Genomic DNA, 55,417 nt, shown 5'->3' with positions numbered 1-55,417 from the left:
CAGTACCTAGAGGCTGAGGGTAACCTGGATGAGTATAGAAAATGGCAGGGGCGGCTGGATTCGAACCAACGCATGGCAGGATCAAAACCTGCTGCCTTACCGCTTGGCGACGCCCCTGTATCTGTTGCTTCAAGTGCCTGGCACTTGATTCCTTTTAGAGCAGACTTTGCAGCTTGCGATGCAACATCGAAACGTTGCTTCCTTTCGCTACAAACCCTGTAAGGGTCTCTGTCAGAAGGGCCGAGACTTTATCAGCTTCAGCTTTGCTTGGGAAGCCCCCAAACACACAACTTCCAGTTCCGGTGAGTTTCGCTTCGGTAAATTTACCTAACAAATCCAATGCGTTACGTACTTCTGGATAACGCCTTGCAACCACCGGCAAGCAGTCATTTCGACTGTTTCCCTCGGGAACGGGGCGCACTTTAATGGGCGGCGTGTTACGTGTCAACAAAGGATCGGAAAAAATTTCTGCCGTACTTACAGAGACTTGCGGCACAAGCACCAGATACCACGGTTCTTCGGGGTCGACCGGGGTCAGTTTCTCGCCCACGCCCTCGGCAAAAGCCGCGTGACCACGGACGAAAACCGGCACGTCGGCGCCGAGCGACAGGCCCAGCGCGGCGAGGCGATCTTCATCCCAGCCCAGTTGCCACAAGTGATTGAGGCCGAGCAGGGTGGTCGCCGCATTCGAGCTGCCGCCACCGATGCCGCCGCCCATGGGCAGCACCTTGTCGATCCAGATGTCGATGCCGAGTGTGCAGCCGGACTGTTGCTGCAGCATTTTCGCCGCGCGCACGATCAGGTTGCTGTCGTGGGGCACGCCAGCGAATTCGGTGTGCAGATGAATCACGCCGTCATCGCGCACGGCGAAGGTGATTTCGTCGCCGTAATCGACAAACTGAAACAGCGTCTGCAATTCGTGGTAGCCGTCCGCGCGGCGCCCGAGAATGTGCAGCATCAGGTTGAGCTTGGCCGGCGACGGCAGCGTCAGGCGTGGAGCGGTCATGCTTTATTGCCCCAATTTACGCGGTTGCCAGGTCTTGATCACCAGCGTCACGTCCAGATCGGTGCCATGCAGCTTGATCCGCTCGGGCAGCCAGTAACCGTTTTGCTCGGCGTAGCTGAGGTACTCGACCTTCCAGCCGTCCTGTTCCAGATTGGCCAGGCGACTGTCGTTATCGAGGGTCAGACGGCTTTTGCTGCTGGGGGCCGGCAGGCCACGGACCCACCAGGCCAGATTGGAGACCGGCAGCTTCCAGCCGAGTTGCTCTTCGAGCAGCGCTTCCGGCGACTCGGAGTCATAGCGGCCCTGATTGGCGACTTCCAGCGAAACCTTGCCCGGGCGCCCGGTCAGACGTGCCGCGCCACGACCCAGCGGGCCGGACAGGCGAATGTCGTAGTAGTCCTGGCGTTGCAGCCAGAACAGCGTGCCGCTGCCGGAATCTTTCGGTGCGCGAATGCCGATCTTGCCGTCGATCTGCCAGCCGTCGAGGCCGGTCAGCTGTTGTTTGTTCGCGGCCCACTGAGCCGGACTGCCGTGGCCCTCGACCGATTCGCGAGCGCCGAAGCCCGCGCAACCGGCGAGCAGGGCGATGAAGCTGAAAACAATAACGTGGCGCAAAAACATGAGTTAAAGAGTCTCGGATCCGGTCAGGCGCTTGATGGTGCTGCGCAGGATGGTGCTGTCGGGCTGATCTTTGAGGTACTTGCCCCAGACTTGCTTGGCCTCGCGCTGATTGCCCTTGACCCACAGAACTTCGCCCAGGTGCGCGGCGACTTCGTGGTCCGGGAAACGCTCGAGCGCCTGACGCAGATATTTCTCGGCGTCGTCCAGATTGCCCATGCGGAAATTCACCCAGCCGAGGCTGTCGAGTACCGCCGGGTCTTCCGGATTGATCTGGTGCGCCTGTTCGATCAGGGCCTTGGCTTCAGCGTAGCGGGTGGTGCGATCGGACAGGGTGTAGCCCAGCGCATTGAGCGCCATGGCGTTGTCCGGGTCGCGCTTGATGATCAGGCGCAGGTCTTTTTCCATCTGTGCCAGATCATTGCGTTTTTCCGCGAGCATGGCCCGGGTGTAGAGCAGATTCAGATCGTCCGGGTATTGCTGCAAGGCTTTATCCAGCGTTTTCCAGGCCTTGTCGTCCTGTTTGTTGGCCGACAGGGTTTCGGATTCGATCAGATACAGCTGGATCGCGTAATCCGGCTGGGCATCACGCTCAGCGGCCAGTTTGCTCTGGGCTTCAGCGGTCTTGCCGTTGTTCATCAGAATATCGGCCTGACGCAGTTGCGCCGGCAGATAGTCGTTGCCCGGGCCGACCTGCGCGTATTCGATCAGCGCGCCTTGCGGGTCATTGCGTTCTTCAGCGATGCGACCGAGGTTCAGGTGCGCCGAATCGACATGGCTTTCACGAGCGATCAGGTCTTCCAGATAACCCTTGGCCTCGTCCCAGGCCTTGGCTTCCAGGCACACCAGCGCCAGCGAGTAACGCAGTTCATCGTCTTCGGGGTATTGCTGAACCAGGGTGGAGAACTCGACCTTGGCGTCATCCATCCGGTCCTGTTCAACCAGCGTGCGCGCATAAGTCAGGCGCAGGCGTTTGTCGTCCGGGTATTTCTTGATGCTTTTCCGCAACAGCGGCAGGGCTTCGTCGCCACGATTCATGGTTTGCAGCAGACGCGCGCGCAGCAGGATCGGCGCAATCTCGCCTTCTTCCGGCGGGTTGTCTTCGAGCAGTGTCAGGGCGGCTTTATTGTCGCCGTCCTGTTGCAGCAGCAGGGCCTTGCCGAAAATCAGCTGGCTGTTCTTCGGGTGGCGCTGTAGCAGACGGTCGAAACTTTTCATCAGGCCGTTGCGGGTTTCCTGATCGGTATCGGCGGCCGACAGCGCGAGGAAGTCGAAATGGGTGTCGCCCTTGCCCTGCAGGACTTTCTCCATATAAACCATGGAGTCGTCATAACGCCCGGCGCGGGCCAGTTGCACGGCGGCGGCGCGTTGCGCTTCGAGGTCGTCCGGAGCGTTTTTTGCCCAGATCAGTGCGGTATCCAGCGCAGGCTGGTCGGCACCGAGATATTCGGCGATGCGGAACGCGCGCTCGGAAACCCCCGGGTCCTGAGTATTGATCGCCTGGGTCACGTAGTTGTCCAGGGCAATGTCGAAGCGATTGCGCTGGCCGGCGAGTTCGGCGCTCAGCAGGCTGAAAACGGTCTCCTCGCTGAACGAGCTGTAAACCTTGGGTTTTTCAGGCGGGGACGCGGTGTCTTCGACCGGCGGGGTACCGTCCGGCGAAACGGGTGCCATGGCCTGGCAGCCGCTGAGGAAGACAAAAGCAAGGAGCAACGCGGAAGATCTATTCATATAGGAAGAGGACGACTAACCTGCGGTCGGATCATCATGACACAAGCCTTCGGCCAAACATAACCGAGTCTCGAATGTGGCCTTTATAGTGGCCGACAATTGGGACAATAGTCAGCGGTAGTTGTTCTGAATCTGACGAAGTAGGACAATTGCCGGCTTCACGTCACCATCAGCGACCTTGAATGGCCTTCCTTGCACTCGGTATTAACCACAAGACTGCTTCAGTAGACGTCCGCGAGCGCGTGGCCTTTACCCCTGAGCAGCTGGTGGAGGCCTTGCAGCAGCTCTGCCGACTCACCGACAGCCGCGAAGCTGCGATCCTCTCCACCTGCAATCGCAGTGAGCTGTATATAGAACAGGATCAGGTTTCGGCTGATCTGGTTCTGCGCTGGCTGGCCGATTATCACCATTTAAGCCTCGATGAGCTGCGCGCGAGTGCTTATGTGCATGAAGATGATGCGGCAGTTCGTCACATGATGCGCGTCGCCTCCGGGCTCGACTCGCTGGTGCTGGGCGAACCGCAGATTCTCGGCCAGATGAAATCGGCCTACGCCGTGGCGCGTGAGGCCGGGACCATCGGCCCGCTGCTGGGGCGGCTGTTTCAAGCGACGTTCAATGCCGCCAAGCAAGTGCGTACCGACACCGCCATCGGCGAAAACCCGGTGTCCGTGGCGTTTGCAGCGGTCAGCCTGGCCAAGCAGATTTTCAGCGACCTGCAACGCAGTCAGGCCCTGCTGATAGGCGCTGGCGAGACCATCACGCTGGTCGCCCGCCATTTGCATGAGCTGGGGGTCAAGCGCATCGTGGTCGCCAACCGTACGCTGGAGCGCGCCAGCCTTCTGGCCGAGCAGTTCGGTGCGCATGCGGTGCTGCTCTCGGACATTCCGGCGGAACTGGTGCGCAGCGATATCGTGATCAGTTCGACCGCCAGCCAGTTGCCGATCCTCGGCAAGGGCGCGGTGGAAAGCGCGCTGAAGCAGCGCAAGCACAAGCCGATCTTCATGGTCGACATCGCCGTACCCCGCGACATCGAGCCGGAAGTCGGCGAACTCGACGACGTTTACCTGTACAGCGTCGATGATCTGCACGAAGTGGTCGCCGAGAACCTCAAGAGTCGTCAGGGCGCAGCCCAGGCGGCGGAAGAGATGGTCTCGGTCGGCGCCGACGATTTCATGGTGCGCCTGCGTGAGCTGGCGGCGGTCGATGTGCTCAAGGCCTATCGGCAACAGAGCGAACGCCTGCGCGACGAGGAGCTGCAAAAAGCCCTGCGTCTGCTGGCCAACGGCGGCAACGCCGAAGATGTGCTCGGGCAACTGGCCCGCGGCCTGACCAATAAACTGCTGCATGCGCCCAGCGTGCAGCTGAAAAAGCTTTCTGCCGAAGGCCGCCTCGATGCGCTGGCCATGGCCCAGGAACTCTTTGCCCTCGAGGGCTCACCGGATAGTTTTTCGGATAAAAAACCGCAATGAAAGCGTCACTGCTCAACAAGCTGGATACCCTCCAAGACCGTTTCGAGGAACTGACCGCGCTGCTCGGCGACGGCGAAGTCATTGCCGATCAAGCCAAATTTCGCGCCTATTCCAAGGAATACGCCGAACTCGAGCCGGTGGTACAAGGCTATAAAAAGCTGCTCGGCGTACAAAGTGATCTTGAAGGCGCCCAGGCGCTGCTCAAGGACAGCGACCCGGACATGCGTGAAATGGCCGTGGAAGAAGTCCGCGAAGCCAAGGAATTGCTGATCAGGCTGGAAGATGATCTGCAGCGCATGTTGCTGCCCAAGGATCCCAATGACGGTCGTAACGTCTTTCTCGAAATTCGCGCGGGTACCGGTGGCGACGAGGCGGCGATCTTCTCCGGCGATCTGTTCCGCATGTACTCGCGTTACGCCGAGCGACGTGGCTGGCGCGTGGAGATTCTTTCGGAAAACGAGGGCGAGCACGGTGGCTATAAAGAAGTCATCGCTCGCATTGAAGGCGACAACGTTTACGGCAAGTTGAAATTCGAGTCCGGCGCGCACCGCGTACAGCGTGTACCTGCCACCGAATCCCAGGGCCGTATCCACACCTCGGCCTGCACCGTGGCGGTATTGCCCGAACCGGACGAGCGCGAAGCCATCGAGATCAACCCGGCGGATCTGCGTGTCGACACTTATCGCTCCTCAGGGGCCGGTGGTCAGCACGTCAACACCACCGACTCGGCAATCCGCATCACGCACATACCGACCGGCACCGTCGTCGAGTGTCAGGAAGAACGTTCCCAGCACAAGAACCGTGCCCGGGCGATGGCCTGGCTGTCAGCCAAGCTCAACGATCAGCAAACCGCAGCGGCGGCGAATGCGATTGCCAGCGAGCGTAAGTTGCTGGTCGGTTCCGGTGACCGTTCCGAGCGCATTCGCACGTACAACTTTGCCCAGGGCCGGGTTACTGACCATCGTGTCAACCTGACCCTGTACTCCCTCGATGAAATTCTCGCCGGTGGCGTTGAAGCGGTGATCGAGCCTTTGTTGGCCGAGTACCAGGCCGACCAACTTGCAGCGATAGGTGAATAAATGACCATCATTGCCAGTCTGTTGCGCGCCGCCGAACTGCCGGACTCGCCCACCGCGCGCCTGGATGCCGAATTGCTCCTGGCAGCGGCACTGGGCAAATCGCGAAGCTTCCTGCACACCTGGCCCGAGCGCATCGTACCCAGCGAAGCGGTGCTGATTTTTACCGAGTACCTGCAACGGCGTCGAAGTGGCGAGCCGGTGGCCTACATCCTTGGTCAGCAGGGGTTCTGGAAGCTCGATCTGGAAGTGGCGCCGCACACTCTGATCCCGCGCCCGGACACCGAGTTGCTGGTCGAGGCCGCACTGGAACTGCTGGCGGCAACGCCGGCGAAAGTCCTCGATCTGGGCACCGGCAGCGGCGCGATTGCCCTGGCCCTGGCCAGCGAACGCCCGGCGTGGAACGTCATGGCGGTGGATCGTGTGCTGGAAGCCGTGGCCCTCGCCGAACGCAACCGTCAGCGTTTGAACCTGAGCAACGCCACGGTGCTGAGCAGTCACTGGTTCAGCGCCCTCGCAGGCCAGCGTTTCCATCTGATCATCAGCAATCCGCCGTACATTGCGGCTGCCGATCCGCATCTGGTCGAGGGCGACGTGCGCTTCGAACCGGCCAGTGCGCTGGTGGCCGGTGTCGACGGGCTCGACGATCTGCGCCTGATCATCGCCCAGGCCCCGGATCATCTGGAAGCCGGCGGCTGGCTGATGCTCGAACACGGCTATGATCAAGCCGAAGCCGTGCGTGATCTGTTGCTCACCCGTGGTTTTGAACAAGTCCACAGCCGCACCGATCTGGGCGGCCATCAACGGATCAGCCTGGGGCGCCTGCCGTGCTGAATGATCAGGAATTGCTGCGCTACAGCCGGCAGATTCTGCTGCAACACATCGATATCGATGGGCAACTGAAGCTGAAAGACAGCCGCGTGCTGATCGTCGGCCTCGGCGGTCTCGGTGCGCCGGTGGCGCTGTATCTGGCGGCGGCGGGCGTCGGTGAGTTGCATCTGGCGGATTTCGACACGGTCGACCTGACCAACCTGCAGCGCCAGATCATTCATGACACCGACAGCGTCGGCATGAGCAAGGTCGACTCGGCGCTCAAGCGCCTGAGCGCGATCAATCCCGAGATTAAGCTGGTGCCTCATCGTCAGGCACTGGACGAGGATTCCCTGGCCGCCGCCGTGTCGGCGGTGGATCTGGTGCTCGACTGCTCCGATAACTTCTCCACCCGCGAGGCGGTCAACGCCGCGTGTGTGGCAGCGCGCAAACCGCTGGTCAGCGGCGCGGCGATTCGTCTGGAAGGGCAGTTGTCGGTGTTCGACCCGCGCCGCCCGGAAAGTCCGTGCTACCACTGCCTGTACGGACATGGCAGCGAAGCCGAACTGACCTGCAGCGAGGCCGGTGTGGTCGGGCCGCTGGTGGGGCTGGTCGGCAGCCTGCAGGCGCTTGAAGCGTTGAAAGTGCTGGTCGGTTTTGGCGAACCGTTGGTGGGTCGTTTGCTGTTGATCGATGCCTTGGGTTCGCGCTTTCGTGAATTGCGGGTCAAGCGTGATCCGGGTTGCAGCGTCTGTGGTTCGCAGCATGCGTGAGGCGCCGATCGCGGTGTTCGATTCCGGTGTCGGCGGCTTGTCGGTACTGGCTGAAATCCAGCGTTTGCTGCCCCATGAATCACTGCTGTATTTCGCCGATTGCGGGCATATTCCCTACGGCGAGAAAACCCCGGAGTTCATCCGCCAGCGCTGCAATGTGATGGCCGGTTTTTTCCGTGAGCAGGGCGCCAAGGCCCTGGTGATCGCCTGCAACACGGCGACGGTGGCCGCGGTTGCCGATCTGCGCCGGGATTTCCCCGAGTGGCCGATCGTTGGCATGGAGCCAGCGGTCAAACCCGCAGCTGCCGCTACCCGCAGCGGTGTGGTTGGCGTACTCGCCACCACCGGCACGTTGCAGAGTGCCAAGTTCGCCGCGTTGCTCGACCGCTTCGCCGCTGACGTTCGCGTCATCACCCAGCCGTGCCCCGGTCTGGTGGAACTGATTGAAAGCGGTGATCTGCACAGCGCCGAGTTGCGCACGTTGCTGCAGCACTACGTCGATCCGCTGCTGGCCAACGGTTGCGACACGATCATTCTCGGTTGCACTCACTATCCGTTTCTCAAGCCGATGCTCAAGACGATGATTCCCGACAGCATCAGCCTGATTGACACTGGCGCAGCCGTAGCGCGGCAACTGCAACGGTTGCTGGCCGAACGTGATCTGCTCGCCGAGGGGCCGAACCGCCCGGTCAGATTCTGGACCAGTGCCGCCCCCGCGTTCTTCCGCAAGACCCTGCCCCTGTTGGGTCAGGTTGCCGGCGACGTCGAAAAATTCAGCTTGTAAAAAAAATGTGAAATAACTAAAAAAACAGCTGAACTTCTAATCAAGCGCTAGCTTCTATAGCGATGAGTTATCTAGAAAACCAAACGATCGTTCCGGAAAAGGAAGTTTCAAAGTGAAGCGACTATTCTGCTTGGCCGCGATTGCGGCCGCACTGATGGGGCAAAGTATTACCGCGCAAGCTGCAGGTGTTGAATTTGCAGTGGGTGCGACCAGCGATTCGACCATGACTTATCGCCTGGGCATGAATTTCGATTGGGACAAGAGCTGGCTGCAAAGTGATGTCGGTCGCCTGACCGGTTACTGGAGCGGCGCTTACACTTACTGGGAAGGTGACAAGACTTCCAGCAACAACAGCCTGTCGTTCTCGCCGGTGTTCGTTTACGAGTTTGCCGGTCAGTCGGTCAAGCCGTATGTTGAAGCGGGCATTGGTGTCGCAGCGTTCTCCAACACCAAATATGAAAGCAACAACATCGGCGGCTCTTTCCAGTTCGAAGACCGTATCGGTTTTGGTCTGCGCTTCAATGGCGGGCATGAAGTGGGGATTCGTGCGACGCACTATTCCAACGCCGGCCTGGCCAGCAGCAACGACGGTGTAGAAAGCTACGCGCTGCATTACACGATGCCGCTGTAAGCGCTACACATAACCTCTGTAGGAGTGAGCCTGCTCGCGATTGCGGAGTGTCAGCCAACATTTGTTTGACTGGTACTCCGCAATCGCGAGCAGGCTCACTCCTACATTTGTTTCAGTAGTGTTTTTCGGAATCAGCGGTAAGCAGTGGCAATGCCTTTGCGTTCTTCAATGCACTCCGGTGCACCCATCTCGAATTCGCGACAGATCAGCGGACGTTTCTCATAGATCGTGCACATCATGCTGTCGCGATCCAGCGCCGCACACCAGCCGTCGTCCAGCCGCAGCATCACTTCACCACCCCACTCATCGGTATCGATAAAGCGTTCAGGTACGCCGGTGTCGGTGATCAGCATCACTTCGAGCTGGCAACAGCACGCTGCGCAGGTCGAACAGGTGACCGCTGGCTCGGTGATTTGCTGGTGGGGAATGGTTTTCATGCTGCGCAGTGTAAGGCAGCCACCGGTTGCTGTGTGAAAGGCCTGACAGACGCTCAGTGGCTCAGGCGCCGTGCCATGACATGCAGCAGCGGAAACAGCAGCGCCCACAGCAGGCCGATGCCGATCAGGGTTGGCACTTCACCGTAAGGAAATTGCACGCCGGCCAGCTGTCCGCCGCCGTAATAGGACACGGCGCCGCCCACTGCACCGAGTCCGCTGGCCAGCCACCACGGGCGGGCGCTCCATTGCAGGCAGTGCCGCAACGTGGTGGCGAGCAAGGCCCAGAGCAGCATCAGCCACAGCGGAATCAGTGGCGACAGGTCCTGGAATTCGAACACGCCGGCAGCGCGCAACAGACTGTCTACGGCTGTACCGACAAGCACCACGCTGAGGATCAAACGACCTTCCTCCGCCCAACTGCTGATCCAGCCCAGATGAATCACCAGCACCGCCAGCGCCAGCAGCAGCCAGAGACTGTCGCCGCCGATCACGCAGGCCAGCCAGCCGACCTGAAACAGCACGGCATTGGTCAGCCGCTCAAGCATCGAAGCGTCCGAGCAACGGCGCCGGCATCGCGGCCGGTTTGGCCAGCAGCAGTTGCGCGGTGCCGATGGTGCGCTCCAGAAACCCGCCCTCGCAGTAGCACAGGTAAAACTCCCACAGTCGCAGGAAGTAATCGTCGTAACCCAACTCGCTCAAACGGCCATGGGCGCGGCGAAAGTTTTCGTGCCACAGGCGCAGGGTGCGGGCGTAGTGCAGGCCGAAATCTTCCATGTGCAGCAGGTTCATATCGGTCTCGCGGCTGACCACTTCGAGCATCTTCTGCACGCAGGGCAGGGCGCCGCCGGGGAAGATGTAGCGCTGGATGAAGTCGACGCCGCGCTTGGCCTGCTCGTAGCGCTGCTCGCGGATGGTGATCGCCTGCAACAGCATCAGGCCGTTGCTCTTGAGCAGGTGCGCGCATTGCTTGAAATAGGTGGGCAGGAAGCGGTGACCGACCGCTTCGATCATCTCGATCGACACCAGTTTGTCGTATTCGCCGGTGAGGTCGCGGTAGTCGGTGAGCAGCAGCGTTACCCGATCCTGCAACCCCAGTGCTTCAATGCGCCTGGCGGTAAACGCGTACTGCTCTTTCGACAGCGTCGTGGTGGTGACACGGCAACCGTAATGCTGCGCGGCGTAGAGCGCCATGCTGCCCCAACCGGTGCCGATCTCCAGCAGATGATCTTCGGGCTTGAGTGCGAGCTTCTGGCAGATCCGTTCCAGCTTGTTCAACTGAGCCTGTTCCAGGCTGTCGTCGGGACTGAGGAACTGCGCCGCCGAATACATCATGGTCGGGTCGAGAAACTGTTCGAACAGATCGTTGCCGAGGTCATAGTGCGCCGCGATGTTTTTCTGCGACCCCTTGCGCGTGTTGCGGTTGAGCCAGTGCAGGCCTTGCACCAGCGGCCGGCTGAGGCGGGCCAGACCGCGCTCCATGGCGTCGAGCACGTCGAGGTTGCTGACGAACACGCGCACGACCGCCGTCAGGTCCGGCGAACTCCAGTAACCGTGGATAAACGCTTCGCCCGCGCCAATCGATCCGTTGCCGGCGACCATGCCCCACACCGCTGCATCCTGCACATGGATTTCGCCGAGCAGGTGGCTGCCCGGCGTGCCGAACATCAGGCGTTCGCCATCCTCAACCACCAGCAATTGCCCGTGTTTGAGTTGGCTCAGTTGCCGCAAAACGCCGCGACGCAGCAGCGAACCGGTCAAACCGTTGGTGCTGAAGCGACTGACCGACAGGCTAGAGGATTTCATGGCGGTGCTCCTTGGGAGGCACAGTGGCGATCTGAAAGCTGCCGTCGGCAGCCTGATGAGCAAAAATCGGAGCACGCTTGAGCAACAGGCGCACGGCTTGCCAATAAATCGCCAGGCAGGTTTTCGCGGTCATCCACGGAAAACGTCGCAAGTAGCGGTGCAGGCTGTGGCGGTCGAGGGGTTCGCGCTGCAGATTGAGCGTGGCGTCGAACAGCTTGTGCTCACCCTGCCAGTCGGCCATGTGCACGCCGAGGTTTTGCGCAGCCGGGCTGAAGCTCATGCGGTACTCGAGATCGCGCGGCAAAAACGGCGAGACATGAAAGGCCTTGGCCACGGCGAAGTGCTGGTGAAAGTCTTGCAGGTCGGTCGGTGTGCGGGCCGGCAGCACGTAGTGATAACGCTCGCGCCACGGCGTGTTGGTGACTTCGCAGAGAATCGCCGCCAGTTGCCCGTCGGCCTCGTGGCAATAAAAGAAACTCACCGGATTGAACGCCAGACCCCAACTGCGCGGTTGGGTCAGCAGGCAGATCGAACCCTGCGGTTGATGGCCGATGGCGACGCCGACTTGCTGGCGCACCGCGTCGATCAGGCGCATGCCGCTGCCGGTGAAGGTTTTCAGGTAGTCGGTTTCGCGAAACGAAAACGGTGCAAAGCGGCTGCGACTGGCAAACGGTGACAGGCCGAACACGGCGTCCTGTTCCGCCAGATCGAGGTACAACAGACCGATCCGGTAACGGAATTCGTGGCGTCTGGGCGAAAAGCGCCGATGGCCGATCCAGCCGCTGTACAGGGCGCTGTTCATAAGCTTTCCCCGAACGCGGCGGCCACGCGCAACGCGCTGACCACGCCGTCCTCATGAAAGCCGTTGGCCCAGTAGGCGCCGCAATAATGGGTGTGCTGCTGACCGTCGAGTTCGGCCCAGCGGTTTTGCGCCGCCACAGCCGCGAGGCTGAATTGCGGGTGGGCGTAGGTGTATTTGGCGAGCACCTTGAACGGGCTGATCCCGGCGCTCTGATTGAGGCTGACGCAGAACGTGGTGTCACTCTGAATACCCTGCAGGATGTTCATGTCGTAAGTGACGGCCGCGTGGGTATGGCCGGCGCCGCTCAAGCGATAGTTCCAACTGGCCCACGCCAGTTTGCGGGTCGGCAGCAGACGGGTATCGGTATGCAGCACAACTTCGTTATCGGCATAGGGCAGGGCGCCGAGGATCGAGCGTTCCGCCTGGCTTGGCGTGCCAAGCAATTGCAGGGCCTGGTCGCTGTGGCAGGCAAGCACGACTTTGTCGAAACGCTCGATGCCGGCCGGGCTGTGGATAACAACGCCGTGTTCATCGCGATCGATGCGCGTCACCGGGCAGCTGAGGCGGATCTTGTCGTGGAACGCCGCAGTCAACGGCGCAATGTAGGCACTGGAGCCGCCCTCGATCACCTGCCATTGCGGGCGATCACTGACTGACAGCAGGCCATGATTCTTGAAGAAGCGCACAAAGAATTGCAGCGGGAAATTGAGCATCTCGGCCATCGGCATCGACCAGATCGCCGAGCCCATCGGCACGATGTAATGCAGGATGAAACGTTCGCCATAACCGCCAGCCTTGAGGTAATCGTCGAGCGTGGTATCGGCGGCAATGCGTTGTTCGGCGAGGTCGCGCTGGGCTTCTTTATTGAAGCGCAGGATGTCGCGCAACATGCCCCAGAACCCCGGGGACAGCAGGTTGCTGCGCTGGGCGAAGAGGCTGTTGAGGTTGTTGCCGTTGTATTCCAGACCGGTGTCCGGGTCGGTGACCGAGAAGCTCATTTCCGTCGGTTTGAACGACACGCCGAGCTGGCCGAGCAATCGAATGAAGTTCGGATAGATCCAGTCGTTGAACACGATGAACCCAGTGTCGACCGCGTATTCGCGGCCATCGACGGTTACCTGCACGGTGTGCGTGTGACCGCCGACCCAGTCGCTGGCCTCGAACACCGTGATGTCGTGTCGGCGATTGAGCAGGTGAGCGCAGGTCAGGCCGGCGATTCCGCTGCCGACAATGGCGATCTTCATATCGGGTCCCGCAGCGGTGGGTTGCTGCGCACCATGCGCTTGCCGATCGCCAGTTGCAGGCGCGCCGGCAGCTTCGACAGTGGCCACAGCGCCGCCATGAACAGTGCCGGAAAGGCGATCTCCAGCGGACGATCCTTGAGCTTGGCGAAGATGTGCCGCGCCGCTTTATCCACAGGCCAGCTCAACGGCATCGGGAAGTCATTCTTGGCGGTCAGCGGGGTTTCGACAAAACCCGGGCTGATGATGGTGACCTCGATGCCCTCGACGGCCAGGTCGATTCGCAGCGATTCGAACAGATAGCGCAGCCCGGCCTTCGACGCGCCGTAGGCTTCGGCCCGAGGCAGCGGCAGGTAGGTCACGGAACTGGCCATGCCGATCAGATGCGGCGCGGTGCCTTTGCGCAGCAACGGCAGGGCCGCTTCGATGCAGTAACTGCTGGCGAGCAGGTTGGTGCGCACCACATGTTCGATGATCGAGGCATCGAACTGTCGCGCATCGACGTACTCGCAGGTGCCGGCATTGAGAATTACGCTGTCGAGCGAGCCCCAGGCCTGTTCGATCTGCTGGCCGATTTCGCGCACGGTCTGACTGTTGGTCAGATCGCCGGCCACCACCAGCACTTGCCCCGGATAACGTTGCGACAGCACTTTGAGCGGTGCCACCTGACGCGAACTGACAGCCAGATGCGCGCCGCTTTTCAGAATCTCTTCAGCCAGTGCTGCGCCGATGCCACTGCTGGCACCGGTCAGCCAATAACGCCGTGGAGGTGTACGACTCATCCCATTCTCCTTTTCAACCAGGCGATCACCCGGCCCAATACGGGTAAATGTTCATACAGCATGGCCCCGGCATCGAAATAATCCCGGTGGCGATAAACCTTGTCGCGCCACAGCAGGTGCGAACACCCGGCGACGCGAATCAATTGACCACCGGCCAGACGCGGGTGGCGGTAACTCATGACCCAGCGCAGGTAACCTTCACCGTCAGCGATCTGGTCGAAGCCGTGGAAATCGAAGCGCAGTTCGCTGACGTTGGCGTACAGCTCGCTGAAGTAATGTCGCAGTTGCACCAGCCCCTGCACTTCATGCAGCGGGTCGGTGAAGTGAATGTCATCGCTGTACAGCTCGCCCAGACGTTGCAAGTTGTCTTTGTTCAACTCGGCGAACTGGCGGGCGAAGCGGCGCAGGAATTCACTCATGAACTTCTTCCATAGACGAGCGCGACGGCAGGTTCTTGAACGCCGCCAGCGCGCGTTCGCGCGAAGCGCCGAGATTGACGATCGGCGCCGGATAATCCGCCACGCCGAACAGTCCGCCGGCGCTGGCCGGGTTGTGTACTTCCTTCTTGTTCAGGCCGGCCAGCTCAGGCAGCCAGTGCTTGATGAACAGGCCTTCGCTGTCGAATTTTTCCGATTGGCTCAGCGGATTGAAGATGCGGAAGTACGGCGCCGAATCGGTGCCGGTCGAAGAACTCCATTGCCAGCCACCGTTGTTCGCCGCCAGATCGCCGTCGATCAGGTGGCGCATGAAAAAGCGCTCGCCTTCACGCCAGTCGATCAGTAGATTCTTGGTCAGGAACATCGCCACAATCATCCGCAGACGGTTGTGCATCCAGCCGGTTTCCAGCAGTTGGCGCATGGCCGCATCGATGATCGGCAAACCGGTGCGCGCCTCTTGCCAGGCCGCCAGATCGTCCGGCGCATCACGCCAGGCCAGGGCTTCGGTTTCCGGGCGAAATGCGCGGTGGCGCGAAACCCGTGGGTAGCCGACCAGAATGTGTTTGTAGAACTCGCGCCACAGCAGCTCGTTGATCCAGGTCACCGCGCCGACCTTGCCGCTGTCGAACTCGCCCTGATTGCTTTGCAAGGCCGCATGCAGGCATTGGCGCGGCGAAATCACCCCGGCGGCGAGGTACGCGGAAAGTTGACTGGTGCCGGGTTTGGCCGGGAAGTCGCGTTCGCTCTGGTAGTAGTCGATCTGCGCGTCGGCGAAGGTGTCGAGACGGCGCCGGGCTTCCTGTTCGCCGGCCGGCCACAGTGTGCGCAAAGACTCGCTCGGCGTTGCAAAACCGGCGACGGATGCCGGCACCGGATCGCTGTCAATGTTCAGCTTTGCCTGTTTGCCGGGCGTCTTGACCAGCGCCGGCATCGAGCGGTGCAGGCGTTCATAGCAGACCTTGCGGAACTGGCTGAACACCTGAAAGTAGGTTTCGGTTTTGGTCAGTACCGTGCCGGGCTTGAACAGCAGTTGGTCAAGGTAGCTGTGGAAAGCGATGCCTTTGGTCTTCAGGGCCACCGCCACCGCGGCGTCGCGCTGGCTTTCGTGGATGCCATATTCTTCGTTGACGTGCACAGCTTGAATATTCAATTGCACACAAAGTTCGAGCAGCACCGCCGGGGCCTGATCCCAATGATTGGCGGTGCGCAGCAGCAACGGGATGTTCAGCTCGCCGAGGCGACTGCTCAGCTCACGCAGGTTGCGCAGCCAGAAGTCGACCTTGCACGCGGCGTCGTCATGTTCCAGCCATTGCTGCGGGCTCAACAGATACACGGCAACCGTCGGGCCGCGCGCTGCGGCGGCCGCGAGGGCGGTGTTGTCATGTAGGCGCAGGTCGCTGCGCAGCCAGATCAATTGCATCGCGGTTTCCATCAAATCAGCCCACGCTGAACCAGTTCCTGATGTGCCGAGAGCGGGTCTTCGGCCAGGATCAGATCAGCGATCTCAGGGGTTCTTACGGACAACTCGGTCTGGTGGATGCATACCGTTGGTCCGACGAGCATTTTTGCAGTGCCGATGCCATTCAGCAGTTTTGGCAGCTGCGCCAGATTCATCGCCTTGCTGGAATACAGCAGCACTCCCCGCGCTTGCAGATGATCGACCGCCAGCGCCAGCTCTCCGGCCGGTAGCGGCCAGTCGAACACTTGCACCGGGCAGTCGGCGCTGCTGATCAGCCACGCGCATAGCCACAGGTGAGGTTCCAGTGCCAGGTCCGAGTGATTGATCAGCAGCAACGGCGCAGCGTGTAATTGCCGATTGTTATGGTAGATGCGCGCGCCGAATTTGCTGCGTAACCAGGAATAAAAGAACACCCGTTCCATCTGTGCGCCGAACTGGCCTTGCCAGCGCTGCTCGAGTTCGGCCAGCAGCGGCAGGAGTAATTGCTCGCACAGGGTGCGTGGCGGGTACAGGGCCATGGCCTGGTTGATGCTATCGTCGAGGTTGCGCTCATTGAGCTGGATGACGTCGCCGAGCAAGGACTGGCGCTGCCGTTGCCAGTCGTTTTCCACCGTCTCGGTAAAGGCTTGCGGAGCATCGAGCAACGGTTTGACCTGACTGACAGCCACGCCTCGATTAAGCCAGGTCAGGATGGTCAGGATTCGTTGCACATGTTCGCTGGAATACAGGCGATGGCCCTTGGGCGTGCGCTGCGGCACGATCAACCCGTAACGGCGCTCCCAGGCGCGCAGGGTGATGGCGTTGACCCCGGTCTGCCGCGCCACTTCGCGGATCGGCAGCCAGCCCTCGTCGAGGGCTTTCTTGAAGTCGGCGCCGAGGTCTTCCTGGGCGCTGGTGTCGAGTTTATCGTTCATCAAATGGCGTTTCGCAGGCTGAGGTTTTCCGGATGCGGCTGCAAGTAAACCTGCCGCGCAATGTACGGATCCGGGTGTTGGCGAAAGTGGTGTTTGAGCAGAGTCAACGGCACCACCAGCGGCACGATGCCGTGGCGGTACTGGCCGATGACATGCTGCATTTCCTGTTTGTCTTCCGGGCTGATCGCCTGTTTCAGGTAGCCGCTGATGTGTTGCAGCACGTTGCTGTGGGTGCGGCGGGTAGCGCATTTCTTCAACGCGCTCATCAACTCGCTGAAATAGCGCGGGCCGAGTTCAACCGGATCGGTCTTGGCCATGTTGCCCAGCAGTTTGCCCAAGGCTTTGTATTGCTCAGGGTTGTGTGCCATCAGCAGGTATTTGTAGCGTGAGTGGAATTCGGTCAGTGCGCGGCGGCTCAAGCCTTGTTCGAGCACCTGCTGCCAGGCGCTGTAGGCGAGCACGCGGGTGATGAAGTTTTCCCGCAACACCGGATCGTTCAGGCGTCCGGCTTCTTCCACCGGCAGGTCAGGGTGCTGCGCACAGAACGCCTGAGCGTAGATGCCACGGCCGCCGCCGTTCACCGGCGCGCCGTTGGCGTGATAGACCTTGACCCGCTCCAGACCGCACGAAGGCGACTGCTGCATGAAGATATAGCCGCAGATGTCATTGAGCTCGCCGGCCATTTTCTGCCCGTAGGCTGCCAGTGGTTCGGTGACATTGATTTGCGGATTGACCGTACCGATAGCTTCAGGAGCATCGGGATCGCCAACCAGGCGGATCGGTTCGCGCGGGATGCCCAGGCCAATCGCGACTTCCGGACATACCGGCACGAATTCGAAATACTCGGCAAGGGTGCGGCTGCACAACCGCGATTCCTTGTGCCCGCCGTTGTAGCGCACTTCGGCGCCCATCAGGCAGGCGCTGATGGCGATTTTTGGCCGGGAAGCAGAAAGATCGGACATGCACACCTCGAATCTATTCCTGTACAGATATTTATCTCTGTACAACTTTTCCTCAGCATAGATTCATGCGTGTACAAGTCAACTCATTTGTATAAGTTTTTCCAGGTTTACCACGATCGACTGTGGGAGGCAGCATTGATGTTGAATGATGCGACGCCATCGCGAGCAGGCTCACTCCTACAGGATCTTTATTGCCAGCCCAGTAACCAGTGATCATTGTTCTTCAACGTCTGCCAATCGAGGCGTTCGGCGCGCTTGGTCAGCACCGCCTGCAACTCAATCTCCAGCACCGTGCCTTCCTCATCCCGGAACAGTTCGGTGACCAGAAAATGTTTTTCGCGGTTTTGCGGGTGGGCTGCTGTCCACTTCGACAGCAGCAATTTTTGCGGATTGATGCGATTCATTGCAGGTGTTCGTGCAAACGGCGTGCAGCTTCCTGGCCACTGAGCCAGGCCCCTTCGACACGCCCCGACAGGCACCAGTCGCCGCAGGCGTACAAGCCCAGATCGGCGTCGGCCAGCGTGCCCCATTCGTGGCCGGTCGCAGGGCGTGCGTAGAGCCAGCGGTGGGCGAGGCTGAAAGTCGGAGCGGGCATCGCGCTGTGCAGCAGTTCGGCGAATGCGCCGTGCAGTTGCTCGATGACCGCTTCCTTGGACAGGTCGATGTGTTGCCGACTCCAGGCGCTGCTGGCATGCAGCACCCAGGTGTCGCAGGTGGTATCGCGCCCCGGTTTACTGCGGTTGCGTGCCAGCCAGTCGATGGGACTGTCCTGCACGAAGCAACCTTCGATCGGTGTATCCAGTGGCGTATCGAAGGCGAGGGCAACGGCCCAGGTCGGGTCCATTTTCACCCCGGCGGCGGCGCCAGCGAGTTTTGGTGCGGCAGCCAGCAACGCCGTGGCTTGCGGCGCTGGCGTTGCAATCACCACGTGACTGAAAGGACCGTGGGTGAAGCCTTCGGCGTCCTGCAGGTGCCAGTGTTCTTCACCGCGAAACACCTCGGTGATACGGCAGGCGAAGTGCACTTCCAGACCGTCGAGCAAACCCCGGGTGATCGCGCTCATGCGTGGCGTGCCGACCCAGCGCGTCTGTTCGTCCGGCGACAGATTCAGTTGCCCGCCCTGAAAGGTGTAGAGCTGCGGCGTCCACTCGGCGACCCAGCCCAAGCTCTGCCAGCGTTGCACTTCGGTGACGAAACGCCGGTCGCGGGCGGTGAAGTATTGCGCGCCCATGTCCAGCGAACCGGCGTCGCTGCGTTTGCTCGACATGCGTCCGCCACTGCCGCGGCTTTTGTCGAAGAGCTGGACGGTGTGTCCGGCCTCTGTCAGCGCCTGCGCGGCGGAGAGTCCGGCGATGCCGGTGCCGATGATTGCGATAGGTACAGTCATAGGGGCCTCGTTTACCTTTCTGTACAGACTACGCCGTCAATGAAACCTGTACAATTTTGTTTTTTGGTATAACTTCTAGCGTTCTCGTTCTGACAGCTTGGCCTATGGTTAAACAATAGAGCCTGCCCGATAGAAAAGATCCCTGCTTATAAAAATAGACTAGTGATCCGGGTAAAACGCCACGCGAGGAAGATGTCATGCACATATTGCTGACCGGCGGTACTGGTTTGATAGGCCGTCAGCTCTGCCGACACTGGTCGGGGCAGGGCCATCAATTGACGGTGTGGAGTCGACGCCCGGAAAGGGTCGCGAAAATCTGTGGCGCGCAGGTGCGCGCGATTGCGCGTCTGGAAGACTTCGGCAACGCGCCGCTGGACGCGGTGGTCAATCTGGCCGGTGCACCGATCGCGGATCGGCCATGGACCCACCGGCGCAAGGCGTTGCTGTGGAGCAGCCGCATCACCCTCACCGAAACCCTGCTGGCCTGGCTGGAAACACGGCAGCAGAAACCGGCGTTGTTGATCTCCGGTTCGGCTGTTGGCTGGTACGGCGACGGCGGCGAACGCGAGCTGACCGAAGATTCGCCGCCAGTGATCGACGATTTTGCCAGTCAGTTGTGCATTGCCTGGGAGGAAACCGCCCAGCGTGCCGAAGGTCAGGGCATCCGCGTGGTGCTGGTGCGAACCGGGCTGGTGCTGTCGGCCGAGGGCGGCTTTTTGTCGCGGCTGTTGCTGCCGTTCAAACTCGGGTTGGGTGGGCCGCTGGGCAATGGTCGGCAATGGATGCCGTGGATTCACATCGATGATCAAATCGCCCTGATTGATTTTCTTCTGCACCGCGATCAGGCGAGCGGTCCTTATAATGCCTGCGCACCGAAACCGGTGCGCAATCGCGAGTTTGCCAAGACGCTGGGCAGTGTGCTGCACCGCCCGGCGTTCATGCCGATGCCGGCCCTGGCGCTGAAGGTCGGGCTTGGCGAAATGTCATTGCTGTTGCTGGGTGGCCAACGGGCCGTGCCGGCACGCTTGCTGGAAGCGGGTTTCACTTTCCAGTTCACGGATTTGCGCGCGGCTTTGGATGATCTCTCCGGCCGCCTTTGAAATAGGACGATGCATGACCGATCACGCCTTGCTTCTGGTCAACCTGGGTTCCCCGGCCTCCACCTCGGTGGCCGATGTACGCAGCTACCTCAATCAATTTCTGATGGACCCGTATGTGATCGACCTGCCGTGGCCGGTGCGGCGGCTGCTGGTGTCGCTGATCCTGATCAAGCGCCCTGAGCAATCGGCCCATGCCTACGCTTCGATCTGGTGGGAGGAGGGTTCGCCGCTGGTGGTGCTCAGCCGTCGTCTGCAGCAGCAGATGACCAACCAGTGGACCCACGGCCCGGTGGAGCTGGCCATGCGTTATGGCGAGCCGTCGATTGAAACCAAGTTGCTGCAACTGGTGGCGGCGGGGCACAAGCGCATCACGCTGGCACCGCTTTATCCACAGTTCGCCGACAGCACCACGACTACGGTGATCGAAGAAGCCAAGCGGGTGATTCGCGAGAACAAACTCGATGTGCAGCTTTCAGTGTTGCAACCGTTTTACGATCAGCCGGAATACATCGACGCGCTGGTCGCCAGCGCCACCCCGCATTTGCAGCAGGACTACGATCATTTGCTGCTGAGCTTCCATGGTTTGCCGGAGCGGCATCTGACCAAGCTCGATCCGACTGGCAATCACTGCTTGAAAAACGCGGATTGCTGCAAGAACGCTTCGCCGGCAGTCCTGGCCACCTGTTACCGCGCCCAGTGCATGCGCACCGCCGCAGAGTTCGCCAAGCGCGCGGGCATTGCCGATGGCAAATGGTCGGTGTCGTTTCAGTCGCGTCTGGGGCGGGCGAAGTGGATCGAACCCTACACTGAAGCGCGGCTGGACGAGTTGGCGCAAAGCGGGGTGAAGAAGATTCTGGTGATGTGCCCGGCGTTTGTCGCCGATTGCATCGAGACGCTGGAAGAGATCGGTGATCGCGGCAAGGAACAGTTCCGCGAAGCGGGGGGCGAGGAGCTGGTGCTGGTGCCGTGCCTGAATGACGACCCGCAATGGGCGAAGGCGTTGGCAACCCTGTGCGAGAGAGCGCCGTTAGCCCTCTGAAAGCATCGCGAGCAGGCTCGCTCCCACAGGGGATCTTCAGCGCACCGAAGATCAATGTGGGAGCGAGCCTGCTCGCGAAAGCTATCTGTCAGACAATAAAGATCTAAAGCCTTAGATCAGCGGCTCATCCGCCTTCTTGTTCTTCCAGCCATCATTGCCCGGCAGAATCAGGTTCAGCGCAATCGCCACCACCGCGCACAGCGCGATGCCTTTGAGGCCGAAGTCGTCCGGGCCAGTGCCGGTGCCGACCAGCACACCGCCGATACCGAACACCAGGGTCACCGACACGATCACCAGATTGCGTGCCTCACCGAGGTCGATCTTGTGACGGATCAAAGTGTTCATCCCCACTGCCGCGATCGAGCCGAACAGCAGGCACAGAATCCCGCCCATCACCGGCACCGGAATGCTTTGCAGCAGCGCGCCGAACTTGCCGATGAACGCCAGGGTGATGGCGAAGATCGCCGCCCAGGTCATGATTTTCGGGTTGTAGTTCTTGGTCAGCATCACCGCGCCGGTCACTTCGGCGTAGGTGGTGTTCGGCGGGCCGCCAAACAGACCGGCCGCCGTGGTGGCGATGCCGTCACCGAGCAGGGTGCGATGCAGGCCAGGCTTTTTCAGGTAGTCACGACCGGTCACGCTGCCGACTGCGATCACGCCACCGATGTGCTCAATGGCCGGAGCCAGCGCCACGGGAACGATGAACAGGATCGCCTGCCAGTTGAACTCGGGTGCGGTGAAGTGCGGCAGGGCGAACCATGGCGCCGCCGCAATCTTCGCGGTATCGACCACGCCGAAATAGAACGACATGGCAAAACCGACCAGCACCCCGGAAATGATCGGCACCAGACGGAAGATGCCTTTACCGAACACCGCCACGATCAACGTGGTCAGCAGGGCCGGCATCGAGATCATCATCGCGGTCTGGTAGTGGATCAGCTCGGAACCGTCACCCGCCTTGCCCATCGCCATGTTCGCGGCAATCGGCGCCATGGCCAGACCGATCGAGATGATCACCGGACCAATCACCACTGGCGGCAGCAGCCGGTCAATGAAACCGGTGCCTTTGATTTTCACGGCGAGGCCGAGGAAGGTGTAGACGAAACCGGCCGCCATCACACCGCCCATGGTCGCGGCGAGGCCGAACTGGCCCTTGGCGAGAATGATCGGGGTGATGAAGGCAAAGCTCGACGCCAGAAACACCGGCACCTGACGCCCGGTGACGATCTGGAACAGGATCGTCCCCAGACCCGCGGTAAACAGTGCCACGTTCGGGTCAAGACCCGTGATCAGCGGCATCAGCACCAGGGCGCCGAAAGCCACGAACAGCATCTGGGCGCCGGACAGCACCGTGCGCCAGAGCGGATCGTTGAACTCTTGCTGCATGCTCACGCGTCCTTCTGCTTGGTACCGAAGATCTTGTCACCGGCATCGCCAAGCCCTGGGATGATGTAACCGTGTTCGTTCAGACGCTCATCGATGGAAGCGGTGTAGATGGTCACGTCCGGGTGAGCCTGTTCCACAGCAGCAATGCCTTCCGGTGCGGCCACCAGCACCATTGCGCGGATGTCCTTGCAACCGGCTTTCTTCAGCAGATCGATGGTCGCGACCATGGAGCTGCCGGTGGCGAGCATCGGGTCGATGATCATCGCCAGCCGTTCGTCGATTTCCGGAACCAGTTTTTCCAGATAAGTGTGTGCTTGCAGGGTTTCTTCATTGCGGGCAACGCCCACAGCGGAAACCTTGGCACCCGGGATCAGGCTCAGCACGCCTTCGAGCATGCCGATGCCGGCGCGCAGGATCGGCACGACGGTGATCTTCTTGCCGGCGATTTTTTCCACCGACACAGTGCCGCACCAACCGGCGATATCGTAGGATTCGAGCGGCAGATCTTTTGTAGCTTCATAGGTCAACAGGGCGCCGACTTCCTGAGCAAGCTCACGGAAATTCTTGGTGCTGATATCGGCGCGGCGCATCAGGCCGAGTTTATGGCGGATCAGCGGGTGGCGGATCTCGAGGATGGGCATGGAAAAACTCCGGCGGCGGGCAAAAAAACCGGCCTAGATTAATCTATCCGAGGGTGATGTCCTATAGGACATTGAGTACGTTAGTCCATTAAGGCTTGATTCGACCTCACGGGATGCGTACCTTTGCCCGCTTTTCCGAAAACATCCCCCTGGAGAGCGCCATGTCCGCTGATCTCGAGCATATCCGTCAAATCATGCGAGAGGCTGACTGCCTGTACACCGAATCTGAAGTCGAGGCCGCCATCGCCCGCGTCGGTGCACAAATCAACGAACAACTGGCCGATAGCAACCCGGTGGTGTTCTGCGTGATGAACGGCGGCCTGATCTTCTCCGGCAAACTGCTGACTCACCTGCAATTCCCGCTGGAAGCGTCCTACCTGCACGCGACCCGTTATCGCAACGAAACCAGCGGCGGCGACCTGTTCTGGAAAGCCAAGCCGGAAGTCTCGTTCATCGACCGCGACGTGCTGATCATCGACGACATCCTCGACGAAGGTCACACCCTGGGCGCGATCATCGACTTCTGCAAACACGCCGGCGCACGCAAAGTGCACACCGCCGTGCTGATCGACAAGGATCACGACCGCAAGGCGCGTCCTGATCTGAAGGCAGACTTCGTCGGCCTGCCGTGCATTGACCGCTACATCTTCGGTTACGGCATGGACTACAAAGGCTACTGGCGCAACGCCAACGGGATCTTTGCCGTTAAAGGCATGTAAGACCCCGCGCTATCCCTTGTGGGAGCGAGCCTGCTCGCGAAAGCGGTCTGTCAGCAATGTTGATGTTGACTGATACGACGCTATCGCGAGCAGGCTCGCTCCCACAGTTGTTTTGTGTGTGCTGATCCATCCGCGTTCCCCATGCTAGAGTGCTCGGCCCCGCCCCCGGAGCCTGTCATGAGCCTCTTGATCCGCAGCATTGCCGCCCTGTTGCTGACCCTCAGCCTGCCTCTGGCCGCCGCCCCGGCACCGATGCACAGTCAATTCCTGCCGCCGGACGACCTGACCCTGCGCGATGCCGAACCCGAGCAGCAACAACTGCTGCAGGTCACCGATTATTCGGTGGTGGTCGGCGCACAACGCCAGTCCAATCAGCAGCCGATTCCGGTCACGTCGCCGCTGATGATTCGCCTCAAGGGTAAGTCGCTGAACAAGGGCGCAACCATCGCCCAGGTGCTGGTCAATTTCGATGGCGAAAGCAAAAGCCTGAAAAAACCGGCTTATGACGACAAGAGCAAAACCCTGACCCTGTTTTACCCGCTGGCCCAGTACCGGGTGGTGATCGATTTGCTGCGCAACGACACCGTGTATGTACAGTTCCTCAGTTACGCCAACGGCCACATCTGGGCCGATCTGCACACCGGGGCCGTTCGTTCGCGTTGAGCCTGGTGGCTGGGCAGGGGTAAACTGCCCGCCCCGTGTAATGTCTGCGAGCTGGAGTCGGCAATGCGTAAAGATAAGAAACAGGTGATTGGTGACGAGATCGGCGATGAGCAGATCAAGCTGTTCCTCGATTTTGAACCGGTCGATGCCACTTCGCCGTCGCTGCACAAACTGATCAAGGCCTACCGTGGCCTGCGCATCGACGATTTCGAGCGCTTCCTGACGTTCTTCGTGGCTGCCGGTTACGACGTGGATGGCAAGGACGAGCACGGCAAGACCTTCGTTGACCTGATCGCCGATCAGCGCAATGCCCCGGACTATATCGAACTGATCGAAAAATCCCGCGCCTAACACCATCCCTGTGGCGAGGGAGCTTGCTCCCGCCGGGCTGCGCAGCGGCCCCAAACTCTTGTGAGCGCTGCGCACTCAAGCGGGAGCAAGCTCCCTCGCCACAGAGGTCAGTGTTTCAAATACTGGCCATAAAAAAAACGCCCCGCACTCACTGAGTACGGGGCGTTTTTTTATGCCGCAAGATCAAGCGAAGCTTGGGGTCTCGCTGCTTTCTTCAACCAGTTCCAGCGCGATGTTGTTCTGCGTGTTGATCTTGCGATACAGCGCAGCATCGGTTTCCAGAACCTTCTCGCGGGCCGGGAAGATCTCCGCCAGTTTGGCCGCCCACTCACCCTTGGCCTTGGCCGGGAAGCATTTCTCGATCAGCTCGAGCATGATCGAAACGGTTACCGAAGCACCTGGCGAAGCGCCGAGCAGGGCGGCGAGGGAGCCGTCTTTCGCCGCGACCAGTTCGGTACCAAACTGCAGGATGCCACCTTTTTTCGGGTCTTTCTTGATGATCTGTACCCGTTGGCCGGCCACTTCCAGACGCCAGTCCTCGGCTTTCGCCTCAGGGTAGAAGCGACGCAGCGATTCCAGGCGCTGCTCCATCGATTGCATCACTTCGCTGACCAGGTACTTGGTCAGGTCCATATTGTTTTTCGCCACCGCCAGCATCGGTCCGATGTTGCCGACGCGCACCGACAGCGGCAGGTCCATGAAGGAACCGTGCTTGAGGAACTTGGTGGTGAAACCGGCGTATGGCCCGAACAGCAGGGATTTCTTGCCGTCGACCACGCGGGTGTCCAGGTGCGGCACCGACATTGGTGGCGAACCGACGGCGGCCTGGCTGTAGACCTTGGCCTGGTGGTGCTTGACCACTTCCGGGTTGTCGCAACGCAGCCATTGCCCGCTGATCGGGAAGCCGCCGAAGCCTTTGCTTTCTTCGATGCCCGAAGCCTGCAGCAATGGCAGAGCCGCGCCGCCAGCGCCGAGGAAGACGAACTTGGCGTCGACTTCACGGCTGGCGCCGCTGTTGACGTCCTTGATGCTGACGGTCCAGCCGGCGCCGTTACGCTTGAGGCCGGTGACGCGCTTGCAGTATTTGACCTGGGTGTCCGGTGCGCTGGTCAGGTGCTTGAGCAACTGATTGGTCAGAGCGCCGAAGTTGACGTCGGTGCCATTCATCACGCGGGTGGCGGCCAGGACTTCATCCGGCGAGCGGCCCGGCATCATCAGCGGCATCCACTCGGCCATCTTGGCCTTGTCTTCGGTGTATTCCATGTCGGAGAAGGCGTGGTGCTTGTGCAGCACGTTGAAGCGTTCCTTGAGGAACGACACGCCTTTGTCACCCTGAACGAAGCTCAGGTGCGGCACCGGGCTGATGAAGGATTTGCACGAGCCGAAGGTGCCTTTCTTGGTCAAGTACGACCAGAACTGTTTGGACACTTCGAACTGGGTGTTGATGTGCACGGCTTTCTTGATATCGACGCTGCCGTCGGCTGCCTGCGGCGTGTAGTTCAGCTCGCACAGGCCGGCGTGGCCGGTACCGGCGTTGTTCCACGGGTTGGAACTCTCCGCAGCACCGGAATCCATCAACTCGACGACTTCCAGCTTGATCGCCGGGTCGAGCTCTTTGAGCAGTACTGCCAGGGTGGCACTCATGATGCCCGCCCCAACCAGAACTACGTCGACTGCTTCGTTATGCGCCATTTAACGCGTCTCCAAAATCTGCAGCACCAAATTGTCGGCATGGCTGCCAGGGAGTGACGGGGCAGGTCAGTTGCGCCCCGGATACCCATGGTCAGGTTCGTCATGTCCGAATCTTCGCAATTTTTCGCAACTTCGACGGATGCATGCGGCCTGGCTTCAAGAGCTCCATGAACTCATTTCAGCACGCGGCTGGCAATTCGACTTATGGTCGAGACATCCGTTTTTGTGCAACCAAATCCGTAGCGGACAGGCTTCAGGCTCCGATGTTCGAGGTATACCCGGTCCTGTGTCGTTGGGCTGTTTCAGACGCTAATGGTGCATGTTCAGACGCAAAACTTTTCATTTGCTCGCCACACTCTTGTGAAGTTGTGAAAACCCGTTTTTTTCACGCTCTTTTGAAGACGTGAACCTCAAAAAAGGGCTGTCCAGGCCTGGCACCCTGCCCGCAAGGGCAAAACAACGCGGTGGCCGAGCGTCATGACAGCTCTGCAGATTCGGGAAAAGCGGGGTTTTTGCCGGAAGAACAGGCAAGCGCGCCAACTTCACTCGATCTGTGTGGGCGGCTCTCTGTGGGCGATTTGGGTGTCGATGCATGCGCATTGACGGTGTTGCGGGGCCCGATCAGGAGACGTCCTTATAATCGGGGGGAGATTGTATCGAAGAAATGCGGGCAGTTGCTCGTGTTTAATGACTTTTATTAGGCATCCGGTCAGATGCTCAACATCGCTTGCACGCGTGCGCGGGGCTGCGACGGTATGACGCGGGCGCTGGCGGGCAGAGGCTGGTGCAACCAGTTGAGACGGATTTCTTCGATTTCCACCCAGCCATCGCCCATCGGCTGCAGGCTGCACTGCTTGAATGCCTGGCAATGACCGTTGCGATCGAGCAGGGCAAAGCTGCGGTGCAGTGGGCGTGGGGCGAACAACGAGATCAGATAGCGCATGGCCGAGTACCTTGTTGGAGGACTGGTTTGAAGCTTGCCGGGCGGCCGTGACGCCAACGTGTATGGGCGGTGAATAATCTGTGACAGGAACCGCATTCCCACGGCTGGGTCAGACATTTGAGTATTCACTGTCGGGTGCTGGTGACCCGCAGTGGCCCACCGCTATACTGCCGGCCTGTTTGTGCCTGATTCTGGAGAAAAGAGCATGTTGCAACGCCTGTTGTTCGGTTTGATCACTGTGACCAGTTTGACCCTGGTTGGCTGCGCCCACAGCCCGCAACAACTGAGCCCGGAACCGAAGCTGACCACGCAGTTGGCCCCGGTCGGCCATGGCCAGCAAGTGGTGGTGCGTGTGGTTGACGGTCGTCCGTCGCCAACTCTCGGCACCCGCGGCGGCCTGTACCCGGAAACCAGCGCCATCACCGTGCAGCGCGAGCAGATCCTGCCCAAGTTGCAGGCGCAGGCTGAAGCCGCCGTACGTCTGCTCGGCTTCACCCCGACCAGCAACGGGATGAACGCGCCGCAACTGACCGTGACCCTGACCGAGCTGAAGTACCAGTCGCCGAAAGAAGGCATGTACGTGACCGAAGCCACCATCGGCGCGACCTTCCGCTCCGACGTGCAGAGTGGCAACCGTCGCTACAGCGGCCGCTACGGCGCTTCGCTGGACCAGCGTTTCGGCATGGCGCCGAACCAGGAAACCAACACCAAGCTGGTCAGCGACGTGTTGAGCGATGCGTTGACTCGCCTGTTCAAGGACCCGACCGTGGGTCAGATCCTCGCCGAGTAAGCTGTGCGGTTGATGTGAAAAAGCCCGGCGCCAGTGATGGCTCCGGGCTTTTTTGTGGCCACACAATTTATCTGAATACTCATACAACTGTGGGAGGGGGCAGGCGTGTGTCAGGCGGCCTGGGAGTAGAAGTCGAGCACGCTGACACCCGTCAGCAAATCCGTCTCCGGCAAATCCGCATGCTGATGCCCGCCGAGGGCGCAATACACCAGCCAGTGGCGATCCTGAACATTGAAGGCGAGGCTGCCGACGAGGCTTTGTTGTTCGTCGGTCGGGGTGATGAGGTACAGGCGATCCTGGTTTTCGGCGTGCAGCATGTCGCGTTCCATGTGTGTTTCGAGGCGCGCATGGTGGCCGATGTAAATGACGATGCCGTGACACAGGACAGCCATCGGTCGATTGTCAGGTTATTTGTCGCAAAGGGTAGGGCGGTGGCGGAGTGTTTCGGTAGAATCCGCGCCGCAGTCGTCGATCGGGCGTCTGCCACACCGATTCAGTTCCGAGGTCTGTGATGTCGCTGCACTTGATGACGCTGTTTACCGCCCATCCCGCCAAATTGATCAACCTGCTGGCGCTGGCACTGGCCTTCCCGGGCAGTTGGCTGCTGCACGCGACCCGCCGTCGTGAACAACGCGCCATGGCCAGCATCGCCGCGCAACGCCAGGCTCAACCGAATGCCGAGCCGATTCTGGATTGGGCGACGTTGCGCATGAACCGCTTTTTCTACCGCTTCGGTTTTGCCTGCCTTGGCCTGGCCCTGATCGTCTCATGGATCAGCACGCGCTTCTGAAGCGAATGCAAAACCTTGTGGCGAGGGGATTTATCCCCGATGGCCTGCGCAGCAGGCCCATGATTATTCAGGCAGAATCCTGGGGCCGCTTCGCGACCCATCGGGGATAAATCCCCTCGCCACAGGGGCTCCGCTATGCCTGTTTACAACGGCAACCCAGCCTTCACCCGGTACTGATTGCGCACCGGCGTCGCATATTGCAGCACCAGATACGGACGGTGCTCTTCAGGGCAGGCGTCCAGGCGGCGCTGCCATTCTTCCTGCGCCTTGGCCAGCTCATCGGCCGGAAACACTTCGGCAGCCTTCGGCACGTTCAATTGCGGATCGGCATCGGCCCACTGCGCGTATGCCAGGTAATGCACCGGGAACAGGCGATAACCGCCGAGAATCTGCTTGTCCATCTCGACCGCCAATTGCTTGGTGTCTTCGAACAGCTCGGTGATCGGCGCAGCGAAGTTCACGTGCACCCGGCCCTTATAACCGGTGATGCCCTTGGCAATGCTCACGTCATCCTCGCCCGGCGCCTTGGCGTAGGTGCCGGTGGTGGCGCGGATGTACAACTCGCGGGCCTTGGCCTGGTCGCACGGGTCGTATTCGTAGCTGATCGACACCGGGGTCAGGTTCAGCGACTGAATCACTTCGCCGAACGGCTCGTCCTTGCGGCTCATGTGGAACATCTTGAGGATCGCCGACTCGGTACGGTCGTCGCCATCCTTCGCCCGGCCTTCAGCCTGCGCGATCCAGATCGAGGCGCAATCGTTGCGGATCGAGTGGTTGATGTACGCCGACAGCAATTGATACGCCGCCATCTTCTCGCGGCGCCCGGTGATCGAACGATGCACGATAAAACTCTTGTTCAGGCGCATCAGGTCGCTGACGAAAGGCTTTTGCAGCAGGTTGTCGCCGATCGCAATGCGCGGGGTCGGCAGGCCGGCGTGGTACACCGCATAGTTGACGAAGGCCGGGTCCATCACGATGTCGCGGTGGTTGGCGATGAACAGGTAGGCGCTGCCGGACTTGAATTGCTCGACACCGGTGTAGGTCACGCCATCAGTGGCGCGCTCGATGGTGTGGTCGACGTAGAACTCGACTTTGTCCTGCAAAGTGGCCACGGAGGTCACGTCGGCAAACTCACGACGCAGCCGATGGGCTATAAGTGGTTTGAGCATCCAGCCGAAGGCACCGGCAAAACGCGGGAAGCGGAAGTGGGTGAGGATATCTAGAAACGCCTTGTCGCCGAGCAGTCTTGCCAGTACCGCAGGTACTTCGCTGTCGTCGTAAGGTCGGATGGCATCGAATTCGCCCATCATGCTCTCTTGTTGGAAACGGCTAGGGTAAGTAAAGGTTTTGATCGAAAACCAACGGGGCACGGTCTGAAAAGGTAGCCAGACAAAAATAGCCCTGCAAATAGACCGGCGATTATACGCACAAGTCACCTGGGAGACCGCGATGCTGGAAAGCGCACTGTATGAATGTCCGTATTGTGGTGAAGAGGTCGATACGACGGTGGACCTGTCCGCAGGCGATCAGACCTACATCGAGGACTGTCAGGTGTGTTGTCGACCGATTACGTTTGTCTTGCAGGTGCATGGCGAGGATTGGTTTCTGGAAGTCTTCAGCGAAAACGAGTGAGGGGCGCCCATGCAGCGAATCTACGAGCCGGAAAACCTGATGGAAGGCGAGATGCTCAAGGGCATGCTCGCCAGTGAAGGCATCGAGGCGCATCTGGTGGGTCGCGATCTGCTCGGTGGCACCGGTGAATTGCCGATCTTCGGCCTGCTGGGACTGTCGGTCGAAAACGATCAGGCCGAATACGCCCGCGAACTGATCACCGCGTACAATGCCGCGCTGCCGCTGCCCGGCGATGAACCGGAGAGCTTCCCCGGGACGCTGGTCTGTTAGGCTGGTGTTCGTTTTATTTCTGAGTCGTGTTGCCCCATGTGTGGACGTTATGCCCTGTTTCGCTGGAATCGCGATTTCGCGGCCCTGCCCGGATTTCCCGCCGATCAGCAGGCGCAGTGGAACATTTCCCCCAATGATTCGGTGTTGATGCTGCGTGCCGAGGCTGACGGCCAACGCACGCTGGCCCGCGCCCGCTGGGGCCTGACGCCGCCGTGGCTGACCGATCTGTCGAAAACACCGGCGCATGCCCGGGCCGAAACAGTGGCCGAGCAACCGATGTTCCGCGAGGCGCTGCGCCTGCGCCGCTGTCTGCTGCCGGCCAACGGTTTCTACGAATGGCGCGGCAACCTGCGCAAGCGCCCGTACTGGCTGACGCCGGGGGAGGGCTCGTCGCTGTTTTTCGCGGCGATCTGGGAGGCCTATCCGGTGCAGGAGCAGGTGTGGCTGAGCACCGCCGTCATCACGCAGCCGGCGGCCAGTCAGCGCCGACCGTTGATTCTCGATGAGGCGGGGCAGGCGGCCTGGCTCGATCCCGCGACGCCGTTGCATGTGCTTCAGGGCTTGCTCGCCAGTGAGCCGGCGGCATTGCGCGAGCGGGTGCTGGCGAATCTGGTCAATGATCCGAAGCTCAATGGGCCGGAATGCCTGACCCCGGGTTAAGTCAAAAGCCCCTCACCCTAACCCTCTCCCTGAGGGAGAGGGGACTGATTGGGGGGATATTGACGAAATATACCGACTTGAACGCTCAGCTTTGAATCCATAATCGACTGGTTATTTCAGGTCGATGTATGACGGGAGACAACTCGGTCAGTCCCCTCTCCCTCTGGGAGAGGGTTAGGGTGAGGGGCTTTTCGCTTTTCAGACCTTGAACTGATTGATCAGCCGCCGCTGCTGCTCCGCCAATTTAGTCAGACCCGCACTGGCCGAACTCGACTCATCCGCACCGCCCGCCACTTCATTCGCCACCTGACCGATATTGATCACGTTACGGTTGATGTCATCGGCCACTGCGCTCTGTTCTTCCGCCGCACTGGCAATCTGCGTATTCATGTCATTGATCACCGACACCGCCTGAGTAATTGTCTCCAGCGCTTCAGCCGCTTTCGCCGCGTGCTGCACGCTTTCGTCGGTGCGGTTCTGGCTGTCCTCCATGACCCGCACCACATCGCGGGTGCCCTGTTGCAGCTGCTGGATCATGCTCTGGATTTCTTCGGTGGCCTTCTGGGTCTTCTGTGCCAGATTGCGCACCTCGTCCGCCACCACCGCAAAGCCGCGCCCTTGTTCGCCGGCCCGCGCCGCTTCGATTGCTGCGTTCAGCGCCAGCAGGTTGGTCTGCTCGGCGATCCCGCGAATCGCGATGAGGATCGCGTTGATGTTTTCGCTGTCCTTGGCCAGCGTCTGCACCACCTCCACCGCTTTGCCGATTTCCACCGCCAGTACGCCAATCGAGTTCGACGTATCACGGACGATCTGCATGCCTTGGCCGGCAGCCTGATCCGCGTGGCTGGCGGCTTGCGCAGCCTGAGTGGCGTTGCGGGCCACGTCTTGCGCGGTGGCGGTCATCTCCTGCACCGCCGTGGCAACCTGATCGATCTCGGCCATCTGTTTCTGAATGCCGATGTTGGTGCGAATCGCGATGTCGGCAGTGTGTTCCGAGGAATCGCTGACGCTCTGCACTGACGTCACCACCTGCGTGATCATCGCCTGCAACTTGGCGAGGAAGGTGTTGAAGCCCTTGGCAATCGAGCCGAGCTCATCGCTGCGATCACTGCTCAAGCGGCGGGTCAGGTCGCCTTCACCTTTGGCGATGTCATCGAGCATGGCGACCATTTGCTTCAGGGGCCGGGCGATGCCATGACCCACCAGCCAGATCACCAACAAACCGATGGCGGCGATGATCAGGCCGACCATGGCCATGCCGAAGGTGTCGGACTTGCGTTGTGCATCAAGGTCGGCCTGGAGTTTTTGCAGATCCGCCATCACCGCGTTCAACGGCAGTTGCAGCATCAAGGTCCAGCGCGCGTCGGTCTGGCCGATGCCGAACGGCAGGTACAGCTCGATGCGGCCCTTGTCCTTGTTGACCGAGTAGGTGACTTCGCCGCGTTTGAGATTGGCCATGTTGGCGATCTGCTCGGCGTCGAGAATGTCGCTGACCTTTTCACCGAATTTGCTGGTGTCCTTGGTGTAGGCAACGATCCGGCCGTTGCCGCCGATCAGAGCCATTTGCCCGGCGCCGCTGTACAACTTCTGGTTGGCGCCGAGGAGCATGTCCTGGATGAAGTTCACCGACAGGTCGGCGCCGACGATGCCCTGGAATGCGCCGTTGAGCATGATCGGTTCAATGAACGAGGCGAGCATCACGACCTTGTCGCCGACTTTGTACGGCGCCGGATCGATCACGCAGGGCTTTTTCGTTTCCTTGGAGCAGAGGTAGTACTCACTGGCGCGTACCCCGGTGGACAGGGTTTTCTGATCGTCGACATCGGCCAGTTTGTCCACGCCCAGACTGCCGTCGGTATTGCGGAACCACCACGGCAGGAAGCGTCCGTTGGCGGGATCGATACCGGTCACGGCGCTGCCGACGTAGGCCGCGTCATTGTGGTCCAGGGCGTTTTTTTCCCAGCCGATGTAGGTGCCGAGAATCTTCGGGTTCTGCTCGACGTTCTCCTTGATCAGGCTGATCAGTTGCTCGCGGCTGACGCTCAGGCGCGGCTGGCCGTCGGCGCCCGGTGTGCCGAGCAGCGCGTTGACCCGCACCAGTCCGCCGGCAATCAGCAACGGTGCTTCGAGTTCGCGCTGGATCTGGCTGACCTGGGTCTGCGCCAGCGAGGTCAGGCGTTGTTCGATGACTTGCTCGAACTGCGCCTGGGTGCGCTGTTGCACCATTTCCTGGGTGCGGGCGCCGGAGAACAGCGCGTACAGCACCAGCGCAGCAACCACGCTGAGGACGATGGCGCCGGCCAGGGCGGCGACGGAAAACTGGATCGACTTGAACTTCATGGGAGCTCCGCACGCAAGAGGACGTCTGCGCTGTTGTATCGGCAGCAGGCATGGCGCCATGAGCGTTGAGCGGAACAAAGGGCGGAGGATGTCGCAAATGGATCGGTGCGCGACGCAGCGGCAGCAGACTTGCCGGTTGCTGTGAATTTTTTACGACAACAGCGGTGGGAAACTTCCGAAAGACGCTGCAACACGTCTGTTGTATCTGGCGCCGATACAATTCACCCCCTACGATACGCGGCAGGTTTTCAGGGAGCTTTTGAATGAACAAGACATTGGTTGTAAGTGCACTGAGCGCAGCGCTGTTGCTGGCCGGTTGTCAGTCGGTCAACACCACCAGCGGCGGAGCCGTCGGTGTGGAGCGCAAGCAGTACATGTTCAGCATGCTGTCCTCGCAAGAGGTCGACCAGATGTATGCCCAGTCCTACCAGAAGACCGTCGGCGAGGCGTCGAGCAAAGGCGTGCTGGACAAGACCAGCCCGGAGGCCAAGCGGGTTCAGGCGATTGCCAACCGGCTGATCGCCCAGGCACCGAACTTTCGTCCGGATGCGGCGCAGTGGCAGTGGGAAGTCAATCTGATCAAGAGCGACGAGCTCAACGCCAACTGCGGGCCTGGCGGCAAGATCATTTTCTACACCGGGCTGATCGACAGCCTGAAGCTGACCGACGATGAAATCGCGGCGGTCATGGGCCATGAAATCGCCCACGCCCTGCGCGAACACGGTCGTGAAGCGATGTCCAAGGCCTATGGCATTGAAATGGCCAAGCAGGGTGCCGGTGCGTTGCTCGGTCTGGGTCAGGACAGCCTGGCGCTGGCCGACACCGTGGCCAATTACGGCATGACCTTGCCCAACAGCCGCGCCAACGAAAACGAAGCCGACCTGATCGGTCTGGAACTGGCCGCCCGCGCCGGCTACAACCCGAATGCGGCGATCACTTTGTGGAACAAGATGAGCAAGGCTTCGGAAGGCGCACCGCCGGAGTTCATGAGCACCCACCCGGCCTCGTCCAGCCGGATCGCCTCGCTGCAGGCAGCGATTCCGAAGGTGATGCCGTTGTACGAGAAAGCGCCGAAATCCTGATGGTTTTGCCGCAAGGCTGATGGCCCCTTCGCGAGCAGGCTCGCTCCCACCTTTGGAATGCATTCCACTGTGGGAGCGAGCCTGCTCGCGAAGAACGATAACTCGGTCTACCGACTTACGGGGTTAAATCCAGCCACTGCTCTGCATCGCCTTGTACACCGCCACGATCGCCAGAATGAAGAACGCCGAAGCGGCCAGGCGACGGATCAGGGTCAGCGGCAGTTTCTCCGCAGCAAAATTACCCGCCAATACCACCGGCACGTTGGCAATCAGCATGCCCGCCGTGGTGCCGATGATCACCAGCCACAGCTCAGGGTATTGCGCCGCCAGCATCACGGTGGCGATCTGCGTCTTGTCACCGATTTCCGCGAGGAAAAACGCGATCAGCGTGGTCAGGAAGGGGCCGAACTTGCGTGCGGTGCTGGCTTCATCGTCGTCCATCTTGTCCGGGACCAGCGTCCACAGCGCAGTGGCGGTGAAGCTCGCGGCAAGAATCCAGTGCAGCACCGAATCGGAGAAAAAGCTGCCGAACCAGGCGCCTACCGCACCGGCTGCCGCGTGGTTGGCCAGGGTCGCAGCGACGATACCGGCAATGATCGGCCAGGGTTTGCGAAAGCGAGCGGCGAGAATCAGCGCGAGCAGTTGCGTCTTGTCGCCGATTTCGGCCAAGGCAACAATTGCGGTGGGAACGAGTAACGAGTCCAGCATCAGGATTTTCCTAAGGGGCGGGTCGACACGGCTATGACACGTACAGCCTTCCCGCCCCGGGTAAGGTGTGCGTGTCATAGGTCTTGTCAAACCCTGCGATCCGTCTGGTGCGGACGCTTGGGTCGCATACGCCATGATCTGAGGATCAAGTATGTTGACGTATGCCGGACGAGCTTGGCGCTCGTGGGAGACTACTCCCCTAGGACGGAGCGGATTCTGCCTTCGCAAAACCGATAGAGCAAGAACAAATTTTCAGCCACGCTTGGCCCGGTAAATCCGGAAACCATTGCCTTCGGCCTTGATCGCGCACACGCCCAGATGCTCTTCGATCAGCGGCTGATACTTCAGGAAGCTGTTCGCAACCAGGCGTAGTTCGCCACCGTTTTTCAGATGTTTGGCCGCTTTTCGCAGCAAGTTCTCGGTGGCGAAATAATCGGTGTGCACGCCGACATGGAACGGGGGGTTGCTCAGAATCGCGTTCAAACCCATCGGTGCAGCGTCGATACCGTCACCGGTCAGCACTTCGGCGTCCAGACCGTTGGCCGCTAAAGTCAGGCGACTGCTGGCGGCGGCGAAGGCATCGACGTCGAGCAGGGTCACCTGATTGTGCGGATAACGCCGTTTGACCGCCGCGCCCAACACCCCGGCGCCACAACCGAAATCCAGCAGATGACCGCTCGGCAGTTTGTCCAGATGCTCCAGCAGCAGGGCGCTGCCGCGGTCCAGTCGACCATGGCTGAACACGCCCGGCAGGCTGATGACTTTAAGCGGGCCTTCGGCCAGCGGCAGCTCATAAGTCTGCGCCAGGCTTTCCAGCGATTTTGCTTCAGGCGCGTTGGCCACGGTGACCTGCCACAGTTGGCAGTGACGGGCGCTGTCGAGTTTGCGCGGCTTGCCGAACGGGTTGAGCTGCTTGGACGCACCCTCGATACCGCTGCGTTTTTCCCCGACCAGAAACACCTCGCGCCCGGGCAGACGTGCGGCCACCGCGTTGAGGATGTAATCGGTCAGATCCTTGGACTTGGGCAAAAACACCACGGCGCTGTCGAACTCGCGCTCCGGCACGTTTACGCCGAAATGGCTGCGACCTTCGAAGCGCGCATCGAGAGCGGCCTGATCGCCGGCATGCCAGCACCAGCCGAACGCATTGGGCAGGCGCCCGAGCAGATCGTCGGCAGGCAAACCGGCCAACAACAGCGAACCCTGGAATAACTCGGCCTGACGAAGCAGTACTTCACTGCGCGGATCCATAACTGCTCCCTGGAAAAAAAGTGCCGTAGTTTATCAACTGACGACCCGCAGCGCTGTACCGCTGAAGAATGCCTGGGCGTTTTCGGTCAATTGGCTGACGATGCGCTGCCGTGCTTCGCGACTGCCCCAGGCGTTGTGCGGGGTGACGATCAGCCGTGGAATATCGGCCGCCAGCAGCGGATTGCCGTTGACCGGCGGTTCGACACTGAGCACATCGGTCGCCGCACCGCCGAGGTGACCGTTGCGCAACGCGTCGGCCAAGGCTTGCTCGTCGATCAAACCACCGCGAGCGGTGTTGACCACAAAGGCGCCGGGTTTCATCGCCGCCAGCTCGCGGGCGCCGATGAAGTGCCGGGTGTGTTCGTTGAGCGGACAGTGCAGGGTCAGGGCGTCGATCCGCGGCAGCAGTTCGTTCAGTGGCAGACGGTCCGGCCGCGCCGGGCGGCCCGGAATCTGTCCGAGCAATACACGCATGCCAAATGCTTCGGCCAGTCGCGCGACCGCACCGCCGAGTTCGCCATGACCAAGCAGGCCGAGGGTTTTGCCCTCCAGTTCGACGATCGGATAGTCGAGCAGGCAGAACTGTCTGGCCTGCTGCCAGCGACCTTCGCCGACCGCTTTTTGATAATCCGCGAGGCGGGTGGCGAGGTTGAGCAGCAGCATGATCGTGTGTTGCGCCACCGACGGCGTGCCGTAACCCTGACAGTTGCACACGGTGATGCCGTGGGCGCGAGCCGCGTCCAGATCGACATTGTTGGTGCCGGTGGCGGTGATCAGGATCAGTTGCAGATCCGGGTTGGCGGCCATCGTGGCGGCATCAATGCGGATCTTGTTGGTGATCGCCACGCTGGCCCCGTGCAGGCGTTCGGCGACTTGATCAGGCGCAGTCTGGGCGAACAGTTGCAGGTCGCTGAAGCAGGCGCGCAACGGGCTGAGGTCGAGATCGCCGAGATCCAGTGACGGGTGATCGAGGAATACGGCGCGGCGCGGGTTCGTCATCAACTGTACCTTTTGTGCTTGGAACGGAAGGCGTAATCTGCCGAGCCTACCAGATGAAACAAAACGTTACGCAGTGCCCGAGGTGCTCACAAAACCTGTGGGAGCGGGCTTGCTCGCGAAGAGGGCGTGTCAGACCCATAAAGGTTGCCTGACACAACGCCATTCGCGAGCAAGCCCGCTCCCACAGGGGAAAAGCATTCAGGCGATGTGTTCAAGCTGATGATCACCCCCAGAGGAGCCCCCATGTACTGGACCGAGTTCTTGACCGTTGCACTGATCCACCTGCTGGCCGTGGCCAGCCCCGGCCCGGACTTTGCCGTGGTGGTGCGCGAGAGCGTGACCCATGGTCGTCGCGCCGGCACCTGGACCGCACTGGGCGTGGGCACGGCGATTTTCCTGCATGTGGGTTATTCGCTGCTCGGCATCGGCCTGATCGTGTCGCAGTCGATCGTGCTGTTCAACGCCTTGAAATGGGCCGCCGCCGCGTACCTGCTGTACATCGGCTTCAAGGCCTTGCGCGCGCAGCCGGCGAAAACCGTTACCGATGATCTGCACAAAGAGGCCGGCGTACGCACGGCGCGCGGCGCGTTCACCTCGGGCTTCGTCACCAACGGCCTGAACCCGAAAGCCACGCTGTTCTTCCTGTCGCTGTTCACTGTGGTGATCAACCCGCACACGCCGCTGGCGGTGCAGGCGGGTTATGGGGTTTACCTGGCCGTTGCGACCGCGTTCTGGTTCTGTCTGGTGGCGATGCTGTTCAGTCAGCAACGTGTACGTGCCGGTTTTGCCCGCATGGGCCATTGGTTCGACCGCACCATGGGCGCGTTGCTGATCGCTCTCGGCGTGAAAATCGCGTTTACCGAGATGCATTGATCTCAGAACCGCGACTTAAAACTGTGGGAGCGAGCCTGCTCGCGAATGCGTTGGATCAGTCGACATTACTGGTGGCTGAAAGACCGCTTTCGCGAGCAGGCTCGCTCCCACAGGGCCTTACACAAGCTCGCTGAGTTTGCTCAGATTATTCAGGTACTCCCTGGGATTGTCCCCGAGCAAACGGCGAAACATCGCGCTGAACGCCCGCGCGCTGCCGTACCCCAGGTCCCGCGCCACGCGCTGCACGCTGTCCCCGGCGAGCAGGCGCGGTAGCGCTTCCATCAGGCGCAGTTGCTGGCGCCAGGCGTTGAAACTCATCTTCAGTTGTCGCTGGAACAGCCGCGCCAGAGTGCGTGAGCTGGCGCCGACCTGCTGCGCCCAGTCTTCCAGGGTGTTGGGGTGATCCGGTGTGTGCAGCAACGCCAGACAGATGTTCTGCAGGCGTCGGTCAGTAGGCATTGGAATGTGCAGCGGCAGGTTTTCCAGGCTGGCGAGCTCTTCCAGCATCAACTGCTGGATCAGCGGATTATCCGCGTGCGGCGGGCCCTGCACGGCGCGCAGGATCAACTCGCGCAACAGCGGCGTCACCGCCAGCACGCAGCACTGTTGCAGGCTGGCCGGTGACAGCTCGGGGGCAATGAACAGCGAGCGCATCTGCACATCGCCGGACATGAATATCTCGTGCGCGACTTGCGGCGGAATCCACACTGCGCGGCTTGGCGGAATCACCCAGGCACCGAGGTCGGTGACCACCCGCATGATCCCTCGGACGGCATACAGCAACTGCGCCTCGCGATGCAGGTGTAGCGACTGGTGCGCGCCGTCCAGATAATCCCGGGGATAGGCACTCACCGGGCCGTGTTCGAAGTGGCTGATCAACATGTCGGATTCGATGACCTGGTTGGCAGGTATGCGCTTTTTCGCCAACTTAGCATAAAGCCGCTGACAACAATCCGCCCATAACAAACACAAGCGTGCCGCCATGAACCAATCCCGAAACGTGATCCGCTACGTCAATGCTGCCCATGTGATCGACCACATGTTCATGCTGATTTTCCCCGCCGCCGTGCTCGGCATGACCCAGGCCTTCGGCCTCGACTACGCCGCGCTGATCGGCCTTTCGCTGGGTGGGTTCATTGCCTTTGGCGCCTGTTCGTTACCGGCCGGCTGGCTGGGCGATCACTGGAGTCGGCGGCAGATGATGCTGGTGTTTTTCTTCGGCATCGGCGCCTCGGCGATCTTCACCGGGCTGAGCACCAGCCCGACGATGCTGGTGATCGGGTTGACCCTGATCGGCATTTTCGCCGCGATCTACCACCCGGTGGGCACCGCGATGCTGGTGGCCTACGCGCAGAATCGCGGCCGGGAGATCGGCATCAATGGCATGTGGGGCAACCTCGGCGTGGCGTTCTCGGCGCTGATCACCGGGTTGCTGGTGGCGCAGTTCGGCTGGCGTTCGGCTTTCGTGTTACCGGGGATGGTGGCGATCGTGCTGGGCATCGGCTTTGCCTTGCAGGTGCGCGAGGAGCCAATTCCGCAGCGTCCGCATACTGCGCTCAAAGGCGCGGCCGGGCAGCGGATCTCAATGCTCATGGTATTCGGTGTGCTGGCACTGGCGACGGCCACCGGTGGCGTGGTGTTCAACGCCACGACCATGACCTACCCGAAGCTGTTTCAGGAACGTCTGCATGATTTGTTCGCCTCGCCGCAAACCCTCGGCGTGGTGGTCAGCCTCGCGTATGCCTTTGGTGCAGTGGCGCAGTTGAGCATTGGCCAGGTGCTGCACCGAGTCAGCCTGAAATGGCCGTTTATTGTGTTAACGCTGTTTCAGGCGCCGCTGTTGTACGCCATGGCGTATGTCGATGGCTGGGCAGTGATCGTGCTCGGTGCGGCGTTCATGTTCGTGGTGTTCGGTCAGGTGACGGTGAACGACTCGATGGTCGCCAATTTCGTCGCGCCGCAGTGGCAGTCACGGGTCTTCGCCCTGCGTTACTGCCTGTCGTTCGGCGCCAGTGCGACAGCGATTCCGCTGATTGCCTACATCGAACCGCGCCATGGTTTTGTCGGGCTTTACTTGATTCTGGCGGGTTTCGGCGCATTGACCTTCCTTGCTGCGCTGGTTTTCCCACGGACGCCTTCAGAAGCGGCTGTAGGGCAAACGGCCTGAACGGCGCTGAAATACTGACAAATGCTGGCGCAAAGCTAGCATTTGTACGGCTGTGCAAATCATTCCTTCGGCTGATTTGACTGGGGTATAACGGCTCTAGAGTAACGCTCTCTACGCCAACACCGTGCAGCCAGAAAAGGGATTCATATGTTGCAGACTCGCGTCATTCCCCCGGCCGATGGGGCCTACCAGTATCCATTGCTGATCAAACGGCTGCTGATGTCCGGCGCCCGTTACGAGAAAACCCGCGAGATCATCTACCGAGACCAGTTGCGCTACAGCTATCCGACCCTGATCGAGCGGGTGGCGCGGCTGGCCAACGTATTGACGGCGGCCGGGGTGAAGGCGGGTGACACCGTGGCGGTGATGGACTGGGACAGCCATCGCTACCTCGAATGCATGTTTGCCATTCCGATGATCGGCGCGGTGATCCACACCATCAACGTGCGTCTGTCGCCGGAGCAGATCCTCTACACCATGAACCACGCCGAGGACCGCTTCGTGCTGGTCAACAGCGAGTTCGTCGGGCTGTACCAGGCCATCGCGCCGCACCTGACCACCGTCGAGAAAACCCTGCTGCTGACCGATCTGCCGGAAAAGACCGCCGAGCTGCCGAACCTGGTCGGCGAGTACGAGCAACTGCTGGCCGCCGCGAGTGCGCAATACGACTTTGAGGATTTCGACGAGAACTCGGTCGCTACCACCTTCTACACCACCGGCACCACCGGCAACCCGAAAGGCGTGTACTTCACCCATCGGCAACTGGTGTTGCACACCATGGGCGTGTCGACGATCATGGGCGCGATCGACAGCGTGCGCCTGCTCGGCACCAACGACGTGTACATGCCGATCACCCCGATGTTCCATGTGCATGCCTGGGGCTTGCCGTACGTGGCAACCATGCTCGGGCTCAAGCAGGTTTATCCGGGGCGTTACGACCCGGAGTTCCTCGTCGAGCTGTGGCGCAAGGAGAAGGTCACGTTCTCCCACTGCGTGCCGACCATCCTGCAGATGCTGCTCAACGCCAAAGGCGCGCAGGGCACCGATTTTGGCGGCTGGAAGATCGTCATCGGTGGCAGTGCGCTGAACCGTACGCTGTATGAAACCGCCAAGGCCCGGGGCATTCAGTTGACGGCGGCGTACGGCATGTCGGAGACCGGGCCACTGGTTTCCTGTGCGCATTTGAACGACGAGTTGATGGCCGGCACCGAAGACGAACGCACCACTTACCGGATCAAGGCCGGTGTGCCGGGGCCGTTGGTGGAAGCGGCGATCGTCGACGCCGAGGGCAACTTCCTCCCCGCCGACGGCGAAACCCAGGGCGAACTGGTGCTGCGCGCGCCGTGGCTCACCGAAGGCTATTTCAACGAACCGCAGAAGGGCGCCGAGCTCTGGGCCGGTGGGTGGCTGCACACCGGCGATGTGGCAACGCTCGACAGCATGGGCGTGATCGACATCCGCGACCGCATCAAGGATGTGATCAAGACTGGCGGCGAATGGATTTCCTCGCTGGACCTCGAAGACCTGATCAGCCGTCATGTGGCGGTACGCGAAGTAGCAGTGGTGGGCATCGCCGATCCGCAATGGGGCGAGCGGCCGTTTGCACTGCTGGTGATCCGCGAAGGGCACGAGATCGGGGCGCGCGAGCTCAAGGAACACCTCAAGCCGTTCGTGGAACTGGGGCACTTGAGCAAGTGGGCGATTCCAAGCCAGATCGCCCTTGTTACGGAAATTCCCAAGACCAGTGTTGGCAAGCTCGACAAGAAGCGCATCCGCCTCGACATCACCGAATGGCAGGCCAACAACAGCACCTTCCTTTCGACACTTTGAGTGTCTGCTGGCGCGCCGAAACCGGCGCGCCAGACCCACCAAGCAAGCGCTTGGCTTGTTAAATCGAAAAATTCAGCCATCCTTGCCGTGCCGACATGTGTCGGACTGGCGAAAGGACTGTTCCAGAGTGGCCGGCAGCTGCAAATCACACTTTAGAGGGATCAAGCAGTACCCCCTGCTGGCTATAGTCCGCTCAAGGATTTTTAAGAACGGGGCACACGCACGAACAGGGGCGATGCAACTTTGGAGTGACGTCGGGTGGCTACTGGCTCCCGGTCTTCCAGGCGTTTTTAAAAGTACTCACTGCCATAACAATAATGCACATGGAGTAGCGTCGATGACATCAGTAAACCAGTTCTGGCGCCGGGCTAAACTGCCTCTGGCCGTCAGTCTTGCCTCTACGCTCGCCGGGCCCGTATTCGGCGTCAGTTTCAACGTCGGTGAAATCGAAGGTCAGTTCGACTCCTCGCTCTCCCTGGGCATGAGTATCTCGACCCAGCAGCCGAACAAGGACCTTATTGGTGTCAACAACGGCGGCAAGGGCCTGTCCCAGACCTCCGACAACGGCCACCTGAACTTCAAGAGCGGGCAAGCCTTCTCGAAGATCTTCAAGGGCATCCATGATCTGGAACTGAAATACGGCGACACCGGGGTCTTCGTCCGGGGCAAATACTGGTACGACTTCGCGCTGCAGAATCAGGACCTGGAATACAAGGACGTGAGCAACCACAACCGCGACGTCGCGGCGCGCTCTTCCGGCGGGCAGATCCTCGACGCCTTCGTCTACCACAACTACTCGATTGCCGATGAGCCAGGTTCGGTGCGTCTGGGCAAGCAGGTGGTGAACTGGGGCGAAAGTACCTTCATCGGTGGTGGCATCAACTCGATCAACCCGATCGACGTGTCTGCGTTCCGCCGTCCGGGTGCCGAGATCAAGGAAGGCCTGATCCCGGTCAACATGTTCTACGTGTCCCAGAGCATTACCGAAAACCTCTCGGCCGAAGGTTTCTACCAGATCGACTGGCAGAAGACCGTGACCGACAACTGCGGCACGTTCTTCTCGCAGCCGGACATTGTCACCACCGGTTGCGACGACAACCTGCGGGTACTGAACAAGCGTTCGACCATTCCGGGTATTGCGCTCGGGCCGTTGGCCAACGCTGGTGTCGACGTCAACGAAGAGGGCGTGCTGGTGCGCCGTTCGCCCAACCGCAACGCGCGTGACAGCGGGCAGTGGGGCGTTTCCGCCAAGTACATGTTCGACCCGCTGGCCACCGAGTTCGGCGCTTACTTCATGAACTACCACAGCCGTGCGCCGATCTTCAGCGCCACCGGCGCGCCACAGTCGATCTATAACGGCGTGGCGGCATTGCCGGGGCCGTTCCAGGCGCTGGGGCCACTGGTCGTCGCAGGCAACTCGAACTACTTCATCGAATACCCTGAAGATATTCGCCTGTACGGTCTGAGCTTCTCCACCACCCTGCCTACCGGTACGGCGTGGAGCGGTGAGGTCAGCTACCGGCCGAATGCGCCGGTGCAGTTGAACTCCACCGACATTCTGTTCGCCGGCGTACGTCCGCTGGGTGGCGCGTTGACCAACGCGTCGGTCCTCAACGGCGTGCCGGGCCAGGATCTGCACGGTTACAACCGTAAAGAAATCACCCAGTTGCAAACCACCCTGACGCACTTCTTCGATCAGGTGATGGGCGCCAACCGTCTGACCCTGGTGGGTGAAGTCGGCGTGACCCACGTCGGTGGTCTGGAAAGCAAATCCGAAGCCCGTTACGGCCGCGATCCGGTGTTCGGCCCGGGCGAACTGCCTGCCACGGGAGGTCTCAACACCTGCTCGCAGATCCTCAACACCTCCACCATCAACGGTGCCGGGCCGGGGGCTTCGCGCGACAACGTTTCCAGCAACTGCAACAACGACGGTTTCACCACGGCCACTTCGTGGGGCTATCGCGCTCGTGCCATCTGGGATTACAGCGACGTGTTCGCCGGTGTGAACCTCAAGCCGAACGTGGCCTGGTCGCACGACGTGAAAGGTTACTCGCCAGGCCCTGGCGGCAACTTCGAGGAAGGTCGCAAGGCCATCAGCCTCGGTCTCGATGCCGAATACCAGAACACCTACACGGCGAGCCTGGCCTACACCAACTTCTTTGGCGGCGACTACACGACCGTGGACGATCGTGACTTCGTGGCCTTGAGCGTCGGCGTGAACTTCTAAGCACAGTTTTTTCAGGACGAACACACATATGAAAATAACAAAGAGTCTGTTCCACGCGAGTGTTCTGGGTTTGTCGCTGCTGGCGACCAGCGTGATGGCGGCCGTTCCCGCCGCCGAAGCCGACAAGCTGGGCAAGAGCCTGACCCCGATGGGCGCCGAAATGGCCGGCAACGCCGACGGTTCGATCCCTGCCTGGAAACCGTTGGCGAAAAATGCCGGCACGGTCGACAGCAAGGGCTTCCTGTCCGATCCGTTCGGCAGTGAAAAACCGCTGTTCACCATCACCGCGCAGAACGTCGAGCAGTACAAGGACAAGCTTGCTCCGGGCCAGTACGCGATGTTCAAGCGCTACCCGGACACCTTCAAGATTCCGGTTTATCCGTCCCATCGCGGCTCGACCGTGCCGGATGACGTGTTCGCCGCGATCAAGAAAAACGCCACCACCACCAATCTGGTCGCAGGCGGTAACGGTCTGGAAAACTTTGACACTGCCGTGCCGTTCCCGATTCCGAAAAGCGGTCTGGAAGTGATCTGGAACCACATCACCCGCTATCGCGGTGGCAGCGTGACCCGTCTGGTGACCCAGGCGACTCCGCAAACCAACGGCTCGTTCAGCCTGGTGTACTTCCAGGACCAGTTCGTGTTCCGCGACAAGATGAAGGATTACGATCCGGCCAACCCGGGCAACATCCTGTTCTACTTCAAGCAGAAAGTGACCGCGCCGGCACGTCTGGCCGGTACCGTGCTACTGGTGCACGAAACCCTCGACCAGGTGAAGGAGCCGCGCAAGGCGTGGGTCTACGCCACTGGTCAGCGTCGTGTGCGTCAGGCACCGCAAGTGTCCTATGACGGCCCGGGCACTGCGGCGGACGGTCTGCGTACCTCCGACAACCTCGACATGTACAACGGTGCGCCGGATCGCTACGACTGGAAGCTCGAAGGCAAGAAAGAGATGTACATTGCCTCCAACAGCTACAAGATCGACTCGCCGACTCTCAAGTACGCCGACATCATCAAGGCCGGCCATATCAACCAGGACCTGACCCGTTACGAGTTGCGTCGTGTCTGGCACGTGGTCGCCACCCTGAAACCGGGTCAGCGCCATATCTATGCCAAACGTGACTTCTACATCGACGAAGACACCTGGCAGGCAGCAGTCATCGACCACTACGACGGTCGCGGTCAGCTGTGGCGTGTCGCCGAAGCGCATGCCGAGGACTACTACGACAAGCAAGTGCCGTGGTACGCGCTGGAAGCCCTGTACGACCTGCAATCGGGTCGCTACCTGGCGCTGGGCATGAAGAACGAAGAAAAATCAGCGTATGACTTCGGTTTCTCTGCCACCAAGAGCGAATTCCAGCCAGGCAACCTGGGCCAGGACGGTATCCGCTAAGCTTTGACCCGAGGCCGCATCCTCGAAAAAAAACGCCCCGACTGGTTCGGGGCGTTTTTTTTGGCGTTGATTTTGTAGGAGCTGCCGGCTCGCGACAGTCTTTTTGTAGCCATTTGTAGCAGCAACCTTCATAACCGCTACGTTTAAGGCTAGGCTGCGGACATCTGCTACGCCGCCAACAGCCATTCGAACAAGAGCCGGCCATGACTGATCTGTCCCCACTTCCGGGTCCCGCAAGCGTTGCCGTCGCGGCACTGGACGGACGTTTTTTCCGTCCTCCGCTGCCGGACGGATACGTCTTGCGGCCACGTCTCTGCGAGCGCCTGCAAACCGGGCTCGGTGGACGTCTGTTACTGGTGTGCGCTCCGGCCGGGTTCGGCAAGAGTTCGCTGGCGGTGGAGTTCTGTCAGAGCCTGCCGGCGCACTGGCAAAGCCTTTGGCTGGGATTGAGCCCACGGGATAGCGATCCGGGGCGGTTTCTCGAGCGGTTACTGGAAGGGTTGCAGGATTACTTTCCGGATCTGGGCAGTCGTGCACTCGGCCTGTTGAAGATGCGCCAGCGCCATCAGCCGTTCGCCTTCGAAGAATGGCTCGACGGCTTGCTCGATGAACTGGCCCTGCAACTGCAACCGACGGCGCCGCTGTTGCTGGTGCTCGACGACTACCATCTCGCCCAAGGCCCGGTACTCGACCGTTGCCTGCAGTTTTTCCTCAATCATCTTCCCGATGGCTTGCTGGTCATGGTCACCAGTCGGCAGCGCCCGGACTGGCATCTGGCGCGTCTGCGCCTGTCGCGCCAGTTGCTCGAAGTGCATGAGCAGGACTTGCGCCTGACCCACGATGAGGCCCTGACGCTGCTCGATCGACACAGCAGTTCATTGCGCGGCGAAGCGCTGGAAAACCTGATCCAGCGCAGCGAAGGCTGGGTGGCCGGACTGCGTTTCTGGTTGCTTGCGGTCTCCGAGGCTGGCAGCGGGGCTCCGTTGCCACCCGCGCTGAACGGCGGGGAAGGGCTGATCCGCGATTACCTGTTGGAAGAAGTGATCGATTGCCTGCCGGCCGAGGTGCAGGCGTTTCTCTACGACACCGCCCCTCAAGAGCGCTTTTGCAGCGAGCTGTGCGACGCGGTGCGCGAAGCACACGACAGCGCCGAAATCCTGCGGTTTCTGTTGGCGCATCAGGTATTTCTGGTGCCGCTGGACGAACACGGTCACTGGTATCGCTATCACCATTTGTTTTCCGATCTGCTGCGCAGCCGTCCGGTGACCCAGACGCTGGTGCCGGCGGCGACCCTGCACCTGCGCGCCTGTCGCTGGTTCAATGCTCAAGGGCTGCTCGACGAAGCGGTGGAGCAGGCCTTGCGCGCCGGCCATCTGGATGTCGCAGCGAATCTGGTGCAGAACCTGTCCGAGGAACAACTGCTCGCCGAGCAGAACGTGGGCATGCTGCTGCGCTGGAAAATGGACTTGCCCGACAGCCTGCTGATCAGCACGCCACGCTTGATCGTGCTCTATAGCTGGGCGCTCGGGCTGGCCTGTCAGCTGGATGCCGCTGAAGAGCTGGCCAGTCATTTAAGTCGTTTCCTGCCGGCGCCTTCGGCCTCTGCGCAGAAGTCGATGCTCGCGCAATGGCTGGCGCTCAGCGGCATCATCGCCCGCGGGCGCGGGCATCGTGAGCTGACCCAGCGCTATTGCAGTGAAGCGCTGGAAAGCCTGCCGGTGAAACGTTACGGGCAACGCCTGATGTGCCTGTCGACTTTGTCCAATCTGGCGATTGCCGACGGTGACCTGTGGCGTGCGCGGGGCTTGAATCGAGAATCCCTCGAGCTGGCGCAGCGGGTCGGCAATCCGTTGTTCGAAGCCTTGGCGCATTACGACCGGGCGCGGGTCCTGCAATCGCGCGGGGAAATTCTGCGGGCACTGGATGAGGTGCATCAGGGTCTTGATCGTCTGCGCGGGTTGTCGGCGCAACGTCTGTACGCGGTGCGTGCGCGGCTGACGCTGTATGAAGGTTTTCTGCTGTCGATGCGCTTGCAACCACTGCAGGCCCGGGCCCGATTGCTGAGCGGTCTGGCCGAAGCGCGGGCCTGTCGCGATATCAGCGTATTGATCGGTCACTGCGTGATCGCCCGTCTCGACGGCAGCGTCGGCGAGTTCGCCAAGGCCTTCGCCGAACTCGCTGAAGCCGAGCGGCTGATGCATATCTGGGATGTGCCGCCGATCTACTATCTGGCGATGATCACCTTGGTCAAATGCGAACTGTGGCTGGCGCAAGGCCGCACTGATCTGGCCGAAGCCTGGCTGGCACGTCTGGGGCAGACCTACACCGGCGAGCGCGCAGCGGCGCCACCGGAGTTTCATCCTCAGTTGCCGCTGCACGTCGAATTGCAGCAGGCGTTACTTGATGTGATCAAAGGCCAGCCGATGCTCGCCGAAGGGCGGTTGAATGTGTTGCTGGAAAACGGTCAGCAAACCGGGCGCCAGTTGCTGTGTGTGATGGCGCTGGCGCAGAAAGTGAATTTGCTGCTGAGCAGTGGTCGCGAATCCGAGGCACGCAAAGCATTGAACCAGGCGCTGGAAGCGGCGGCGGGCGGCGTGATACAGCCATTTGACGCCTTGATCAAAGCGCATCCGGACTGGCTGCGCAGCCAGCTGCAAAACTCGCCAGCACTGGCAGGACAGCAGTTGCTGACGCATTTTCCGCTGGTGGTTGCCCGTCCTGTCATTGAATGTGGATCTGCCGAACAACTCAGCAGTCGCGAGCTGGCGGTGCTGCGTTTGATTGCCCAGGGCTGTTCCAATCAGGAAATCAGCGAGCAACTGTTCATTTCGCTGCATACGGTGAAAACCCATGCCAGCCATATCAACAGCAAGTTGGGGGTTGAGCGGCGTACGCAGGCGGTGGCCCGCGCCAAGGCGCTGGGGTTAATGATCTAGTCCCGCTAAAATCTTCGGCATCAGCGGTTTTCGCCGCCGTCGAATATTGATCAGGATTGCCCCATGACTGTTCCAGCGCCTGCGCTCATCCGCGAAACCTTCCCCGTCGGCCCGCTGCAGTGCAACTGCACGATCATCGGCGACCCGATCACTAAAAAAGCCATCGTCGTCGATCCGGGCGGCAACCCTGACCTGATCATGGCGCGCCTCGATGCCCACGGTCTGAAAGTGGTCAGCATCATCCACACCCACGCGCATCTCGATCATTTCCTCGCCTCCGGGCAGATGAAGGAAAAGACTGGCGCAACCCTGCATCTGCACAAGGAAGACCAGTTCCTGTGGGACAACCTTGAAATGCAATGCCAGATGTTCGGTGTGCCCTACACCCCGGTGCCGTCGCCGGATCGCTGGTTGAGCGACGATGAAGAACTGGCCTGCGGCTGCGGCGTGGCGCTGCATACGCCGGGACATACGCCCGGTTCCATGAGCTTTTGGTTTTCCGAGGCTAAGCTGTTGATTGCCGGCGACACGCTGTTTCGTCGCGGGGTAGGGCGCACGGATTTGTGGGGCGGCGATCAGGCGACCATCGTGCGATCGATCAAGCAGCGGCTGTACACCCTCGACGAAGACGCAATCGTGGTTGCCGGGCATGGTCCGGACACGCGTCTCGGGGATGAAATGCGGGAAAACCCGTTCGTGCGCGCCTAAACATTTTGTCATGAGTGTGCGGCGGAATTTTTCGGCATTGTCATGATCCAACGCCCGCACAGGTCTATTGCCTAGGGCCGCTGCCACACAGAATGCGAAAAAAACCAGGAGCTCTTCATGTTCACCACGCCTCGTTTGATTATTGTTGCTACCGCTGTGGCCATGTTGGCCGGCTGCGCCTCGCCCAACCCGTATGACAATCAGGGGCAGGCCGACGGTGGCTCGCAAGGCATGAGCAAAACCGCCAAGTACGGCGGTCTCGGTGCGCTGGCCGGCGCCCTGGCGGGTGCCGCCATCGACCACAACAACCGTGGCAAGGGCGCCTTGATCGGCGCGGCGGTGGTAGGTGCTTCGGCGGCCGGTTACGGTTACTACGCCGACCAGCAAGAGAAAAAGCTGCGCGCCAGCATGGCCAACACCGGGGTTGAAGTGCAGCGCCAGGGCGACCAGATCAAACTGATCATGCCAGGCAACATTACCTTCGCCACCGATTCGGCGAACATCGCGCCAAGCTTCTATCAGCCGCTGAACAACCTGGCGAACTCGTTGAAAGAGTTCAACCAGAATCAGATCGAAATCGTCGGCTACACCGACAGCACCGGCAGCCGCCAGCACAACATGGACCTGTCTCAGCGTCGTGCGCAGAGCGTGGCCACCTACCTGACCTCGCAAGGTGTCAGCGGTGCCAACCTCTCGGCCCGTGGCGCCGGCCCGGATAACCCGATTGCCAGCAACGGTGACGTCAATGGCCGCGCGCAGAACCGCCGCGTCGAGGTCAACCTGAAGGCGATTCCGGGTCAGCAGTATGGTGGTCAGCAACAACAGCCGGGGACGGTTCAGCAGTATCCGTAAGTGAATGCTTGAGTGAAGAAATGCCCGGTCTTGTGACCGGGCATTTTTTTGGGTTGCCCGTGCTGGCCCTTTCGCGAGCAAGCCCGCTCCCACAGGGATGGGTGTTGTTCACAAAATCTGTGTTCACCACATGACCCTGTGGGAGCGGGCTTGCTCGCGAAGGGGCCGGACCAACACCCTCAAATCATCAGATACAAAAAAAGCCCCCGGACAACCGAATTGTCCGGGGGCTTTTTGCTTGCAGCGAAGGCTGATTACTTCTTCAAACCATAATGCTCATCGAGCATGCCCGGCGAGTTCGGGGCTTTCGGTGCGTAGTCGCGTGGCGGCTCCTGATCGCGCGGCGGCGTCAGGCGTTCGCGCGGTGCCTGCGCGGCATCGGCGTGCAAAGCGGCGATCAGGCGTTGACGGGTCTGCTCGTCCAGGGCCAGGCGGTTGGCACCCTCGGCGAGATGATCCTGCACTTCCTGATAGCTCTGGGTCAGCTTCTTGACCAGCGTCGCGGTGCTGTTGAAGTGAGTGACCACCTCGTTTTGATAGCTGTCGAAACGCTCCTGGATATCATCCAGTTGACGCTGCGTGCGGCTCGGCGCGGCATTCGGTGCGACGCGAGCGATCAGGAATCCAATGGCGACACCCACAACCAGGGCAAGAGTCGGTAACAACCAAACTAAGAGCGAGTGTTCCACGAGTCCTTCCTCTATAAACGGCTTTGCTTTACGTTAACGGCTCGAACCTGCGCTGTATACCGCGATTCACTCGCAATAGATTGGCACAGACAATTTGCTAGACGAGTCGACCCGATTCGAGGTCACGGAGTTCCTTCCTTGCTGATGCGTGAAACCCCTGTAGTGATTGCCGGCCCCGTCGGCCAAATCGAAGCGCTGTACCTCGATAACGAGCAGCCAATCGGCATCGCGCTGATCTGCCATCCAAACCCGGTGCAGGGCGGCACCATGCTCAACAAGGTCGTCTCGACCCTGCAGCGCACTGCGCGCGACGCAGGTTTGATCACCTTGCGCTTCAACTATCGCGGCGTCGGTGCCAGCGAAGGCTCCCACGACATGGGCAGCGGTGAAGTCGACGACGCTCAGGCTGCCGCAGCATGGCTACTGGAAAAGCATCCGGAGCTGCCGCTGACCCTGTTCGGTTTCTCCTTCGGCGGATTTGTTGCAGCAAGTCTCGGCGGGCGTCTCGAAGCCCAAGGCGTGCAGTCAAAGCAGCTGTTCATGGTCGCGCCGGCAGTGATGCGTCTGGGCGATCAGGATCAACTGCCACAGCACGGCGAGCTGACCGTGATCCAGCCGGAAACCGACGAAGTGATCGATCCGCAGTTGGTCTACGACTGGTCGGAAAAACTCCAGCGCCCCCATGAGCTGCTGAAAGTGGCAGAATGCGGACACTTTTTTCATGGCAAGCTGACCGATCTCAAGGATCTGATCCTGCCGCGTCTCTCGAATTGATTGCAGTCTGACAAGCGATTACCCATGACGAACCGTACCCGTATCCTCACCGGCATCACCACCACCGGCACGCCGCACCTGGGCAACTACGCCGGCGCCATCCGCCCGGCGATCCTCGCCAGCCGCGACAGCAATGCCGATTCGTTCTACTTCCTGGCCGACTACCACGCCCTGATCAAATGCGATGACCCGCTGCGCATCCAGCGCTCGCGTCTGGAAATCGCCGCGACCTGGCTGGCCGGTGGCCTGGATGTCGACCGTGTGACCTTCTATCGCCAGTCCGACATCCCGGAAATCCCCGAGCTGACCTGGCTGCTGACCTGCGTCGCCGCCAAAGGCTTGCTCAACCGGGCGCACGCCTACAAGGCCTCGGTGGACAAGAACGTCGAAACCGGCGAGGACCCGGATTCTGGGATCACCATGGGCCTCTACAGCTACCCGGTGCTGATGGCGGCGGACATTCTGATGTTCAACGCGCACAAGGTGCCGGTCGGTCGCGACCAGATCCAGCACGTGGAAATGGCCCGCGACATCGGCCAGCGCTTCAACCACCTGTTCGGCCAAGGCAAAGAGTTCTTCACCATGCCTGAAGCGCTGATCGAGGAGGGTGTGGCGACCTTGCCCGGTCTCGACGGGCGCAAGATGTCGAAGAGCTACGACAACACCATCCCGCTGTTCTCCAGCGCCAAAGAGATGAAGGACGCGATCTCGCGGATCGTCACCGACTCCAAAGCGCCGGGCGAAGCCAAAGATCCGGACAACTCGCACCTGTTCACTCTGTTTCAGGCGTTCGCCACACCGGCGCAGGCGGACGAATTCCGCAGCGAACTGCTCGGCGGTCTGGGTTGGGGCGAGGCGAAGAATCGTCTGTTCCAGTTGCTCGACAATGAACTGGGCGAGTCCCGCGAGCGCTATCACCAGTTGATCGAGCGCCCGGCGGATCTGGAAGACATTCTGCAACACGGCGCGAAAAAGGCTCGTGCGGTGGCGACGCCGTTCCTCAACGAACTGCGTGAAGCGGTCGGCCTGCGTTCGTTCGTCAATCAGGTGCAAGTCGCGGCGACCACCAAAAAGAAAGCCGTGAAAGCTGCACGTTTCGTGAGCTTCCGTGAAGACGACGGCAGCTTCCGCTTCCGTCTGCTGGCGGCTGATGGCGAGCAACTATTGCTGTCGCGCAACTTTGCCGACGGCAAAACCGCCGGCCAAGTGACCAAGCAACTGCAATCCGGTCAGGCGCTGGACATCCGCAATCAAGACCTGAGCTTCAGCGTGTGGCTGGAAGGCGAGTGCGTTGGCGACAGCCCGGCGTTCGCCGATAATGCTGCGCGGGACGCGGCTGTCGAAGCTCTGCGCGTTGCACTGACTCCGGTTCAGGACTAATCCGCGGCGCGGCCCGACCAAGGGCTGATTGCCATTCCTACGGGCCGTCGCTACAGTGACGGCCCGTTTTTGTTGCCTTGCTAACGAATTATGACGCCCCTAGAACGATATCAAGCTGATCTGAAACGCCCGGACTTCTTCCATGATGCCGCGCAGGAAACTGCCGTGCGTCATCTGCAGCGCCTGTACGACGATCTGATCGCGGCCGAGCAGAATAAGCCGGGTTTGCTGGGCAAGCTGTTTGGCAAGAAGGATCAGACGCCGGTCAAGGGCCTGTACTTCTGGGGCGGCGTGGGTCGCGGCAAGACTTATCTGGTCGACACCTTCTTCGAAGCGCTGCCGTTCAAGGAAAAGACCCGCACCCACTTCCACCGCTTCATGAAGCGTGTGCACGAAGAGATGAAAACCCTCGGCGGCGAGAAAAACCCGCTGACCATCATCGCCAAGCGCTTTGCGGCCGAGTCGCGAGTGATCTGCTTCGATGAATTCTTCGTTTCGGACATCACCGACGCGATGATCCTCGGCACGCTGATGGAAGAGCTGTTCAAGAACGGCGTGACCCTGGTCGCGACCTCGAACATCGTTCCGGACGGCCTGTACAAGGACGGTCTGCAACGCGCACGCTTCCTGCCGGCTATTGCGCTGATCAAGCAGAACACCGAAATCGTTAACGTCGACAGCGGCGTCGACTACCGACTGCGTCACCTCGAACAAGCGGAGCTGTTCCACTATCCGCTGGACGAAGCCGCGCACGAAAGCCTGCGCAAGAGCTTCAAGGCCCTGACGCCGGAATGCACGGCGGCGGTGGAAAACGATGTGCTGATCATCGAGAACCGCGAAATCCGTGCCCTGCGCACCTGCGACGACGTGGCTTGGTTCGATTTCCGCGAACTGTGCGACGGCCCGCGCAGCCAGAACGACTACATCGAACTGGGCAAGATCTTCCACGCGGTGCTGCTCAGCGGCGTCGAGCAGATGAGCGTCACCACCGACGACATCGCCCGGCGTTTCATCAACATGGTCGACGAGTTCTACGACCGTAACGTCAAGCTGATCATTTCTGCCGAAGTCGAGTTGAAAGACCTGTACACCGGCGGACGCCTGACGTTCGAATTCCAGCGTACGCTCAGCCGTCTGCTGGAGATGCAATCGCACGAATTCCTGTCGCGGGCGCACAAGCCTTAAACAGATTCGGCAAAGAAATAGGGCCTGCAATTGCAGGCCCTTTTTTGTGCGCTGAATTTCCCCTGTGGGAGCGAGCCTGCTCGCGAAAGCGGTATGTCAGCCAACAATTTTGTTGAATGTGGAAACCGAATTCGCGAGCAGGCTCGCTTGTATGTTTAGACTTGAAGGGGTGGGCGGGACTACAGACTCGATTCTGACTCTGACCAGTACAGACCGTGGGAGACT

At 60.6% G+C, this 55,417-nt stretch carries 55 protein-coding genes, 1 tRNA gene, 1 pseudogene and 1 riboswitch; of the genes and pseudogenes, 28 read left to right on the top strand and 29 right to left on the bottom strand.

The features are described from left to right. Positions 1-42: 42 nt before the first annotated feature. From HDC30_RS27120 to HDC30_RS27105, 4 genes are all read right to left on the bottom strand, one after another. Positions 43-117, bottom strand: a tRNA-Gln gene (locus HDC30_RS27120). A 37-nt stretch (positions 118-154) separates the two neighbouring features. After that, positions 155-1,006: a 4-(cytidine 5'-diphospho)-2-C-methyl-D-erythritol kinase gene (gene ispE, locus HDC30_RS27115; protein WP_027612238.1), complete on the bottom strand. Its 852-nt coding sequence runs from the start codon at positions 1,004-1,006 to the stop codon at positions 155-157. 3 nt (positions 1,007-1,009) lie between these two features. Then, the gene (gene lolB, locus HDC30_RS27110) at positions 1,010-1,627 is read right to left on the bottom strand and encodes a lipoprotein insertase outer membrane protein LolB (protein WP_095136807.1); all 618 of its coding nucleotides are present in this window, start codon (positions 1,625-1,627) and stop codon (positions 1,010-1,012) included. A gap of 3 nt (positions 1,628-1,630) precedes the next feature. Beyond that, positions 1,631-3,355 (bottom strand): tetratricopeptide repeat protein, encoded by a 1,725-nt coding sequence (locus HDC30_RS27105; protein WP_098965585.1) that lies wholly within the window; start codon positions 3,353-3,355, stop codon positions 1,631-1,633. A gap of 182 nt (positions 3,356-3,537) precedes the next feature. Between HDC30_RS27105 and hemA the strand changes: the two genes are divergently transcribed. The 6 genes from hemA to HDC30_RS27075 all read left to right on the top strand — a co-directional run bounded on the left by hemA (position 3,538) and on the right by HDC30_RS27075 (position 8,898). Next, complete coding sequence (gene hemA / locus HDC30_RS27100) at positions 3,538-4,824, top strand: glutamyl-tRNA reductase (protein WP_027612235.1); 1,287 nt, start codon at positions 3,538-3,540, stop codon at positions 4,822-4,824. Then, on the top strand, positions 4,821-5,903 hold the full coding sequence (gene prfA, locus HDC30_RS27095) for a peptide chain release factor 1 (protein WP_027612234.1): 1,083 nt from the start codon (positions 4,821-4,823) through the stop codon (positions 5,901-5,903). The genes hemA and prfA overlap by 4 nt, the downstream gene beginning before the upstream one ends. Next, complete coding sequence (prmC, locus tag HDC30_RS27090; RefSeq protein ID WP_183785910.1) at positions 5,904-6,734, top strand: peptide chain release factor N(5)-glutamine methyltransferase; 831 nt, start codon at positions 5,904-5,906, stop codon at positions 6,732-6,734. Beyond that, positions 6,728-7,483, top strand: a complete 756-nt coding sequence (locus tag HDC30_RS27085) for a molybdopterin-synthase adenylyltransferase MoeB (RefSeq protein ID WP_027612232.1) — start codon at positions 6,728-6,730, stop codon at positions 7,481-7,483. Before prmC ends, HDC30_RS27085 begins: the two co-directional genes overlap by 7 nt. Beyond that, on the top strand, positions 7,476-8,267 hold the full coding sequence (murI, locus tag HDC30_RS27080; protein WP_096797283.1) for a glutamate racemase: 792 nt from the start codon (positions 7,476-7,478) through the stop codon (positions 8,265-8,267). The genes HDC30_RS27085 and murI overlap by 8 nt, the downstream gene beginning before the upstream one ends. A 112-nt stretch (positions 8,268-8,379) precedes the next feature. Further along, the gene (locus tag HDC30_RS27075; RefSeq protein WP_027612230.1) at positions 8,380-8,898 is read left to right on the top strand and encodes an acyloxyacyl hydrolase; all 519 of its coding nucleotides are present in this window, start codon (positions 8,380-8,382) and stop codon (positions 8,896-8,898) included. A gap of 131 nt (positions 8,899-9,029) precedes the next feature. Here the strand turns inward: HDC30_RS27075 and HDC30_RS27070 are convergent, their stop codons facing one another. From HDC30_RS27070 to HDC30_RS27015, 12 genes are all read right to left on the bottom strand, one after another. Continuing rightward, a complete protein-coding gene (locus tag HDC30_RS27070) occupies positions 9,030-9,335 on the bottom strand; it encodes a YkgJ family cysteine cluster protein (protein ID WP_007967664.1) in 306 nt (101 codons plus the stop codon). A gap of 53 nt (positions 9,336-9,388) precedes the next feature. Continuing rightward, positions 9,389-9,880: a DUF2878 domain-containing protein gene (locus tag HDC30_RS27065; RefSeq protein WP_183785908.1), complete on the bottom strand. Its 492-nt coding sequence runs from the start codon at positions 9,878-9,880 to the stop codon at positions 9,389-9,391. Further along, a complete protein-coding gene (locus HDC30_RS27060; RefSeq protein ID WP_096797281.1) occupies positions 9,873-11,138 on the bottom strand; it encodes a cyclopropane-fatty-acyl-phospholipid synthase family protein in 1,266 nt (421 codons plus the stop codon). Before HDC30_RS27060 ends, HDC30_RS27065 begins: the two co-directional genes overlap by 8 nt. Further along, entirely contained in the window at positions 11,125-11,940 is an 816-nt protein-coding gene (locus HDC30_RS27055; RefSeq protein ID WP_097086241.1) for a DUF1365 domain-containing protein, read from the bottom strand. Before HDC30_RS27055 ends, HDC30_RS27060 begins: the two co-directional genes overlap by 14 nt. After that, positions 11,937-13,184 carry an NAD(P)/FAD-dependent oxidoreductase gene (locus HDC30_RS27050; RefSeq protein WP_183785906.1) on the bottom strand — a complete coding sequence of 416 codons (1,248 nt, stop codon included), beginning with the start codon at positions 13,182-13,184 and terminating at the stop codon, positions 11,937-11,939. Before HDC30_RS27050 ends, HDC30_RS27055 begins: the two co-directional genes overlap by 4 nt. Next, positions 13,181-13,963 carry an SDR family oxidoreductase gene (locus HDC30_RS27045; protein ID WP_183785904.1) on the bottom strand — a complete coding sequence of 261 codons (783 nt, stop codon included), beginning with the start codon at positions 13,961-13,963 and terminating at the stop codon, positions 13,181-13,183. The genes HDC30_RS27050 and HDC30_RS27045 overlap by 4 nt, the downstream gene beginning before the upstream one ends. Next, positions 13,960-14,382, bottom strand: coding sequence for a nuclear transport factor 2 family protein (locus tag HDC30_RS27040; RefSeq protein WP_027612224.1), 423 nt, complete (start codon positions 14,380-14,382; stop codon positions 13,960-13,962). Before HDC30_RS27040 ends, HDC30_RS27045 begins: the two co-directional genes overlap by 4 nt. Further along, the gene (gene phrB, locus HDC30_RS27035) at positions 14,375-15,820 is read right to left on the bottom strand and encodes a deoxyribodipyrimidine photo-lyase (protein ID WP_027612223.1); all 1,446 of its coding nucleotides are present in this window, start codon (positions 15,818-15,820) and stop codon (positions 14,375-14,377) included. Before phrB ends, HDC30_RS27040 begins: the two co-directional genes overlap by 8 nt. A gap of 11 nt (positions 15,821-15,831) precedes the next feature. After that, complete coding sequence (locus HDC30_RS27030) at positions 15,832-16,773, bottom strand: MerR family transcriptional regulator (RefSeq protein WP_027612222.1); 942 nt, start codon at positions 16,771-16,773, stop codon at positions 15,832-15,834. Next, the gene (locus tag HDC30_RS27025; RefSeq protein ID WP_027612221.1) at positions 16,773-17,735 is read right to left on the bottom strand and encodes a DUF523 and DUF1722 domain-containing protein; all 963 of its coding nucleotides are present in this window, start codon (positions 17,733-17,735) and stop codon (positions 16,773-16,775) included. The genes HDC30_RS27030 and HDC30_RS27025 overlap by 1 nt, the downstream gene beginning before the upstream one ends. A gap of 188 nt (positions 17,736-17,923) precedes the next feature. Further along, complete coding sequence (locus HDC30_RS27020; RefSeq protein ID WP_027612220.1) at positions 17,924-18,139, bottom strand: TIGR02450 family Trp-rich protein; 216 nt, start codon at positions 18,137-18,139, stop codon at positions 17,924-17,926. Then, positions 18,136-19,122: an NAD(P)/FAD-dependent oxidoreductase gene (locus HDC30_RS27015; RefSeq protein ID WP_007967686.1), complete on the bottom strand. Its 987-nt coding sequence runs from the start codon at positions 19,120-19,122 to the stop codon at positions 18,136-18,138. The genes HDC30_RS27020 and HDC30_RS27015 overlap by 4 nt, the downstream gene beginning before the upstream one ends. 197 nt (positions 19,123-19,319) lie before the next feature. Between HDC30_RS27015 and HDC30_RS27010 the strand changes: the two genes are divergently transcribed. Both HDC30_RS27010 and hemH read left to right on the top strand, forming a co-directional pair. Further along, the gene (locus HDC30_RS27010; protein ID WP_183785902.1) at positions 19,320-20,222 is read left to right on the top strand and encodes a TIGR01777 family oxidoreductase; all 903 of its coding nucleotides are present in this window, start codon (positions 19,320-19,322) and stop codon (positions 20,220-20,222) included. Positions 20,223-20,235: 13 nt separating this feature from the next. Further along, positions 20,236-21,261, top strand: a complete 1,026-nt coding sequence (hemH, locus tag HDC30_RS27005; protein WP_183785900.1) for a ferrochelatase — start codon at positions 20,236-20,238, stop codon at positions 21,259-21,261. A 111-nt stretch (positions 21,262-21,372) separates the two neighbouring features. Here hemH and HDC30_RS27000 read toward each other — a convergent pair whose 3' ends face one another. Both HDC30_RS27000 and upp read right to left on the bottom strand, forming a co-directional pair. Continuing rightward, entirely contained in the window at positions 21,373-22,647 is a 1,275-nt protein-coding gene (locus HDC30_RS27000) for a uracil-xanthine permease family protein (protein ID WP_003228120.1), read from the bottom strand. 2 nt (positions 22,648-22,649) lie between these two features. After that, entirely contained in the window at positions 22,650-23,288 is a 639-nt protein-coding gene (upp, locus tag HDC30_RS26995; RefSeq protein ID WP_003228118.1) for a uracil phosphoribosyltransferase, read from the bottom strand. 161 nt (positions 23,289-23,449) lie between these two features. Between upp and HDC30_RS26990 the strand changes: the two genes are divergently transcribed. The 3 genes from HDC30_RS26990 (at position 23,450) to HDC30_RS26980 (ending at position 25,021) form a co-directional block, all read left to right on the top strand. Further along, positions 23,450-24,007 (top strand): hypoxanthine-guanine phosphoribosyltransferase, encoded by a 558-nt coding sequence (locus HDC30_RS26990; RefSeq protein WP_016987197.1) that lies wholly within the window; start codon positions 23,450-23,452, stop codon positions 24,005-24,007. 177 nt (positions 24,008-24,184) lie between these two features. Beyond that, positions 24,185-24,670 carry a hypothetical protein gene (locus tag HDC30_RS26985; protein ID WP_183785898.1) on the top strand — a complete coding sequence of 162 codons (486 nt, stop codon included), beginning with the start codon at positions 24,185-24,187 and terminating at the stop codon, positions 24,668-24,670. 63 nt (positions 24,671-24,733) lie between these two features. Continuing rightward, the gene (locus HDC30_RS26980; protein WP_096797272.1) at positions 24,734-25,021 is read left to right on the top strand and encodes a PA4642 family protein; all 288 of its coding nucleotides are present in this window, start codon (positions 24,734-24,736) and stop codon (positions 25,019-25,021) included. 183 nt (positions 25,022-25,204) lie between these two features. On the opposite strand, the gene mqo is transcribed toward HDC30_RS26980, so the two are convergent. Both mqo and HDC30_RS26970 read right to left on the bottom strand, forming a co-directional pair. Then, positions 25,205-26,713: a malate dehydrogenase (quinone) gene (gene mqo / locus HDC30_RS26975; protein ID WP_183785896.1), complete on the bottom strand. Its 1,509-nt coding sequence runs from the start codon at positions 26,711-26,713 to the stop codon at positions 25,205-25,207. 709 nt (positions 26,714-27,422) lie between these two features. Further along, on the bottom strand, positions 27,423-27,656 hold the full coding sequence (locus HDC30_RS26970) for a hypothetical protein (RefSeq protein WP_003228102.1): 234 nt from the start codon (positions 27,654-27,656) through the stop codon (positions 27,423-27,425). 205 nt (positions 27,657-27,861) lie between these two features. Here HDC30_RS26970 and HDC30_RS26965 point away from each other — a divergent pair, with 205 nt between their 5' ends. Then, positions 27,862-28,446: a YajG family lipoprotein gene (locus HDC30_RS26965; RefSeq protein WP_003228101.1), complete on the top strand. Its 585-nt coding sequence runs from the start codon at positions 27,862-27,864 to the stop codon at positions 28,444-28,446. Positions 28,447-28,556: 110 nt separating this feature from the next. Here the strand turns inward: HDC30_RS26965 and HDC30_RS26960 are convergent, their stop codons facing one another. Continuing rightward, a complete protein-coding gene (locus HDC30_RS26960; RefSeq protein ID WP_027612213.1) occupies positions 28,557-28,763 on the bottom strand; it encodes a hypothetical protein in 207 nt (68 codons plus the stop codon). A 194-nt stretch (positions 28,764-28,957) separates the two neighbouring features. On the opposite strand from HDC30_RS26960, the gene HDC30_RS26955 reads away from it, so the two are divergent. Continuing rightward, positions 28,958-29,236: a hypothetical protein gene (locus tag HDC30_RS26955; protein ID WP_007967709.1), complete on the top strand. Its 279-nt coding sequence runs from the start codon at positions 28,958-28,960 to the stop codon at positions 29,234-29,236. 143 nt (positions 29,237-29,379) lie between these two features. Here HDC30_RS26955 and HDC30_RS26950 read toward each other — a convergent pair whose 3' ends face one another. Then, positions 29,380-30,543: a 1-acyl-sn-glycerol-3-phosphate acyltransferase gene (locus tag HDC30_RS26950; protein ID WP_171061843.1), complete on the bottom strand. Its 1,164-nt coding sequence runs from the start codon at positions 30,541-30,543 to the stop codon at positions 29,380-29,382. 142 nt (positions 30,544-30,685) lie between these two features. Here HDC30_RS26950 and HDC30_RS26945 point away from each other — a divergent pair, with 142 nt between their 5' ends. From HDC30_RS26945 to HDC30_RS26935, 3 genes are read left to right on the top strand one after another with little or no spacing between them, the layout of a single operon-like run. Beyond that, entirely contained in the window at positions 30,686-30,868 is a 183-nt protein-coding gene (locus HDC30_RS26945; RefSeq protein WP_183785894.1) for a CPXCG motif-containing cysteine-rich protein, read from the top strand. 9 nt (positions 30,869-30,877) lie between these two features. After that, positions 30,878-31,138: a putative signal transducing protein gene (locus tag HDC30_RS26940; RefSeq protein WP_003228093.1), complete on the top strand. Its 261-nt coding sequence runs from the start codon at positions 30,878-30,880 to the stop codon at positions 31,136-31,138. A 36-nt stretch (positions 31,139-31,174) separates the two neighbouring features. Beyond that, positions 31,175-31,798 carry an SOS response-associated peptidase gene (locus HDC30_RS26935; protein WP_047599203.1) on the top strand — a complete coding sequence of 208 codons (624 nt, stop codon included), beginning with the start codon at positions 31,175-31,177 and terminating at the stop codon, positions 31,796-31,798. A gap of 198 nt (positions 31,799-31,996) precedes the next feature. Here HDC30_RS26935 and HDC30_RS29655 read toward each other — a convergent pair whose 3' ends face one another. After that, positions 31,997-32,740, bottom strand: coding sequence for a methyl-accepting chemotaxis protein (locus HDC30_RS29655; protein WP_371917797.1), 744 nt, complete (start codon positions 32,738-32,740; stop codon positions 31,997-31,999). Between the two features lie 111 nt (positions 32,741-32,851). Continuing rightward, positions 32,852-33,049 (bottom strand): annotated as a pseudogene (locus HDC30_RS29650) (HAMP domain-containing protein); the annotation flags it as partial. A gap of 1,352 nt (positions 33,050-34,401) precedes the next feature. Between HDC30_RS29650 and HDC30_RS26925 the strand changes: the two are divergent. Beyond that, on the top strand, positions 34,402-35,220 hold the full coding sequence (locus tag HDC30_RS26925; RefSeq protein WP_027612207.1) for a M48 family metallopeptidase: 819 nt from the start codon (positions 34,402-34,404) through the stop codon (positions 35,218-35,220). A gap of 123 nt (positions 35,221-35,343) precedes the next feature. On the opposite strand, the gene HDC30_RS26920 is transcribed toward HDC30_RS26925, so the two are convergent. From HDC30_RS26920 to HDC30_RS26910, 3 genes are all read right to left on the bottom strand, one after another. Continuing rightward, a complete protein-coding gene (locus tag HDC30_RS26920) occupies positions 35,344-35,928 on the bottom strand; it encodes a TMEM165/GDT1 family protein (protein ID WP_003228090.1) in 585 nt (194 codons plus the stop codon). 89 nt (positions 35,929-36,017) lie between these two features. Then, a riboswitch (yybP-ykoY riboswitch) is annotated at positions 36,018-36,140 on the bottom strand. 40 nt (positions 36,141-36,180) lie between these two features. Then, positions 36,181-37,179 (bottom strand): class I SAM-dependent methyltransferase, encoded by a 999-nt coding sequence (locus HDC30_RS26915; protein ID WP_027612205.1) that lies wholly within the window; start codon positions 37,177-37,179, stop codon positions 36,181-36,183. Between the two features lie 33 nt (positions 37,180-37,212). Next, a complete protein-coding gene (locus tag HDC30_RS26910) occupies positions 37,213-38,178 on the bottom strand; it encodes a 2-hydroxyacid dehydrogenase (protein ID WP_183785890.1) in 966 nt (321 codons plus the stop codon). Between the two features lie 243 nt (positions 38,179-38,421). Between HDC30_RS26910 and HDC30_RS26905 the strand changes: the two genes are divergently transcribed. Beyond that, positions 38,422-39,051, top strand: a complete 630-nt coding sequence (locus HDC30_RS26905) for a LysE family translocator (RefSeq protein ID WP_183785888.1) — start codon at positions 38,422-38,424, stop codon at positions 39,049-39,051. Positions 39,052-39,168: 117 nt separating this feature from the next. On the opposite strand, the gene HDC30_RS26900 is transcribed toward HDC30_RS26905, so the two are convergent. Beyond that, positions 39,169-39,933 (bottom strand): helix-turn-helix domain-containing protein, encoded by a 765-nt coding sequence (locus HDC30_RS26900; protein ID WP_097086291.1) that lies wholly within the window; start codon positions 39,931-39,933, stop codon positions 39,169-39,171. 100 nt (positions 39,934-40,033) lie between these two features. On the opposite strand from HDC30_RS26900, the gene HDC30_RS26895 reads away from it, so the two are divergent. The 7 genes from HDC30_RS26895 (at position 40,034) to HDC30_RS26865 (ending at position 51,164) form a co-directional block, all read left to right on the top strand. After that, positions 40,034-41,218: an MFS transporter gene (locus HDC30_RS26895; protein WP_183785887.1), complete on the top strand. Its 1,185-nt coding sequence runs from the start codon at positions 40,034-40,036 to the stop codon at positions 41,216-41,218. Between the two features lie 147 nt (positions 41,219-41,365). Continuing rightward, positions 41,366-43,048: a fatty acid--CoA ligase gene (locus tag HDC30_RS26890; protein ID WP_097086226.1), complete on the top strand. Its 1,683-nt coding sequence runs from the start codon at positions 41,366-41,368 to the stop codon at positions 43,046-43,048. A 337-nt stretch (positions 43,049-43,385) separates the two neighbouring features. After that, positions 43,386-45,275, top strand: a complete 1,890-nt coding sequence (locus tag HDC30_RS26885) for a DUF1302 domain-containing protein (RefSeq protein ID WP_183785885.1) — start codon at positions 43,386-43,388, stop codon at positions 45,273-45,275. Positions 45,276-45,303: 28 nt separating this feature from the next. Continuing rightward, entirely contained in the window at positions 45,304-46,668 is a 1,365-nt protein-coding gene (locus tag HDC30_RS26880) for a DUF1329 domain-containing protein (RefSeq protein WP_027612198.1), read from the top strand. 203 nt (positions 46,669-46,871) lie between these two features. Next, positions 46,872-49,604, top strand: coding sequence for a LuxR C-terminal-related transcriptional regulator (locus HDC30_RS26875; protein ID WP_183785883.1), 2,733 nt, complete (start codon positions 46,872-46,874; stop codon positions 49,602-49,604). Positions 49,605-49,667: 63 nt separating this feature from the next. Continuing rightward, the gene (locus HDC30_RS26870; RefSeq protein WP_027612196.1) at positions 49,668-50,312 is read left to right on the top strand and encodes an MBL fold metallo-hydrolase; all 645 of its coding nucleotides are present in this window, start codon (positions 49,668-49,670) and stop codon (positions 50,310-50,312) included. A 117-nt stretch (positions 50,313-50,429) separates the two neighbouring features. Then, positions 50,430-51,164: an OmpA family protein gene (locus HDC30_RS26865; RefSeq protein WP_007961595.1), complete on the top strand. Its 735-nt coding sequence runs from the start codon at positions 50,430-50,432 to the stop codon at positions 51,162-51,164. 254 nt (positions 51,165-51,418) lie between these two features. On the opposite strand, the gene HDC30_RS26860 is transcribed toward HDC30_RS26865, so the two are convergent. Next, complete coding sequence (locus tag HDC30_RS26860) at positions 51,419-51,853, bottom strand: YhcB family protein (protein ID WP_027612195.1); 435 nt, start codon at positions 51,851-51,853, stop codon at positions 51,419-51,421. Positions 51,854-51,997: 144 nt separating this feature from the next. Between HDC30_RS26860 and HDC30_RS26855 the strand changes: the two genes are divergently transcribed. From HDC30_RS26855 to zapE, 3 genes are all read left to right on the top strand, one after another. Beyond that, positions 51,998-52,627 carry an alpha/beta hydrolase gene (locus HDC30_RS26855; RefSeq protein WP_183785939.1) on the top strand — a complete coding sequence of 210 codons (630 nt, stop codon included), beginning with the start codon at positions 51,998-52,000 and terminating at the stop codon, positions 52,625-52,627. Positions 52,628-52,651: 24 nt separating this feature from the next. Beyond that, positions 52,652-54,007: a tryptophan--tRNA ligase gene (locus HDC30_RS26850; protein WP_183785881.1), complete on the top strand. Its 1,356-nt coding sequence runs from the start codon at positions 52,652-52,654 to the stop codon at positions 54,005-54,007. 90 nt (positions 54,008-54,097) lie between these two features. Beyond that, positions 54,098-55,192 carry a cell division protein ZapE gene (gene zapE, locus HDC30_RS26845; RefSeq protein WP_007961607.1) on the top strand — a complete coding sequence of 365 codons (1,095 nt, stop codon included), beginning with the start codon at positions 54,098-54,100 and terminating at the stop codon, positions 55,190-55,192. Positions 55,193-55,417 lie beyond the last annotated feature (225 nt).

The sequence above is a fragment of the Pseudomonas sp. JAI115 genome (genome assembly GCF_014200835.1).
Taxonomy (GTDB): domain Bacteria; phylum Pseudomonadota; class Gammaproteobacteria; order Pseudomonadales; family Pseudomonadaceae; genus Aquipseudomonas; species Aquipseudomonas putida_A.
The sequence above is the reverse complement of the archived record's forward strand: the minus strand, read 5'-3'. Positions and strand labels throughout refer to the sequence as shown.

Bases quoted from the DNA above. Each gene is read 5' to 3' on its own strand.
- prmC (WP_183785910.1), top strand. From the start codon at position 5,904: ATGACCATCATTGCCAGTCTGTTGCGCGCCGCCGAACTGCCGGACTCG.
- HDC30_RS27010 (WP_183785902.1), top strand. From the start codon at position 19,320: ATGCACATATTGCTGACCGGCGGTACTGGTTTGATAGGCCGTCAGCTC.
- hemA (WP_027612235.1), top strand. From the start codon at position 3,538: ATGGCCTTCCTTGCACTCGGTATTAACCACAAGACTGCTTCAGTAGAC.
- murI (WP_096797283.1), top strand. From the start codon at position 7,476: ATGCGTGAGGCGCCGATCGCGGTGTTCGATTCCGGTGTCGGCGGCTTG.
- mqo (WP_183785896.1), bottom strand. From the start codon at position 26,713: ATGGCGCATAACGAAGCAGTCGACGTAGTTCTGGTTGGGGCGGGCATC.
- HDC30_RS26990 (WP_016987197.1), top strand. From the start codon at position 23,450: ATGTCCGCTGATCTCGAGCATATCCGTCAAATCATGCGAGAGGCTGAC.
- HDC30_RS27025 (WP_027612221.1), bottom strand. From the start codon at position 17,735: ATGTCCGATCTTTCTGCTTCCCGGCCAAAAATCGCCATCAGCGCCTGC.
- phrB (WP_027612223.1), bottom strand. From the start codon at position 15,820: ATGCAATTGATCTGGCTGCGCAGCGACCTGCGCCTACATGACAACACC.
- HDC30_RS26855 (WP_183785939.1), top strand. From the start codon at position 51,998: ATGCGTGAAACCCCTGTAGTGATTGCCGGCCCCGTCGGCCAAATCGAA.
- HDC30_RS27050 (WP_183785906.1), bottom strand. From the start codon at position 13,184: ATGAAGATCGCCATTGTCGGCAGCGGAATCGCCGGCCTGACCTGCGCT.
- ispE (WP_027612238.1), bottom strand. From the start codon at position 1,006: ATGACCGCTCCACGCCTGACGCTGCCGTCGCCGGCCAAGCTCAACCTG.
- HDC30_RS26925 (WP_027612207.1), top strand. From the start codon at position 34,402: ATGAACAAGACATTGGTTGTAAGTGCACTGAGCGCAGCGCTGTTGCTG.
- HDC30_RS26935 (WP_047599203.1), top strand. From the start codon at position 31,175: ATGTGTGGACGTTATGCCCTGTTTCGCTGGAATCGCGATTTCGCGGCC.
- HDC30_RS27000 (WP_003228120.1), bottom strand. From the start codon at position 22,647: ATGCAGCAAGAGTTCAACGATCCGCTCTGGCGCACGGTGCTGTCCGGC.
- HDC30_RS26870 (WP_027612196.1), top strand. From the start codon at position 49,668: ATGACTGTTCCAGCGCCTGCGCTCATCCGCGAAACCTTCCCCGTCGGC.
- HDC30_RS26980 (WP_096797272.1), top strand. From the start codon at position 24,734: ATGCGTAAAGATAAGAAACAGGTGATTGGTGACGAGATCGGCGATGAG.
- HDC30_RS26895 (WP_183785887.1), top strand. From the start codon at position 40,034: ATGAACCAATCCCGAAACGTGATCCGCTACGTCAATGCTGCCCATGTG.
- HDC30_RS26920 (WP_003228090.1), bottom strand. From the start codon at position 35,928: ATGCTGGACTCGTTACTCGTTCCCACCGCAATTGTTGCCTTGGCCGAA.
- HDC30_RS29655 (WP_371917797.1), bottom strand. From the start codon at position 32,740: ATGGCCGAGATCGATCAGGTTGCCACGGCGGTGCAGGAGATGACCGCC.
- HDC30_RS27065 (WP_183785908.1), bottom strand. From the start codon at position 9,880: ATGCTTGAGCGGCTGACCAATGCCGTGCTGTTTCAGGTCGGCTGGCTG.
- HDC30_RS26985 (WP_183785898.1), top strand. From the start codon at position 24,185: ATGAGCCTCTTGATCCGCAGCATTGCCGCCCTGTTGCTGACCCTCAGC.
- lolB (WP_095136807.1), bottom strand. From the start codon at position 1,627: ATGTTTTTGCGCCACGTTATTGTTTTCAGCTTCATCGCCCTGCTCGCC.
- HDC30_RS26970 (WP_003228102.1), bottom strand. From the start codon at position 27,656: ATGCGCTATCTGATCTCGTTGTTCGCCCCACGCCCACTGCACCGCAGC.
- hemH (WP_183785900.1), top strand. From the start codon at position 20,236: ATGACCGATCACGCCTTGCTTCTGGTCAACCTGGGTTCCCCGGCCTCC.
- HDC30_RS26955 (WP_007967709.1), top strand. From the start codon at position 28,958: ATGTCGCTGCACTTGATGACGCTGTTTACCGCCCATCCCGCCAAATTG.
- HDC30_RS27055 (WP_097086241.1), bottom strand. From the start codon at position 11,940: ATGAACAGCGCCCTGTACAGCGGCTGGATCGGCCATCGGCGCTTTTCG.
- HDC30_RS27070 (WP_007967664.1), bottom strand. From the start codon at position 9,335: ATGAAAACCATTCCCCACCAGCAAATCACCGAGCCAGCGGTCACCTGT.
- HDC30_RS26885 (WP_183785885.1), top strand. From the start codon at position 43,386: ATGACATCAGTAAACCAGTTCTGGCGCCGGGCTAAACTGCCTCTGGCC.
- HDC30_RS27015 (WP_007967686.1), bottom strand. From the start codon at position 19,122: ATGACTGTACCTATCGCAATCATCGGCACCGGCATCGCCGGACTCTCC.
- HDC30_RS26945 (WP_183785894.1), top strand. From the start codon at position 30,686: ATGCTGGAAAGCGCACTGTATGAATGTCCGTATTGTGGTGAAGAGGTC.
- HDC30_RS26960 (WP_027612213.1), bottom strand. From the start codon at position 28,763: ATGCTGCACGCCGAAAACCAGGATCGCCTGTACCTCATCACCCCGACC.
- upp (WP_003228118.1), bottom strand. From the start codon at position 23,288: ATGCCCATCCTCGAGATCCGCCACCCGCTGATCCGCCATAAACTCGGC.
- HDC30_RS26900 (WP_097086291.1), bottom strand. From the start codon at position 39,933: ATGTTGATCAGCCACTTCGAACACGGCCCGGTGAGTGCCTATCCCCGG.
- HDC30_RS27020 (WP_027612220.1), bottom strand. From the start codon at position 18,139: ATGAATCGCATCAATCCGCAAAAATTGCTGCTGTCGAAGTGGACAGCA.
- HDC30_RS26950 (WP_171061843.1), bottom strand. From the start codon at position 30,543: ATGGGCGAATTCGATGCCATCCGACCTTACGACGACAGCGAAGTACCT.
- HDC30_RS26880 (WP_027612198.1), top strand. From the start codon at position 45,304: ATGAAAATAACAAAGAGTCTGTTCCACGCGAGTGTTCTGGGTTTGTCG.
- zapE (WP_007961607.1), top strand. From the start codon at position 54,098: ATGACGCCCCTAGAACGATATCAAGCTGATCTGAAACGCCCGGACTTC.
- HDC30_RS27030 (WP_027612222.1), bottom strand. From the start codon at position 16,773: ATGAACGATAAACTCGACACCAGCGCCCAGGAAGACCTCGGCGCCGAC.
- HDC30_RS26940 (WP_003228093.1), top strand. From the start codon at position 30,878: ATGCAGCGAATCTACGAGCCGGAAAACCTGATGGAAGGCGAGATGCTC.
- HDC30_RS26865 (WP_007961595.1), top strand. From the start codon at position 50,430: ATGTTCACCACGCCTCGTTTGATTATTGTTGCTACCGCTGTGGCCATG.
- HDC30_RS26905 (WP_183785888.1), top strand. From the start codon at position 38,422: ATGTACTGGACCGAGTTCTTGACCGTTGCACTGATCCACCTGCTGGCC.
- HDC30_RS27105 (WP_098965585.1), bottom strand. From the start codon at position 3,355: ATGAATAGATCTTCCGCGTTGCTCCTTGCTTTTGTCTTCCTCAGCGGC.
- HDC30_RS26890 (WP_097086226.1), top strand. From the start codon at position 41,366: ATGTTGCAGACTCGCGTCATTCCCCCGGCCGATGGGGCCTACCAGTAT.
- HDC30_RS26875 (WP_183785883.1), top strand. From the start codon at position 46,872: ATGACTGATCTGTCCCCACTTCCGGGTCCCGCAAGCGTTGCCGTCGCG.
- HDC30_RS26850 (WP_183785881.1), top strand. From the start codon at position 52,652: ATGACGAACCGTACCCGTATCCTCACCGGCATCACCACCACCGGCACG.
- HDC30_RS27060 (WP_096797281.1), bottom strand. From the start codon at position 11,138: ATGAAATCCTCTAGCCTGTCGGTCAGTCGCTTCAGCACCAACGGTTTG.
- HDC30_RS26965 (WP_003228101.1), top strand. From the start codon at position 27,862: ATGTTGCAACGCCTGTTGTTCGGTTTGATCACTGTGACCAGTTTGACC.
- HDC30_RS26910 (WP_183785890.1), bottom strand. From the start codon at position 38,178: ATGACGAACCCGCGCCGCGCCGTATTCCTCGATCACCCGTCACTGGAT.
- HDC30_RS27045 (WP_183785904.1), bottom strand. From the start codon at position 13,963: ATGAGTCGTACACCTCCACGGCGTTATTGGCTGACCGGTGCCAGCAGT.
- HDC30_RS27040 (WP_027612224.1), bottom strand. From the start codon at position 14,382: ATGAGTGAATTCCTGCGCCGCTTCGCCCGCCAGTTCGCCGAGTTGAAC.
- prfA (WP_027612234.1), top strand. From the start codon at position 4,821: ATGAAAGCGTCACTGCTCAACAAGCTGGATACCCTCCAAGACCGTTTC.
- HDC30_RS26915 (WP_027612205.1), bottom strand. From the start codon at position 37,179: ATGGATCCGCGCAGTGAAGTACTGCTTCGTCAGGCCGAGTTATTCCAG.